A 57671-nucleotide genomic window follows, 5' to 3' on the forward strand; every position below is an offset into this window, starting at 1 on the left:
TGAGCCAGCTCCATTCGCCGTTCACCCGGCGTCCGGCTTCTGCTTCCTTTGTTTGAAACAAGTCGAATTGCAGAGCGGCTGTATGGTGATCTACGATACTGACGCGGTCCTCCTGAAACGAGAAAAGAACGGCTTTATTAAGTTCCACTAAGGCTTCATCCTTCCACAGTGAGGCATGACGCTGCCGGTCGAGGCCGAGGAGGTCTGCCACTGCTGGAAGCTGGTTGTACCGGCCCTGGTCAGCAAAGTTGCGGGCGCCGATTTCGGTCCCCATGTACCATCCGTTAAACGGAGCGGCGGGATAGACAATACCGCCGATCACCAGCTCCATGTCGGAGACAGCGGGAACGGTATACCAGCGGAGGTTCAGCGAGGAGAAGTCGTACTGTGGATGGCGGATCGAGACTTCCTGCACCACTTCCGGCTGCCACGAGAAGCAGTGTCTCCCCCTTGGCGTGTCGAGCAGGAGTGGCAGAAGCGCAAAAGGCTGTTGATCCGCCTGCCAGCCTGCTTTTTCTGCTTCGGCAGTAATCTCGATGGAGGCCGGATCCCCGGTCCCATCCTTCCAGCCCGCATAACGAAGCAGCTGATGGTTTTGAATGCGGACCGGGGCATCCCCTTGAGGTCCTGCTGGAGGAAAAATCGTGACAGCAGGGCGGATCCGTCCTCCGTTGGCGGCATAAGTAAGATGCTTCGACAAAGCCCGGTGTACTGCTTCGGGCGAGGTTGTTTCCCGTTCGTCAAATACGGTCAGCTGCTGCCAGAACAGCCTGCCGATGCACCGGTCGGCTTCTCTCCAGGCGAGGCGGGCGCCGAAGGTTAATTCCGCTGGCGTATGGGTATATGTACCGGTAGCGTCAATGTCGGCATGAATGGCCTGTATTCGGGCGTCGGCACTTCCGGAGGAAGCGGTTTCCTCCATAAACTGTCGAATGAAGGCGGCAGCTTGTTCTTTCAGCATGATGCATAACGCTCCTTCTATAAAGTCATAGTGACATCATACTATGCAACGATCGAAGATAGGACGGCAGTGCAGACAATGTGCGAAAATTGTAACAGGAGCTGCCTGCAGCAGACCGAGGCGGAAGCGGAGCACTCGAGCTATGCCGAGGTACATACACATGAGGAGGTTTTAAGATGATTGATACAGCAGCACACCGGGAACGTATGCGGGAACAGGCTCCACTCGTGCACAACATCACGAATGTGGTCGTAACCAACTTTACGGCAAATGGCCTCTACGCAGCAGGAGCCAAGCCGGTGATGGCGTATGCAGAGGAAGAAGCTGCAGATATGGCTGCAGCAGCGGATGCACTGGTCCTCAATATCGGCACCTTGACCAGACAGACGAACGACGCGATGATGATCGCAGGCAGGAGTGCGGCAGCGGCGGGAACGCCGATCATCCTGGATCCTGTTGGAGCAGGAGCTACGAGCTTTCGTACAGAGACTGCACGAAAACTGCTTCAAGAACTGCCGATTGCCTGTCTCCGAGGCAACGCCGGCGAGATTGCGAGTCTCGTGGATGAAGAGGTGGAAGTACACGGCGTCGACAGCGGCACCATCTCCGATGCGGCGGCGACAGCCGTCCGCGCAGCGGAACAGTTCGAGACCGTTACCGTATTAACTGGGGAAACAGACTATATCACGGACGGATCGACCCTATATGCCTGCACAGGCGGATCAGTCATGCAGACGAAAATAACCGGAGCAGGCTGTCTGCTGACCTCATTGATCGGTGCTTTTACGGCTTCCGGAGAGGATACGCTTTCCAGTGCTGCAGCGGCCTGTTCGTTTTATGCGGCTGCAGCGGAAGCGGCGGAGGAACGGGCGTCGTTTGCCGGACCTGGGCACTTCCAGGTCCATCTGCTCGATATGCTGGATCTGCTAGCTGCTGACGAGCTTACCCAAAAAGAGAAACTGAAGGAGGTAACGACGTCATGAGCGTCCATAAAGCGTTGACGATTGCCGGATCTGACAGCGGCGGAGGGGCCGGGATTCAGGCAGATTTGAAAACATTCCAGGAATACGGGGTCTTCGGTACGACCGCAATTACGGCCATCACTGCTCAGAATACGCTCGGTGTACATGATGTGTCGCCAGTACCTGCGGAGATGCTGGAACAGCAGCTGAAGGCGGTACTCGACGATATAGGGACAGACGCCGCGAAGACCGGGATGCTTTTTGACACGGACTGGATTGAGGTGACCGCTTCCTTCGTGAAAAAGGCGTCCTTTCCAGTAGTGGTGGATCCCGTGATGGTGGCTACCTCCGGCCACGCACTGCTGAAGGAAAAAGCAGAGCAGACGCTGGTCGAAACCTTGTTTCCGCATGCTGCGCTCGTCACACCGAATATTCCAGAGGCGGAACGGCTTACCGGGAGAAGTGCCGGCTCGCTTCAGGCGAGAAAGGACATGGCAAGAGAGTTGCTCTCCTATGGGCCAGGAGCCGTTCTGCTGAAAGGCGGCCATGATCCAGAAGCGGAGACATTAACGGACATCCTCTTTGACGGGGCGGAATTCCATTTCCTTCACGTCCCGAAGCTGGATACGACCCACACGCACGGAACCGGCTGTACGTATGCGGCTGCCATTACTGCAGGGCTTGCACAGGGCAAGTCGATGCGGGATGCCGTCTATCGTGCGAAGCAGTTCATTCACCAGGCAATCGACGGTGCGGTTCCGATCGGATCCGGGGACGGACCTGTCTGGCATGCAGCCCACCGGACGGCGGAAGCGCCTCCGGTCACAATGGAGGTGGAGAGAGAATGATCAAGTTTCATAAAGAACAGCTGCGCCTGTATTTTATCTCCGGCACGCGGGATACGCTGCGCCGACCGCTCCCAAAGGTTCTGGACGAAGCACTGGACGGCGGCGTAACGATGTTCCAGTTCAGGGAAAAGGGGATCGGCGTGCTGCTGACGCATCAAGAGCGGGTGGACATGGCACTCAAATTAAAAGCACGCTGCCATGACCGCGGAGTTCCCTTTATCGTAAATGACGACATCAAGCTGGCAGAAGAAGTGGATGCGGACGGTGTACATATCGGCCAGGACGATGCGCCGGCTGATCAAGTACGCGCCTATCTCGGAGAGGATAAAATTCTCGGTGTATCTGCCTATACCGTGGAAGAAGCCGAGAAGGCCGTCCGTGATGGCGCTGACTATCTCGGCGTCGGTCCGATGTATGCTACGAGTTCCAAAAACGATGCCAAAGAAGTGGTGGGACCTGAGCGGATTGCGGAGATGCGCAGGGCAGGTATCACGATTCCGATTACCGCTATCGGCGGTATCATGCCGGAGCATACAGCGGTCCTCCGCCAGGCTGGAGCAGACGGCCTTTCCGTGATCTCCGCCGTGGCGCGGCAGGAGAAACCGCTCGATGCAGCTGCTGTGTTCGCGTGGGCCTGGAGAGAGATGGATAGCTGAATCGTAGGACAGGAGACTGGTAAAACCGGCTGAGAAGGACGTATCTCTTGTAAGAGAGATACGTCGCTGCAGCTCAGAAAGCTGATGGGCCGTCCATCTCCAGCTTTTTCGTGCAGACGTTCACCTTTTCCCGCCGCTGGCGAAAGGCGAAAGCCTCTCGTATCCACATACGGCGAAAACAGAATCTGATTAAAAGAAAAACGCTTCCGGTGATCCAAACATGGACCGGAAGCGTTTTTTTCGAAGCATAAGAATGTAGATGTTTACATACAGGGTGACGGCGCAGCCGGCTGCTCGGGGAGCAGGAAGACCCCAGCTTCCCTCAACGAACCTGCGGTACACGCCGTTCTGAACAAAAGGGGGGCATACCTGCTGCCAGCAGAACATGACGCTCTCGTAAACGTCCAAGCATTCGTCCAAGTTGAGCGAAGCGTGCTTTCTCTATACTTCACCCAAGGTTTGAGAAGCGATCGAAGTACCAGCGTCGGTGATCGACAATCATCCCGTGCAGCGTTCCATCCATCCATCCGTTTGCCGGCGGGAGGAAAAACCTGCTCATTTCGACTTCCACTCGTGGCGCGGAAGTCCGTGCCCTTCTCTATTCGCTCGTTCACACAGCCCGTGCCGAACCTGTCCTCGCCGGAACGGGAGGGTCGGGAAAAAGCACGCGCCGGCTACCGCCGTGCGCGCGGCTGGATGAAATCATGGATCATCAGCTTCACAGCAAAGTAGGAGACGTCGCCGGCAGCATCTCTGACTGCTTTGAGACCGTCTTCCGTGCCGACGCGGTCGATCGCTTCTGCGACAGCATCCAGATCTTCCTCCTCCACGAGCCGGTACATATCGAGATCCCAGCCGGCCTCGAGTGCTTCCAGCAGATGGTTTTCGACCGTAGCCGTCTTCAGTCCCCGTGCTTCACAGATGCTGTCGAAAGCCATGCCGGTCTGGTAAAGAAGCGCCGTATCTTCAAAACTGCGGCGGCTCTCGCTGGACTGCTGCTGCTGATACGTTTGGATAACGTCCAAAAAGTCTTTTCCGTAGGAGTCGTACTTATTCTGTCCGACCCCTTTTACTTCCAGCATGTCTGCTTCGGTCTCGGGCAGCCGGCTGCACATGTCATGCAACGTCTGGTCGGAGAAAATCATATAGGGAGCCGTGCCGTGATCTTTGGCCAGGCTCGTCCGGAGCGCCCGCAGCAGACTGAACAGCGGATGTTCTTCCGTCCGGCGGACAGGCTGGCGTATTTTTTTGCGGGAGACGTTTTCTTCTCCCTGCAGCACCGGCCGGGCAGCTTCTGCGAGCGCAAGCTGGGGATAGGCCCCGCCTGTGAGACGCAGGTAGCCGGAAGCAGATAGATAATCAATCAGCTGCGATACTTCTTTCTGTGTCCGGTCCTTCATCAATCCGAAAGTGGTCAGCCGGTCGAATCGGAAGGACTGGATTTTTTGATTTTTTGACCCGGTCAACACTTGCGCCGTCATCGTCCGGCCGAAGCGTTCGCCCATCCGGCGGACGCAGGAGAATACCATCTGAGCATCGCGGGTAATGTCCTCGGTCTCCCGTTCGTCGAGGCAGGTAGAGCACCGGCCGCACACCTCTGTGCTGATATCTCCGAAATAATGAATCATATACTGCTGCAGGCAGGCCTCTGTGTGGCAGTAGTGGACCATCTGCTGCAGCTTTGTGAATTCCTGCTGCTTGCGCTCTTCGCTCATCTGTGACTGCTCAATCAGAAACTGCTGGATCTGCACGTCCTGAGGGGAGAACAACAGGATGCAGTCACTCGGCCCGCCGTCCCTGCCGGCACGACCCGCTTCCTGATAGTAGCTCTCCACGGTACGCGGCATGTTCTGGTGCAGAATGAAGCGTACGTTCGACTTGTTGATCCCCATGCCGAACGCATTCGTTGCGACAATGATGTTCGTCTCTTCATACACGAAGGCCTCCTGGGCAGCCCGGCGTTCTTCCGGCTCCATGCCTCCGTGGTAGCGGCCGATAGAGATGCCTTTCTTCAGGAGCATCGCATACACGCGCTCGACTTCTTTTCGGGTGGCGCAGTAAATAATGCCGGAAGAGGCAGGATCGCGGGAGATGTAGTCGATCAAATAGCGGTCGCGGTCGACCCCTTTTTCCACGAAGAAGGACAGATTGTCCCGTGCAAAGCCGGTTTTGACGACGTGCTTCTCTGCAATGCCGAGGGAGGCGCAGATATCTTCGGTGACTGTGGGCGTTGCCGTCGCAGTCAGTGCGAGCACGACTGGATCAGACGGGAGCTCTTCAATCAGACCGGGGATCCGGCGGTAGCTCGGACGGAAGTCGTGTCCCCACTGCGACAGACAGTGTGCTTCATCGACTGCAAGGAGAGAGACCGGGCACTGCTTGAGCATTCGTAGAAACGACGGGGCTTCCAGCCGTTCCGGAGCAACGAAAACGAGCTTGTATACACCGATCCGGACGGACTCCAGACGGGACTGGGTTTCGGCAGCGCTCAGGCTCGAGTTGATGAACGTAGCATGGATTCCCGCTTCTTTCAGTTCATCGACCTGATCTTTCATCAGCGAAATCAGCGGAGAAATCACAAGCGTGATTCCGGGCAGAAGAAGCGACGGGATCTGATACGTGATCGATTTCCCGCCGCCGGTAGGCATGATGCCCATCGTATTCGTATTGTGGAACACCCGATCGAGGAGAGCCTCCTGGCCATCCCGGAAGGATTCATAGCCGAAGTGTTCCTTCAGTTTTTGAGCTGCTTCGTGCATCATAATTCCACCGTCTTTCCTGTTCATCCGTGTGCGGGTTCAGCCGCATGTCTGTATTCATTCTACAGGAGAAGACGGTTCATCTGCAATGAGTCATCCGCCGTACTGTCGTTCTGCGTACGTGTTGAAAGATAATGTCTCCAGCCACGATACGGGAACGAGGAACGTGACGGTCACGACACCGGGGTGACGGCCGATTTCAATAGAGCCGGTTACCGTGGCCCGGTTCATGACTTCCGGAACGGTGATTCCGAGCAGATTGGCAGCACGCTGCATGCCGTTCGTCGTGGCTTCATTCAAGTCTGGCCCCGTTCCGACAAACTGCAGTGGAAGTGCTTCTTCCAGCTGCGCCTGCTGCCCCCAGGAAGCGGCGAGCGCTTCTGCTTGTTTACGCTCGTTTTCAGACGGCGGAACAGCAAGGTGAGGGAGGTCCTCTTTTACCGGAAGCAGGATCGGTCCTTCTATGGTCGTATTTTTAATTACGTCGACCTGGAGTGTTACGATACCGGAAACATCGGTCGTATGGCCGGCGATTTCACCGTCCCCCTGCATGGCATGCATATCTCCGAGGTAGACACCGCCTCCGGGAACTTTCACTGGACAGAACACCACAGCCCCTTCCCGTGCGCGGTTGATGTCCATATGTCCGTCCGTACGGTCTTCCAGCTCTTCTTTCGTTAAGGTATACTCGTGCGGGGCATCAATGAGAAAAGAGCCGAAGTCCCCCGCGTTGTGCGAATCGGGGATCACCCGCGATGGCGTGGTGCCGAGCTGTCCAAGAAAAGGCCGGACTCTGGCGATCACACCCGGCATGTCGTGCGGCGCAAACGTGACAATCGGGTTTTGGATCGAGTTCTCTGGTGTCGCCATAAAATGGTGTCCATTGGAAGCTGTTTGATCGGCTCCCTGCTTATCGAGCGTAATGCCGACTTGTTTGTCTGCATCGAAAGCCATCGTATAGGCATGTGTGAACTGAAACGGTGTGACGTCCGCTCCGCAGGATGCACAGCGGATGGCCGTCTGACCTGTTCCTTTGATGACCGTATCCGGATGCATCGTGCCGCATTCCGGACACTTTACCGCGACGAAAGGATCGCCGACGAATCGGCCGTCCACCGGTGCATCATTTCCGGAAGCAGTTGCCATGGAGGTGACTCGGATTGATTTGATCGTTACTGCAATGGTATCGCCGACGTCGGCTCCCTCGACAAAGACCGGCTTGGTCACTTCATGACCGCCGCGCAGCTTCGGCGTGATCATCGGTCCCCAGCATCCCGGCGATGTATTGGCAATGATATGCCCACCGCTTTTCACCGGACCGAGCATCTCTTTATCGGGATCGAGCAGCCCGTCCACAAACTCATTTACAAGAATGGATTCTCTTGCTTTATTCATCGTATCTGCCTCCTTGGCTGAAGATTGAATGCGCTTACAGCATATCGTAATCAATCAGGAGCACGGATGCAAGTGTTTGGTGCTGTCAGGGATATATGATTGAATTCGTTGAAAAAAGGGAACATAATGGGATATAGTCATGGTTACTTACTTTTTAATAGTATAGGAGTGGATTTGAATGAAGCATGTATACCATCCTCCCAAAAACGGCAGTACGAAAACACTATTGCTGCTGCACGGCACCGGCGGAAATGAAGAAGATCTCCTGCCGCTCGCCGAGATGATCGACCCGGACGCCGGTATTTTAGGTGTAAGAGGGAACGTGGACGAAAACGGCATGAACCGGTTCTTCCGGCGTCTGCGGGAAGGCGTATTTGACGAAGAGGATTTGATTTTCCGCACAGAAGAACTGAAACAGTTTGTCGATCAGACAGCGGAAGAAAAAGGATTTGACCGCAGCCGGGTAACCGCTGTCGGTTATTCCAACGGAGCAAACATTGCAGCAAGTCTGCTGTATCACTATGATCAACCGCTTGATCAGGCCTATTTGTTTCATCCAATGGTACCGAGAAGAGACATCGAACGCCCGGATATGACCGGCATTCCTGTATTCATCGGCGCCGGCTCGAATGATCCGATCTGTCCGCCGGAAGAAACAGAGGAGCTGGAACGGCACCTGCGTGAATCCGGCGCCTCTACAGAGCTCTACTGGGCTCAGATGGGACACCAGCTGACGAGGGACGAAGTCGATGCAGCGCGGACCTTCTACGATAAACAGAAAGGAGAATAACCGATGGCTGCTTTCTCTTCGGAAGGACTTTCCAAACAAGAGCAGCACCGCCTGCTCACGTCCATTGTAGCGCCGCGGCCGATTGCGTTTGTCAGTACGATGTCCGAAGATGGAGTGCTGAACGCCGCGCCGTTCAGCTACTTCAATATTGTGTCGGCAGAGCCGCCGCTTCTGTCCATATCCATCGGCAGGAAAAAGGGCCAGCAGAAAGATACAGCCCGGAATATTCTTCAGAAAAAAGAGTTCGTCGTCCACGTGACGGATGAGGACAACGTAAAAAAAGTGAACAAAACAGCGGCTTCTCTCTCCCCGGACGAAAGCGAAGCCGCATTTGCCTCCCTCACACCGACTGTCAGCCATCAGACCGGGGTGCCTTCGATCAAAGAGTCGACGGTCAGAATGGAATGTGTGCTGGAGCAGCATCTCGTGATCGGCGATGAAAACAGCGTGGTCGACCTGATCATCGGCCGGATCCGTCACTACGACATCGAAGATAAACTAATCAAAGATGGCAGCGTGCGGACCGATAAGATGAAGCCAGTTGCGCGGCTGGGAGGAAAGGAATATGCCCGGCTCGGCCATGTGTTCGAACTCGAACGGCCGGACTGACACGAAGCGCAGCAACCGCTGATGCAATAGAGAAGTCAGGTCCGGCGCTGCCGCCGGAGACCTCCCGTCACACCGAATACATGCTGCATGAGAAAAAAAGGTTCTCATTCCCATGTTGAACAGGCTCAGAGTGCTCAGACATTTTTCAAAGGACGCCCTCGGCTCCTTTTTCTTCGCTTGACGCGGAGAAATCCTTCCGCTGTCCCTTCCTTTCGTCCGGGATGATCGTCACGCTTTCTTTTTCCGCAGGCGTCTCGAAACATCGCCTTGCCTACGCTTTTTTGATAAAAAAGGGGAGAAAGAGACCATCTCTGTCTTTTCTTTTGCAAAGCAAGAACGAAGCGGAGGAACTCGTCCACGACAGGCATGCGGAGTTGAAGGGAAGGACTCTTGTATCAACAAGGAACATGAACAGAGCCACTCATGCAGCCTCGCTGCACCATGATAGATGAACATAGACTCCTATGTTCTTTTTTCAAGGTAGCCAAAAAGAAAACAAAACGAAACTTTTCAGTGGGGAAGGGCGGCGACGCCAGAGGGATCAAGCGCCGTCCGAACATCCTCCTCGCAGCGCGAGGAAAGTGGAGGGCAGCGCCCCTTGGCCAGCGTCCGCCTGAAACGGCAGAAAAGATGCAACAGAAATCAACCTCTACCCCAACATTTACTATAGAACTAAAAAAACAGCCGCGCCGGATCATTCCGGTGCGGCTGTCTGCGTGAAAAGGCGCTCCGGGCTGTTGTTGATAACCCGGCGTCCAGCTTATTCGTCATTATTGTTTTCTTCTTCGGAAGCGGGCGGGTGAAATTGGACATCGTAGCCTGCTTCTTCCATCAACTGCGGGATGCTGCCTTCGCCTGCGGTATGCAGGGCGCCGACGACAGCAAAAAGAGTGCCTTCTTCTTCTTCAAGAAAAGAAGCAAGCTGCTCGCTCATCTGCTCATCCCGCTGATCCAGGCCGAGCGTGTCGTGGGCGGTGTCGACGGACCGGAGAAAGGAAAACAACTCCTGATCTCCTTCGCGCCATATCCCGACGAGCGCACGCATTTGTTCGTCAGCCCGGTCGAGCGAAGCGATTTCGTCTTCCAGCGCAGCCACCTGTTCTTCATAGCTGGTGTTCTGCATGGCTTCCAGCTGATCCTCCAGATTTTCGAGGGAGCGTACCGGCAGACCGTCTTCTTCCGCGAGATCGAGGAAGTAAGGGTCAATGCCATAGGCAGCTTCAAAGCTGGAACGCATCAACGCAATATCACCTGTAAACAGGCTGAGCGCCCACGGCTCCGCCTGGGCCATCATTGGTTCTTGTATGCCGAACGTTTCGAGTTCGTCCACCAGCGTTTCATACGCGTCTTCGTGCATTTCGTCCGCCAATTCCCGGCCCCCGCCGGCCATGGCGGACATGAGCTCTTCGTTCATGTCCTGCTGCACCTGAGGATCATTGATGTTGACTTCAAACGCAGCTTCATCAGAGCGTTCATACGCCTCCATCACCTCATCGCGGAGCGGATACATGTCCGGTTCGCCGACATGGACGGAACCGTACAGGTACACCGTGTTAGCTTCACTGCTTATTTCGTAGAGAAGTCCGTTCGACGCCCCGTTCGGATTGACCTCCGGGAGCATGGTCTGAGCATAGACTTCCACGTCGGAAGACTCCAGCTCCAGCATCGGTTGAACAAGACTTTCTTCGTAAGTAGGATCAAGGAGAATGATGCCGAGATCGGCCGACTCCAGCGATTCCACCGTCAGCAGGTCGCGGATTTCCGTCGGCGTCGCTTCGGGCAGGTCCAGCTCCTCCAGGTTGGTGAGTTGATCAATGCCGCTCAACGAAACGATCTCTTCGTCGGAAGAGAGTGCAGTAATGTCTTCAGGGTCCACTTCCTGAAGGGATGAGGCACCAGACTGTTCCAGTACCGCCCGCTCCAGGGCGTCATCTGCGAAAGAAAGTTCTTCCTGCTGGCATGCCCCGAGAAGTAAAATTGGAGTGAGATATAAGATTGATTTTTTCATGGAGTATAGTGTCCCTTCTATGCTCAATGATGATCGCGAATCGAATGACAGCGTACGTCATTGAAATGCAATTGTATTGTATCATACAAAGCCTTCGTGCTGGGAGTCAGAATTTGATATGATGGAAGATAGTCAAAAAAGCAGTGAGAGCTGCGTGAATGCAGGAAGGCGGGGTTTACTTGTTAAAATTAAATGCGCTGTCAGAAGAAGAGCTGCTTGGCAGCGTAAGTACACCGGAGCTGCTGACGATTGCCAAGTCCTTTCATCGGAATGGCAGTGTGAAAGAGCTTCTATGGAATCCGGAGCGGCATACTTTTGTCGTTCATGTCTACCGCTATCAGCAGGAATATAAAGCAGAAATCGAAGTCATGCAGGACCTCACCATCACGTCTACCGCATGTACCTGCGGCTCGGACCGGTGCGTGCACATCTATGCTGCACTCCTGGCGCTGCATGAAGCGGATGTCGTACCTTGGCTGATCGAAAAAGGATTTGCGTCGAAGGAAGCGCTGTCTTCCCTGAGCCCGCGTGAGGAAAGAAGGCTTGAAGAAGCGCTGCATCGTTTTCACTCGCTCTTTCTGGAAGAGGAAGAGGGAGCGCCCGCATCGAACCGCGAAGAACTGCAGGTCCAGTACCAGATCAAACTTTGGCCTGCTTACGATTCGGAAACATCGGGCGCGCTGGAAGTGGAGCTGAAAATTGGACCGGGACGGCTGTATGTCGTGAAAGAGATTCGGGATTTTCTCGAATCCTACAGCAGCCAGCAGGCCATGCTGTTTACGGACCGGTTTTCTTACTATCCGGAGGAGCATACCTTTGCAGAAGAAGACAGGGAGATTCTGGACTGGATGTATGAACTCCTGGCCGTGCAGGACATGGGGAGGACGTATTTCAAAGCCCCGTCGTCGCGTTCGTTCACGCTTCCACCGCAGTATGCCAAGTCTTTTTTAGAGAAAATGAGCCGCCGCGATGCAGTCGTGATCTACGATGAAACACGACGGCTCGTTCTTGAAGAAATGGAACGTCCGTTTTCTTTTCGAGTGGAAGAAGAAGGCGAAAACATGCATCTGCACTGGCAGGAAGCAGATGAGTGCCTGTATTTCGGCCGTCGGATGCCGCTCTGTTACGCCGGAGGCACGTTCTATTCGATGGACAAGGATAAACAGCGCATCATAGAGCATTTGTACTATCTATTCAGCATGGAAGGAAGGGAGAAGCTCGTATTCACCGCCGCCTATCTGGAATCCCTGGCGAGCGTGCTGCTGCCTCAGCTGCGGGAGATCGGACGCGTCGACCTCGTCGAATCACTGGAGCAGTCTGTGCAGGCCCCGCCCCTCGTGCCGAAACTGTATATTGAGGAAGAAGGGCAGTGGAAGCTGACACTCGACATTCAGTTTCATTACGGCGCGGTGGTCTTCCGCCCGTTCACGGAGGAAAAAGAAAGCAGAGATACCGTACTCGTCCGGGATTTGAAGCAGGAATACAGGCTCATGTCCGTTATTGAAGACACACCGGTGAAGCTGAATGGGTCGTCCATTTACGTCTCCGGCCGGGCGTCCGTACTGTATTTTCTCTCTGCCTGGATGCCGAGGCTGTCTGAGCTGTTTGAAGTGTATGCGCCGAAACATCTGCAGGAAATGATCCACGAGCCCGCTGCACCGATCACGTTGGATACAGACACCTCCGGCTCCGGCTGGCTGGATGTGTCCTTTGAGCTGGAGGGGATCGCGGAGGAAGATGTGGCTGCCATGATGCAGGCACTGCAGCGCCGTGAGTCGTTCTTTCAACTGGAAAACGGAGCCTACGTCCCGCTCGAACATGAGCATCTGCAGGGAGCAAAGTCGTTTCTGGAACAAACGGGGCTCCGGGAGCAGGATCTGGACGGGAACGTGCAGCTGCCGCTCTACCAGGCCTTTGAACTGGAGGCGATGAGCTCGGTGGAAATGCGCCGCTCCGCCGGCGTCAAGCAGCTGTTCCAGCGCCTGTTGGAACCTGAAGAGCATGATTTCCCGCTGCCCGCGGTGGATGCCGACATGCGGGATTACCAGAAACGTGGCTATCAATGGATGACGAGCCTGGATTATTACGGGTTCGGCGGCATTCTTGCTGATGATATGGGGCTGGGGAAAACGCTGCAGACCATCGCGTTTGCGCTCGGGAAAAAAGAGCGAGGGGTGCTCCCAGAACCACTGCTCATCATCTGCCCTGCCAGCGTTGTTTACAATTGGAAAAAAGAACTGGAGCGGTTCGCGCCCCACCTCAAGGCGGGGATGGTCAGCGGAACGAGGCAGGAACGCCGCGCTGCGGTGGCAGCTGCTTCCGAGAAAGACGTGCTGATCACGTCGTATCCCGCGCTCAGACGGGACGAAGACTTGTATGAAGAGCACCGGTTTTCTACGCTGATTCTTGACGAAGCGCAGAACATTAAAAACGTCCAGACGAAAACGAGCCGGGCTGTCCGCAGCATCAACTGCGGGACGTGCTTCGCCCTGAGCGGCACCCCGATCGAGAACTCGCTGGAAGAGCTTTACTCTATCTTCCGCGCTGCACTGCCGGGATTTTTCCGATCCAAGGAAGGATTCAATCGGATGACGGAAGAGCAGATTACCAGCCGCATCCGTCCGTTCGTCCTCCGGCGCCGGAAGCAGGATGTGCTCAAAGAGCTTCCGGAAAAACAGGAGTCGGTAGCCTATGCGGATATGACACAGGAACAGAAAACGCTGTACCTCGGTCAGCTGCAGCTGCTTCAGTCAGAGGCGTCGAATGCGATTGCCGAGAACCGATGGCAGGAACAGCGGATGCAGATTCTGGCTGGACTGACCCGGCTGCGTCAGATCTGCTGCCACCCTGGTATGTTCATGAATGAGTATAAAGGAGGATCAGATAAGCTGGAGCAGCTGATGGAGTATACGGAAGAAGCGCTGCAGCAGGGAAGAAGCATTGTCGTTTTCAGTCAGTTCACGTCCATGCTCTCGATCATCCGGAGCCGGTTCGATCAGAAAGAGCACGATTATTTTTACCTCGACGGCAGTACGAAATCAGAAGAGCGTGTCACCATGGCGGAACGGTTCAACAACGGGGAGAAAGATTTGTTTCTCGTCTCCTTAAAAGCCGGTGGAACCGGCCTGAACCTGACAGGCGGAGATACCGTGATTCTGTTCGACTCCTGGTGGAATCCGGCTGTGGAAGACCAGGCTGCCGACCGCGTCTACCGATTCGGTCAGAAGCGGATGGTCCAGGTAATCAAAATGATCACAGCAGGTACCATCGAAGAAAAAATCCACGCGATGCAGGAACAGAAGAGGCAGTTAATGGACCGGGTCGTACAGACCGGAGAAACGTCCTTAACCTCAATTGGGAAAGAAGAAATCCGCGAGCTGCTGCAGATCTGATGTGGCAGAAAAAGCACCCCGTCTCCCCATGTCGAAGCATGCGGAAACGGGGTGCTTTTTTTCTTTCGTGGGAACGGATAAGAGGTCCAGGCAGGATGAAGACACCTTTGCGCGTTGGAAGGGAGGAACCGGTTCTTCCCTTCCAAAACATGCGCCGCACGCCGTGCCGACCAAAAGGCGCTCCGCGCTTTTGGTCTTTCCCAGCATAAGGGAGCATGTGATCTGCATGGCGTTCCGCGCCTGGATGGTTCGTTACTGAGATACGTCGAAGTCGAGTTCTTCGATCGGCTGTACGCTCTCGTTGTTATCCACATAGGAAATCGAAATGTCATCTCCAGGTTCGATAAAGACAGCTTCCGGATGAGAGGAAGAGCCGAGCGTGAAGATGCGTTCTTCCCCTTCAAGCCAGAGACGGACCGTCACACTCTCTTCCCGGTCCCAATGGTAGACACGTTCCACCGTCACGGTTTCTTCAACGAGATCGGTGAATTCTCCCGGCACCACGTCTCCATCTACTTCAGAGGATAGTTCCAGCTGGTAGGCATTGAATGCTTCCTGCTTCGTATCCCCATAGCCATACACATTTTCGTCTGATGCGTTAACGAGCATGATCTCGCGCAGCACAGAATTTCTGTCCATGAGCGGCACGACCCACGTGTACTGGCCGTAAATACTATAGAGGGACGGGGTGCCTGCGACGTAGTCATCGCGGCGGAATGTCCGCTCCGCTAAATCCATTGCTGTACGCCCGTTCAGCATGCCACTGGCGTCCCGGAAGTAACGGAGTTCGCCGGTCCGGGCATCAAACATCGTAAACCCGACCATCGATCTGGAAGCTTCTTCGCCCTCGTTCTGCAGGCGCATATGGTCGGTGAACCAATTCAGCTGCAGGTTGTCATCTACAACCCCCGTAACGCTGTCCACAGCGCCCCAGCCGGTCGGCTGCGTCAGTCCTTCCCGTCCGAAGAACCGGTTGATGATCCCTTGTTTGTATATACCGAACCAGTCGTTCCGTTCCTGCGCAATGTGAGGAGGATACACGCGGTTCACCCACTCGGGCGCTTCGTCTGCATCATACTGGGAGGTCTCCCCGGTCGCAGGGTCGACGGTAATGATGCCATCGACATCAGCCACCCGGCGGAACTCGGTGAAGGAGCCATAGTTGACGATGTAGTAAGGATTGCCTTCTTCATCCACTTCAAACGTCGTGTCGAGCATGACGACATCCGGGTATTCCATCCGGACATGCCGCTCGAGATTCTCATGGAAGAAGGCTGACGGCACGTAGTTCATCGGTGTTTCGATCAGCTGTGGTTCTGCGCGGTGGTTCTCCGCACTCACCATGATGTATCCGGGCACAGAATCAGCCCGGAACCAGCGGAAAAAGTCATCGTACTCAATCGGCGCGATCCAGTACAGCTCCTCATCCACCCGCTGGATGCGGGCATTGCCAAGCGTGTAAAAGGCTGGATTATCCAGCTGTCCCATCATGACATCAGCTCGGTATTCCGCATAGTCCCGGGGGACGATCGGAATGCTTTCTTCGTTCACCGGATCGAGATCATCTTCGTCCACCTCGACTCCGTCGGCCATGTCGTAACGGTTGTCCGCAATGAACAGGGGCTGGGTGAAAACAAACAGCAGGAATGCAGTGAGCAGGACGACCCCGATCGAGGCCCCCACCAACGCCTGTTTTTTGCGGAACGAGCGGACAAGCATGTAGACTACCGTGTTATCGATGATGAGCCAGATGGCGACAATCGGCAGACACGCAGAGATAAACAGCGTCACACTCTGGTCCAGCAGACCGGCATAGAACAAGAAGATACCGTACCCTATACCGCCGACAGCCCGGATCGGAATCCATATCCGGAATTCCCGGCGCTTCCACCAGACCGGATGAAGCGGCAGAAAAAATAATGCTGTAATCAATACAGCAATCAGCATTTGAATCATGAGTTGCTCCCCCTTTTTGAACGTCGCTTTTTCTACGTTTCTATGCAGCAATCCGTTTCACTTCCGGCCATTTTTGATACAATGGATAAGATAAGCACACTAGAGATGAAGGATGATGCCGTATGAGTCTGCTCCGAGCAGAACAGCTTCAAAAAACGTATGGTGAAAAAACACTATTTCATCGTATATCATTTACTATAGAGAAGAAAGAGCGGATCGGCATTGTGGGAGTGAATGGGACGGGGAAATCGTCTCTGCTCCGTGCGATTGCCGGCCTGGAACCAGCCGAGATCGGAGAGATTATCCACGCGAATGATTTTCGTCTGGAATACGTGCCGCAGGAGCCCGAGCTGCCGCAGGATGCTGCGGTACTCGATATCGTCTTTGATGGGGATGCCCCGGTGATTCAGGCAATGAAAGAATATGAACGAGCGCTTGCGGCATTGGAGGCGGATGCTGGCGGCACGAAAGCACAGGATCAGTTTGCGCGGGCGCAGGCACGCATGGACAAAGAGGATGCGTGGGAAGCGAACGCCCAGGCGAAAACCATCCTGACGAAACTCGGCGTCCGTTATTTTGACGCTGAGATCGGCACCCTCTCTGGAGGGCAGCGCAGACGCGTATCTCTTGCCAAAGCACTGATTCAGCCGGCAGATCTGCTGATGCTGGATGAGCCGACCAACCACCTCGACAACGAGACCGTCGAATGGCTGGAAGAATACCTTCGTGGATACGAGGGAGCGCTCATGATGATTACCCACGACAGGTACTTTCTCAACCGCGTGACCAACCGGATCTATGAGCTTGATGACGGCCGGCTGTATATTTACGAAGGGAACTATGAACAGTTTCTCGAACAGAAAGCGCTCCGCCACCAGCACGAAGAAAAAGTGGAAGATAAGCGTCAGAATATACTGCGCCGGGAGGTAGCCTGGCTGAAGCGGGGGGCGAAAGCAAGAACGACGAAACAAAAAGCACGAAAGCAGCGAATCGAAACCATGCAGGACCAGGAAGGCCCGAAGCAGACCGGGGAACTCGACTTTGCCATTGGCTCCCGCCGTCTCGGCAAAAAAGTGCTGGAGCTGGAGCAGGTGGGTATCTCGCGCGGGGGAAACACCCTCGTGGAGCATGCTGATCTGCTCGTCCAGCGCGGCGACCGAATCGGCATTATTGGACCCAATGGTGCTGGGAAAACATCGCTTCTGCACGCAGCAGCAGGAAGGATTGACGTCGACAGCGGAGAGGTCATCCATGGAGAAACCGTGCATATCGGGTATTATACGCAGGATCACGAACCATTGGATGAAAACCTGCGGGTCATCGATTATGTAAAACAAACGGCCGAAGCGGTGCAGACGTCGGAAGGCGCTGTGATTACAGCCGAACAGATGCTGGAGCGCTTTCTCTTTCCGCGAAGCCACCAGTGGACCCAGATCCGCCGACTCTCCGGCGGGGAACGAAAGCGCCTGTACCTGTTGAAAGTACTCATGGAGGAACCGAACGTCCTCTTTCTGGATGAGCCGACCAATGATCTCGATACGACAGTGCTTGCCGTACTCGAAGATTACCTGGATCAGTTCCCGGGTGTGGTCATTACCGTCTCGCACGACAGGTACTTTCTGGACCGTGTGGTGGACCGGCTGCTCGTGCTCCGGGAAGACAGCACATCTGTCGTTCATTTTTACGGAAGCTACAGCGAGTGGCTCGAACAAGAAAAGCAGCAGGCAGCTGCGCCATCTGCCGCACCAACCAAGAAGCCGGAAGCAGAAAAACCTGCCCAGCAGAAGAAAAAGCTCTCTTACAAAGAAAAATTGGAGTGGGAGTCCATTGAAGAGGACATCTCCCGTCTGGAAGCCGCTATCGAAGCCCTGGACGAAGAGGCGGCTGGAACCGGTTCCGACGCTGGAAGAGCGGCCGATATTATGAAAGAGAAAGAAGAGAAAGAGCAGGAACTGGAAAGCAAGCTCGAACGGTGGGAGGAACTATCCCTGCTTGTCGAAGAACTGGGGTCCCACTAGCAGCAGGCGGAATAAAGAGAGGCACCCTGAAATGGGGCGCCTCTCGTCATGATCACAGCGCGGGAAGAGCAGAGAATGCTTTTCCCGCGCTTTTTGCATTCGTAAGAAAGATGTCCTAGGAAGAAGAAGAGGGCGTTGTCTCATCAGGACGGGGGACGAAGAGCAGATGCTTCGCTTCACCGCCGGCCGGCGGACGTTGTTCCATCACGTTCTCGATACTGAAGACCGGTTGTTTCCGCCCAATGGTTTCTCAAGCGATGCTCCCACGCTCGTTCTTGTATTGAAGGTACGTCTCCTTTTTCAGGATGTCGTGCAGGGTTTCGACAGTGAAGACGATATCTGCCGCACTTGTTGTCAGCGGCGAGGGAGCAAGCCGGATGATATTTGGTTCCCGGTAATCAGGAATGATGCCCTCTTTCTTCAATGCTTCACAAATGCCTGCAGCATACGGGTGCGTCACTGCGAGGTGTCCACCGGTGCCTTCCGCCGGCGTGATGATCCGCAGATCTTTCGTTTCCTCCTCCGGAAGCAGTGTGATTCCCCGCCGCAGGAGGGTCGTCAGCTGAAGCGACTTCGCACGGATGCGTTCGATGCCGGCTTCGAGAAGCATCTCGAGCGATCCGAGCAGCGGCGCAGTGCTTAAAATAGGCGGGGTCCCCTGCTGGAAAGCTCCGGCACCGGCGGCCGGTGTGAACGTCTCCTCCATGTCGAACTGGACATCCTTATCCGAGCCGAACCAGCCGGCCAATGCGGGAGTAAGGTGGTGATGCTTTTCGTGAACAAAGAGGCCGGCTGTTCCCCCAGGTCCGCTGTTGGCATACTTGTACGTGCACCATACAGCAAAATCAGCCTCCAGTTCATGCAGCTCATGAGGCATCACGCCGAAAGAATGAGCCAGGTCCCATCCAATTACAGCGCCGGCATCCGAGGCATGCTTCGTCAACTGCTTCATATTCAACCGCTGACCGGTCCGGTACAGCACGGACGGGAGCAGGACGAGGGCTGTTTCGTCGGTGACGGCAGCTTCAATGTCTTCTTCGTGGAGGATGTGATGTTCATCAGGATACACGAGCACCAGCGCATCTTCCTGGTTACAGGAACGGAGCAGGGAGGTGACAGCATAATGATCTGTCGGAAAGGCTCCCGCCTCCATGACAATCTTCCTTCGTTTGGCGCCGGGCCGGTAAAACGTGTGCAGGAGCTGGTGCAGGTTCGAAGTAATCGAGCCAGCAATGATCGTTTCATGCGGCAGAGAACCGACAAGTGCAGCAGCAGATGCTCCAAGTTGTTCGGCTTGATGAAACCATGGCGGCGAAGCATCCCCCCACCCTCCGATTGCTTTTGTCTTCCACTCCTCCAGCGCCTGCTGCACTGCTGCTTCGGCCCGATGGCTCAAGAGGCCGAGCGAATTGCCGTCGAGATACACCCGGACGTGTTCGGGGAAATAGAATTCACGTTGATAAGCAGCCAGCGGGTCTCTCTCATCTGCCGCGGATGCTTCTTTTTTCCATTCATTCAGCATGGTGATGCCTCCATTCAAGGTAGATAATGGTTCATTATAGCATAGGAAGGAGGATTGATACCGATCGGAAGAGGGAAGGGGATGGGAAGAAAGGAGGGAGAGGATGGAACGTACATTTGCATGGATCAATATGGGGGTACTGCTGCTCGTCATCGCGTATAATGCGCTGGCGAACATTCTCCCACTAAACGGTATTTCCACCGGAGAAGCATCGGAAAGGGTGGACGTCTTGTTCACTCCCGCAGGCTACGTGTTCAGTATATGGAGTGTCATCTATATCACGTTGTTTATCTGGGCTGTGAGAAGTCTCGCAGGCGGCCCCCGGGAAGACAGAGAAGCAGTACAGTCGATCGGCTGGTTTTTTGCACTGAATGGACTCTTTAATGTGACGTGGCTGACGCTGTTCCACTTTGAATTTTATGTCTGGACGACACTCCCGATGATTCTGCTGTTTTTAACTCTTGTCGTGATATACAGGAGAATCGTAGACGCAGGAGCCAGCTGGTGGACGAAGGTGCCGTTCACCCTGTACCTGGCCTGGATCTCGGTTGCGATGATAGTGAACTTCGGAATTTTCTTCAATTTTACCGGCTTCGAGAACGGCTGGATTTTCTCTGATGTATTGTGGACGATGCTGATTCTGCCTGTCGGAAGTGTGATTGCACTGACGTTTTCAGCCGTTTTCCGGAACCTTTTATACCCGGCCGTGTTCCTCTGGGCCTATATCGGGATAGCGGTAGAACGATGGGACATCTATCCGGGCATTGCTTGGATGGCCGTGCTCTCTGCCGGACTTCTTGTTATTGGGATGATCCTGCAGCTTATGTCGAAAAAGCAAGATTACGCGTAATGAAAAAGGGGTACAGTTCAGTAATCAGACAGCAAAGGAGGGAGCTTCCATGAATGTGAGCAGGCACGACGTTCAGCAGCTTCTTGAATCGATGAACGAGGATGAGCTGCGTATCGTATATACCTTCATTCAGGAGTTCCGGATTGCGGAGAAAGATGCTGAAACATCTGACCGTACCCTCTCCACACGTCAGCCAAGCTGACTGTTCCTGTATACAGCTCCAGTCGTCTGCACGAGGCGGCTGAACGGCGGCATCATGTCACGAACAAAACGATCCGGATCCCGCCTTCATCAAAAAAGACGTCCGTCTCAGAAGCAGGAGAGCCGCGTCTTGGAAGCGGGGATCGAGCCCTATATACAGCACGACAAGAGGCTGGGACAAAAAAGTCCTCCAGCACGTAAAAAACGCTTTCGATGACCCATGCAGGGTCGTCGAAAGCGTTTTTTTGTAAGAAATCATGGAGGACCTGTTCTTCCCTCGAAAAGCCTGCGGTACACACCGTTCCAACCAAAAGCCGTTCTGCGCTTTGGGTCAGTCTGTTGTTATTTTTCCTGTCTGACGTCTGGAGGATGGTCTGTTTTCGTCAGGCGGCTCCGGGCGTTGTACCTCCCGGCTCTTCCGTGGCGGGCGGGATCGTCCGGAGCGTTTCTCAATCCATAGCGGATGATCTGATACAGCATGTGCAGCACACCGATATCTTTTAGGATGACCAGAATGACGAGGACGAAAGGTCCGATGAAGACACCGACCACTCCAAGGATCTGAAACCCGACGAAGAGCGCAATCAGGACAGCGAGGGCATTCAGGTTCATGCTTGTGGACAAGACCTTCGGTTCAATCGACTGACGGATGAGTACAGTCACTGCGTAAACGACAGCGAGGCCGATTCCCATACTGATATCGCCGGTGAAAAACGCATAGAGAAGCCATGGAATCAGGATGGTACCCGATCCGAAGTAAGGCAGGATTTCTGCCAGGCCGACAATCAAAGCGATAGTAAAAGCTTGTTCCACCTGAAGGATCAGGAGACCGATAAACACGATAACTGAGGCGATGAGCATCAATACAACCTGCGCACGGAGAAAACCGAAAACACGGTATTGGAACATCTTTTTAAAGGCGAGTGATTTCTCCCGCAGAAGCGGCGGCGCAGCCTGCTGCATTCTGGCGTAGAGGACTTCCCAGTCTTTCCCGATAAAATAGAAAGCAATAAACACGAACACCATGACGACGATGGACGCAGGCACGAAGAAAAGCAGCTGGGTGACGCCGTCTGTCATTCCTTGTGTATTGTCTGTCAAAGCTCCGGCCAGCCAGTCGCCGAGGGTGATGAAGCTTTCATTGACGGCACGCTGCTGTTCCGGTGTGAGCTGGTCGACGGCACCTGTTAATTCCTGGTAAATAGGGAAGATTTGTTCGTTGAAAAACTGCTGTACTTCCCTGGACGTTGTTTCTATCCAGTCCGGCACGAATTCAGCTATACGGCGGAACCCGAACACAATCAAGACGACGATGCCCGTGATGGCACCGACCAGTGCACTGATGCCGAGAAGCAGCGCGAGGATCACCGCCAGCGTATTCGGAAGCCGCACCCGACGGCGCAGCAGACGGATCAGTGGGTAAAACATCCATACGAGCAGTGCGGCAATCCAGAACGGATACGAGACACTGAAAATCCAGACGAGAAGAAAGGAGAGGGCCAGGGCGGCAGCCGTTGTTAAGATGAGTCTAAGGAGGATCCATCCATGGTCTTTCGTCATTGAACATAAGCCTCCTTTCATCCGGGAACGTTGATTTACTTCATATATCTTAACAGAATTTCCATCATTACGTTACGATTTTCTGCGGAGTTCTTTCAATGGATACAGGGTACCCCGCCAGACAACGCCTCCGCGCTTCAGCGTGAGGAAAGTGGAGCGGAGAAGGCAGTAGATAAAGAGCAGACTCATCACCGGCATCGTAAAGAAATGGACGAAGCTCCCCGGAACGAACCGCTGATTATACCAGTACATCGCCGCATACAGCAGGACGAGCAGCAGCGCCGGGAGGTAAAAGGGAAACAGCACGAACGGGGCGGCATGCAGACAGAGCAGCACGACGGCGAAGAGGAGAACGAGCGACACCCGGTAGCGCATGAAGGCGAATAGGTTTTTTTCCAGACCGGTGATCACCTGTGGAATGTTCTCGTACCATTGAACCGAAATAAGGTCGTTCCCAATGCCGAGCTGCTGCTGAAATCCCGCTGAAGCAATTGCTTTACCGAGCTTCAGGTCATCATCTGGAGCTGCTTTGACTTTTTCATGTGTTCCGGAGGCGAGGTAGGCTTCTCTGCGCATCAGATTGAAAGCGCCGATCCCGGCATGCCGCAGCTGAATGAAGTTCCATAGACCGATAATGCTCCAGAAAGAATGAAACGCCCGGTACGAGCGGGTTCCGCCCTGATTTTCAGGAACGAGGGCTAAGTGATCCACCTCATTGGTATGGACGAAGGGAATCACCTTCTGCAGCGTCTGCGGTCGGAAGTGGATGTCGGCATCCGTGAACAACAGCCACTCGCCGGAGGCTTCGCGGGCACCTTGAAAAAGGGCGTGATTCTTTCCGAGCCACCCGTCAGGAAGGTGCGAAATGTCTATGATTTTCAATCGGGACCTCTCCCGGTGGAACTGCTTGATCTTTTGTAACTCCTGCATCGTCCCGTCTGTAGAGCGGTCGTTAATAATCAGGACTTCCATGTCGGGATAGCGGAGGTCGAGCATGGATTGAACCGCAGCACCTATTTCCTTCTCTTCGTTCCTCGCTGCAGCAATGATGCTGACTCTTGGTGTGTGATGCAGTGAAGACGCAGTCTCTGCTGGAAAAGGAAGCTTCCGTGCGCCAATAAACCACTGGAGTGCAATGACAGATGCAGCCCCGAGCAGGATCAGTGTAAACCAGAACATGCGTGTACCTCCCATTCCATGCGGAAGACGGTTGCGTTTTCCGATTGATATGATACTATCTAATCTAACAGAGCTCGAACGGCTCTCCAAGAAAAACCATTCGGATTGCAGAGGAGTGTCAGATGATGAACGTGAATGATCTGGAGATCAAGCAGCGTGAAGTAAAGGAACGCCTGCTGGAAGAAGATGCGAATTACTTTGAGAAGCTTTCCCAGGGACAGAATCCGTCCTATTATGTACTGGCATGCTGTGATTCCAGAACCTGCCCGTCAACGGTGACAGGACAGCCTCTCGGGCAGTTGTTTATCCACCGGAATATCGCAAATCAGGCACTTCCCGAGGATGCGAGTGTAACGAGCAGCCTGTACTATGCCCTCCATGTACTGGAGGTGGACTATGTCCTCGTGCTTGGACACACGTTCTGCGGCGGCGTGCAGGCGGTGAGAAAAGGAGACCTCCCCGACGAGCTGGAAACGTGGGTGCAGCATGTGCGGACTGCGACCGGATGGAGCCCGGAAGCTGATGTGCCGGAAGACGGAACCACCTTGGAGAAGCAGAACATCCGGTCGCAGGTGGAAGCGATTCAGGAACACCCCGTTTACCAGGCCGGCGGCAGAAAGGTTCCAGTACTGGGAGCGATGTATCACATTGAGAACGGGGACCTGGAGTGGGTCGTCCGACCTGATGCGGTTGACGGCTGATCTGGCTGCCGGTGGTGGTACGCTCCAGGCAGAAAGCGATCGTATCAAGTCCATACCTTTTTGTTGTCGGTCCTTGCTGCGGCTGCTCGTCTTCAAGACAAGGGAAGTCTCTGAAGCAGCAGAGCCGTCAGCTCTATACGAAAAAACCGCGCCGGGTTTCCGGCGCGGTTTTTTGAAAAAGCAGCCAGGACGCCAGGGACATGCCTCCTCCAGGAGGTCGAGGGCCCTAGACGACGGCTGGAGACGGACTGATTTTATCAGCGTCCGCCTGTCCGAGTTTAGTTCGCGCTCTGCAGTTTCTTCAGCATGGTCAGCGAACGACCGGTTCCAATTGCAACGGACTCCAGTGGAGAAGGTGCGAGATGTACCGGCACGAGAATTTCGTCTGCAAGCCAGTCTTTCATCCCCTTCAGCAGGGCTCCGCCGCCGGTAAGCATGACGCCGCGGTCGACAATGTCACCGCTCAGTTCCGGCGGGCAGTCTTCCAGCGTAGCTTTGATCGTCTCCAGAATAGAGAGGAGCGCTTCACGGTAGGCTTCCTGAATTTCTGTGGACGTGACTTCGATGGTTTTCGGCAGTCCGGTTACCAGGTCGCGCCCGCGGATTTCCATCGTTTCTTCGTTGTGATCAAGGAGCGCCCATCCGATATCAACCTTTAGGTTTTCTGCTGTGCGTGAGCCGATCATCAAGTGGTATTTCTTTCGGATATACTGTGTAATATCTTCATCCAGCCGGTCTCCACCGATGCGGAGGGAGTGGCTCGAAACGACACCGCCAAAAGAAATAATGGCCACCTCGGTCGTTCCTCCACCGATATCGACAACCACGTTGGCGACTGGCTCATCAACAGGCAGGTCCGCTCCAATGGCTGCAGCTACGGGCTCTTCGATCAGCTGTACGCTCTTTGCGCCACACTGACGAACGGCGTCTTGAATAGCTCTTTTTTCGACTGAAGTTGCGCCGCAGGGAGTACAAACCACCACGTTCGGCTTCCGCAGGGACGTGCCGAGCTGCTTCGCTGCCTTTTTCATTAAGTGTTTGATCAATTCTGTCGTGACGTCGTAATCCGCAATGACGCCGTCTTTCATCGGACGAAGCGCTACTATGTTGCCCGGGGTCTTTCCGACCATCATCTTTGCTTCTTCACCGACAGCCAGAACCTGTCTCGTGTTAGCATCGAGTGCAACGACCGATGGCTCGTTCAGGATCATTCCCTTTTCCTTTGTATATACAAGCAGGTTGGCAGTGCCTAAATCAATTCCAATTTGTGTTGCTGAAAACATGAATGTCATCCTCCGTTCTGAATTCAGTCTGCCGTGAACAGTACTATTCTTGATGATAACGAATTTTCCTCTCTGTGTCGTGAGTAAGAATATCAAAAATTATTAAAACGAGATTACAGGGATATATCAAGCTCGAAACAGAGAAAAGAGGTTCAGAGAAACAGGGGTCGAACGGATTCCAGAGCTCATTTGCATCAGCATCCTATAGATGAAGAAAATAAATCGACAAAATTAGACAAAGTATGGAACCGAAAACAATGCTGCAGAACGAAAAGGAATTGTGCTGTATCAGCGTTGTTTTACGAAAAAATAGAAAAGAGGAAAAGAAAAAAAGCGGCGATGAAAATGGAAAGGTGCTTTTCTCGACTTGTTTTCCCCAGTATGATGGACGTAGGAAACTGCCCTATATATATAACTAATAATTACCATTTCATTCATCGGGGCAGATGTACATTCGGACGTTGGGGGGAGCGATGGCTTTGGTTGGTAAATTATTGAAATATAACCGATTAAGACAACAGAAAAAACAGGAAGAAGTGTGCAGCGGGATTTGTTCGGTTTCCTATTACAGCAAAATCGAAAACAATAAAATTGAACCCACGGACGAGGTTTTCGACCAGCTTCTGGCCAGGCTCAACATGACGAGGGCCGAACTTCACCAGGTGGACCGGCGCGACATGAAAAAGCGTCTACTGGAATGGCACCATGCCATGACGGCCGAAGAGTGGAAGCGCGCCGAACAACTGGAAGCGCGGATCGAGGAGAGGCTGGAATTCTTTGATGATGAACGAATTCATCTTCTCTATCGTCTGTTCCTGCTCCGCAAAGCGGCGGCGTACTGGAACAGGCAGAACGTGCTGGAGATGATCGCCGAGCTCGAGTTGTTTCCGCTCCAGAACATACCGGAGGATATCTATTTTTATTTTCATAAAGTGAACGCCGCTGCCTATGCCTTTCTTGAACATTACGAACAGTCGAAAGCGAGCATCCGAAAAGCGGCGTCTGCAGCAGAGGATCTGATTCTGCCTGAAGCAGAAGTACTGGATTTCTACGTCATGGTCGGGCGTGTCTCCATTCAGACGGGGGAATTCACCACGGCCCTTCACTACACGAAAAAGGCACTGAGGGTGTTTGACAGGCACTATGACCTGCTGCAGAGCGGCCGGGCGAGGGTGATGGCAGCCCAGTCGTACCGAGGTATGGAATGGATGGACAGCGCAGAAAAAGAGATAGAACAGGCGTCAAAAATCAGCATGCAGCTCCGCGAGCAGCACCTCGAATCGCTTGTTCTCCAGGAAAAAGGCGAGCTGATGGCTGTGCGCGGGCGCTCGATGGATGCGGTGCAGATGTTTCAGCAGTCCTACAGCAGGCGCGCGGGTGGAGCGAGGCTCGTCACCATCAAGGCCATTCTGCGGGAGTTTGAGTCGATGGAACAGCACCAGGATATTTTAAGCTGGGTGGCTCATGGATTTGAGACCTTGACCGCCGTCAAAAAGACGAGGGAACTCACCCCGGAAGAGGAGAGGTATGAGATCACCTTCATATACTATCTCCATAAATACGAAAAACATCGATCCTATCGTTTCGAAGAAATTCTTCATGAGAAAGTGATTCCGTTTTTCCGGGATCGAAAAGACTGGCTGGAGCTCGCTTTTTATCTCCGGGAAGCTGCCATCAGATCGTGGGAGAAACAGCAGTACAACCAGTACAGCAAGCTCATGGAAGAAGCACTGGATGCCCTGTGGCAGCGCGTACGCTGACTGCAGGGCTTTTGCATACAGAGCGCCGATGCTGTACCATTCAGCTCATGCACGTTCCGGCGAAACGACCTATGATAAAGAGAGATGTAGCACTTCGATTGTTTAAGGGACGGAGTGAAGTGGAATTGTACAAGGAAGCAGACCCATCCGGCTCCTGAAGTTCAAGGTCAGGGGACAGACCGCTTAGCAGAGGACGTGATGAGTATGGAAGAGATCATGAAGGATTTGATCGAGAGACAAAGGAAGTTTTTTTATGACGGGCATACTAGAGATATTGCGTTTCGAAAAACGCAGATGCTCAAGCTGAAAAAAGCAGTACAGCATCATGAAGACGAGATAAAAACTGCGCTGAAGAAAGATTTGAACAAAGGGGATTTCGAAGCGTACTTGACAGAAGTGGGTTTTTTCTACAGCGAGTGGAAAGACCTGTATAAAAACATGGCTTACTGGGCGTCCCCGCAGAAACAGAAGACACCGGTGACCCACATGGGAAGCAAAAGCTACATAAACAAGGATCCTTACGGGGTTACGCTGGTGATCGGCCCGTGGAACTACCCATTCCAGCTGCTGATGACGCCGCTTCTCGGCGCTATTGCCGCAGGAAATACGGTCGTGCTGAAACCGTCTGAATATACGCCGTACACGAGCATGGTCATTCGGGATATTATTGCTTCCACCTTTCCAGAAGAGTATATCGCGGTTGTCGAAGGGGATGCAGATACGGCGAAGGCGCTCCTGGATCAGAAGCTGGACTATATCTTCTTTACGGGGAGCAGAGAAACCGGCAGGAAAGTGATGGCGAAAGCAGCGGAGACACTGACGCCGGTGACCCTGGAGCTTGGCGGAAAAAACCCGGCTGTCGTTACAGAAGAGGCCAACCTGAAGCTTGCAGCCAAACGAATCGTATGGGGGAAATTCCTGAATGCCGGGCAGACGTGTGTTGCGCCGGATTACATTCTCATCCACGAATCGAACCGGCGCCAGTTCATGAAACTGCTGGTCCAGTACACGAAAAAATACTTCGGTCCGGAAGTGAGAGGGAAACGCTCCTATCCAAAAATCATTTCTGAATCTCACGTAGACAGACTTGCCGGTATGCTGGATAAAAACAAAGTCCTTTACGGCGGGGGCTACGACCGTGACAGCCGAAAAATGGAACCGACGATCATGATTGATGTGCAGCTTGATGACATGGTGATGGAGGATGAAATTTTCGGTCCGATTCTGCCGATTATTTCTTATCAGTACGAGAGTGAGGTACTCGATATCGTCCGGGAGCGGCGGAATCCGCTTGCGCTGTATCTCTTTACGGAGAGCAGCGAATCCGAAGAGATGATCATCAACAACCTTTCCTTCGGCGGCGGGTGTATCAATGATACCATCATGCATATTACGACGCCGTATCTGCCTTTCGGCGGTGTCGGTGAGAGCGGGCACGGCGCCTATCACGGGAAAGACAGTTTTGATACTTTCACTCACAAGAAGTCGATTCTGGATCAAACGACCAGGTTTGATCTGCCGATTCGATACAACCCATCTCCCGGCACCATGAAGACGCTCCGTTCCATCTGGGAGTAGTCCCGGGTGCCTTGGAGGGGCTGGCACATGCCTCGTGGCGGTCGGGTACGTCGATCGGAGCCATGCCGCCGTCTCCTTGTATGAAAACGTGTACTTTCCTATCCTGTAAAAAAGAGGCCCTTCCCATTATGGGGAGGGCCTCTTTGATTACTGCTTCTTGTCCCATCTTGATCTGGTCAGGAACGGCTGCGCTGGTTTTTCTTCTCCGGCGGCCGGTCTTTCTCATTGAAGAGAAAACGGTTCATTTTCATAATCAGCCTGAAAATCACCGGCATGAGAATCCATACAATGAACAGCATCAGCAGACCGTAGGTGAAGGCGAACGCCGGACCGCTCTGAACAAGGTAGCTGACAAAAAACACCGGACTGGCAGCAGCCGGGAAAAAGAAGATGACAGCGGTGACCCAGTAATACAGCCGCAGGCTGGCGTCCGCCGGGACAGGACCGTACAGTTTTGAAAACAATGGTTCCAGGAGCCCTTTCACGTATCCCACTCCTTTCCTTCGAGCATTTAGAAAAAGTCGTATATAAAGGTGGACTGCGTTGGAAGCGACTCGTCCAACATCCGTGCAGCTTCACGATCTCCGTGAATAACTCCTTCATCCCATAATTGTACTGCAGACTGTGCCCCCATGACAATTGCAGAGAGCGGTTGAATGGACAGCTCCAGCTGTGTATCCGTCCCGGTGTCAGAAGGGGAGGTCTCCCCGGATGGCGTGAAGGCCAGGTCTGTTCCTTCTTCCATTGATTTCATCTGATAGGTGCCAGCATTCCAGGCACAGAAAGAATCTTCCACCTGCAGCGTCAGCGATCTGCCGGCCGGCAGCTGGACTGGCAGTTTGGCGAGAAGAGCAGGGGCATTGACGATGCGGCACATAAAATAAGACTGGGTGTTCCTTATCACCTTTGGATCATGGAGGAGGTATGGAACATGACTGTGCGCCGGCAGTCGGAGAGAAACCGTTTTTGCCATGGAATCGTGATTCGTGATAAACGCAAAGAGACCTTTTCTCGCGTCAGGATCCAGCCATACGAGCTCCTGGATATCCATGTGATTCTCTTTCATGTGATAGAGCAGATACCCACGTACCTCTCCTCCCCGGAAGTAGGCAGCTGCCATGCCCGTCTTTCGGCGGAAAACCGATTTTTTCCACCATTCCGGTGTTCTGTCGATGGTGCCATTATAGCGGGAAGCCCAAGTACGGTACACCTTTTCCAAAGTCGGGTTATCCGGAGTGACCCGATGACACACACCTTCGTGCGTTTCCCGCGGAGGCAGCTGCTCCCGCTGCAGTGTCAGCGTCTCCTGATCGGCAAAGAGCTCGTAGCCGAAACGGCGGTAAAAGGGGATGGAAAACGGGAAGAGAAAGGAGAGGTACTGTCCCTCCTGATACATCTCTTCAAGCGCGTGCTTCAGCAGCTTGGAAATGATGCCCTGCCGCCGGTATTCCGGCCAGCTGGCTACTCCTGAAACGCCCCCGGACGGAATCGAGGCGCCATATAAAAAATGGTGCAGCGGAAGTACGGTCAATTTGGCGAGAATGTCTTTGTCCGCTTCCGCCACCCACGTCTCTGCAGGGTTCATTTCTGTTTTCCGCTGCCGTCGTTCTTCTTCCGTCATCTGGTGCTGGAAAGCGAAGGCAGACAAATCCAGGATCTTGTCTGCCTCGCCCGGCTTCATTTTCCGGATGATCATGTTTCATCCTCTCCTTTGAACATCGCAATCGCTCTTTTCCGCTCGATTTTATGGTCCACGCTCGGCTCCGGATAGTCTGAACCGATGATGCAGCCGGCTTCTTCCTGCTGCTGGCGGGACATCGTGTGAGGCTCATGAATGTATTTTTTGGGGACGTCCGCTAGTTCCGGCACGTATTTTTTTACGAACGTGCCGTCCGGATCGAAGCGTTCGCCCTGACGGATTGGGCTGAACACCCGGAAGTACGGGACGGCATCTGTTCCCGTTGAGGCTGCCCACTGCCAGCCGCCGATGTTGGATCCGGGATCATGGTCAATCAATTTCTGCGCAAAATACGCTTCACCGAGACGCCAGTCTATCTGATAATCCTTGGTGAGGAAGGAGGCAGTAATCATCCGCAGCCGGTTGTGCATCCAGCCGATGCTGTTCAGCTGGCGCATGCCCGCATCCACGATGGGAAAGCCGGTACGGCCTTCCTTCCAGCGCTGCAGGAGATCATCATCATAGCGCCATGGGAGGCTGCGGTATTTCTCTTGAAACTCTTTCGTCTCTGTCTCCGGGAAATGGTGAAGAATCATCGTGTAGAAGTCGCGCCAGGCGAGCTCTTTGATGAACGTTTCCGGACCGGGCTTGGATGTTTTCTGCCGAAAGCTGTCTGCGGCAGTATAGACCCTGCGGGCGGAGAGGGCACCGGTTCTCAAGTAGGGGGAGAGGCGGCTCGTTCCTGCTTTTTCCGGCAGATCCCGCATGTCGTGGTAATCTGGGAGCACACTTCTGCAGAAAGATTCGAGCCTCTTTTTCCCTTCTTCCTCTCCGAGCCTTTTCCAGTCTGAGGAGCAGCGCGCGAGCACGTCGTCGAAGGCATGTTCTGCTTCGGCGTCCAGTGCTTTGGTACGGCTCTGTCTCTCTCCGATATCTTCCGGCTTCACCCAGGCAAGGGCCGGCTTGTTTGCCTGCATCCAGCTCCGGGAATAAGGGGTATATACTTTGTAGGGAGTGCCCTCTTTCGTGAGAATCTCTTCAGGTTGATGTACATAATTGCCGGCCGTATGTTCGAGCGCAGCGCCGTGCTTTTGTATGACAGCGGCTGCCTGTGCATCCCTTTCGGCAGCAAAAGAGGTGTATTCTCGCGCACAGAAGATGGTCTGGATGGACCCTGCGCGTTCGAACAGGGTCTCAAACGCCTCTTCGACGGACCCGTGCAGCAGATGAAGCCTGCACCCATGGTCTCTGCACTGGGAAGCAAACGCAGCGACGGTCTGAAAAAAATAATCGCTGCTGATATCAATATGGGACGTAAAGTCAGGATGGAGATGAAAAAAGAAAAGGATCTCTCCATGATGTTCTTCCGCGTTATTCCAGGCCGCTTCGACAGCTGGATTGTCATCGAAACGAAAGTCGTTCCGGAACCAGACCGCGGTTGTATGATTGGTCATGTACAGCACCTCCAGGTTTACTTAGCTGCCGCAGCAGATACGACATCTATACTTTTACTCATTTCCGAAAAAGAACGGGAGGAAACCTCATTGACGAAACAGAAACAGATTCATGACGTGATTGGTGTCGGGATCGGTCCTGCCAACCTGGGCCTTGCAGCGCTGCTGCATCCCGTAGAAGAGATCGATGCGCTCTTTTTTGATGAAACCCCTGCATTCCAGTGGCATCCTGGGATGCTGCTGGAAGGATCAGATCTGCAGGTGCCTTTTCTGGCAGATCTGGTTACTTTTGCCGATCCGACCAGCCCGTTTACGTTTTTAAATTATATTCATAAGCAGGGCCGGATGCATGCCTTTTTCTTCTTCAACCGGTTCGACATTCCACGACGGGAATATAACGACTATGCCAAGTGGACGGCGGATCAGCTTCCGGAATGCCGATTCGGGAAAAAGGTCGTGGGTGCAGAGGATAAAGAGACGTATTATGAAGTCGTAATCGAAGACCGGGAGACGAAGGTCGAAGAACGATACTATGCCCGCCACCTTGTTGTAGGCACAGGGACGAAGCCGAACGTTCCTGAGCACCTGCAGGGATTTCCCGCCGAAGATGTGCTTCATACAAGCCAGTACCTCTTTCATGAAGACAGCGTCCTCGAAGCGGATGATGTCCTGATCGCCGGCTCGGGCCAAAGCGCGGCCGAAGTGTTCCTGGAGCAGCTTCAAAAGCAGAAGAACGGCCGTCCGAAGCTCCATTGGTATACCCGGTCTCCTGGTTTTTTTCAGCTGGAAGCAGGAAAATTAGGTCAGGAGGTGTTTTCGCCTGACTACGTTGATTATTATCATGCGCTGCCTTTGGAAAAAAGACTGGCAGAACTGCCGAACCTGACTTCGCTTCGCAACGGGGTTGAACAGTCGACACTGCATCAAATTTATGATCTGCTTTATCATCGTACGGTAGGCACAGGGGAAGAGTGTGCCGTGATCCAGCCGAATACGGAGGTAGAAGCGATCGAAAGAAAAGGGGGGCGTTACGTGGTGACGTGCCGGCAGAAACAGGAGGAGACGGTATTTACCAGGGAGGTGGATAACGTGATCCTCGGCACCGGGTATAAGCCGGATATCCCCGGCTGGTATCAGAAGATCCTGGACGATGCCGTGTATGAAGACGAAGATAAGCAGTACCCAGCCGTGGAGCGGGGCTTTGCGCTGCAGTTCAAGGATGAACGCCGGCATGCGGTCTATCCATTGACCGACCTCGTGCATAGTCATGGGGCAGGCGCGACCAACTTGGCGCTCTCGGTTCACCGGAACACGGTGATCATTAACCAGATAGCCGGGCGGACGGTGTATGAAGACCAGCGCGATACGATCTTTCAACAGTTTTCGGCTGCTGGCAGAGGCAGTGTTCTTCAGAAAGGACCAGGTTCATACAACGACGAAGCGTAACGAGACCTTTTGTCGGGAACGGCGGGCGGCGCAGGCTTGCTGCGGGAAGAAAGGGGACGTCTTTCTTCCCTTAGAGCGTTTGAAGCTGTCGCCCCGGATGAGAGCGCATACATGATGATCAACTAAAAAACCGCTTCTTTCCGCCCGCAGGGAAAGAAGCGGTTTCCTGAAACGAACGGCCAGGAGGAGGCCGCGGTGTGCCGTTTCGATCAGCAGGTGCTCGGCCCTTTTCGTGCAGGGTTCATGAACTGCTGCTTCGTTCCTGGCACTTCGTTGGAATCGGGAGGCTAGTCGTGCCGGATGCGGAAACTTTTTTCCGAGTTGACGGTATCGATATCCAGTGGGATGACGTCATCCACTTGAGCCGGATACCGTGCTTTCGCCAGCGCGGAAATAAACGCGTGCAGGTTCTCCTCTTCTCCCTGCGCTTCTGCACGTACGCTGCCGTCCAGTTCATTCCGGACCCAGCCTGTCAGGTCATGGTGCTTTGCCTCCATTTGGGCAAAGTAACGAAAGCCGACGCCCTGTACCTTGCCGGTTACAGTAATGTCGTATCGTTTCATTGCAGGATCACCGCCTTCACGTATTTGTCGCTTCTCTTTTCCCTGCAGGGCTTGTTTTTACACCTCCATTGTTTCTATAATGAGGAGCGGAATTCTACGTGAAGGTTTGTGATGCCCATGATTCGAACAGTAGTATGGTTTACGTATTTCTCTTTGTATCTTCTTTTTATCAGCCCGGGGCTGATCAAGGCGCGTTTGATTAAGGATGAGCAGAAGCGGGCGGCCTTTGTTCATAAACATGCCGTCCGCTGGTCGTCTTCGCTCATCCGGCTGGCCGGAGGGAAGGTGACTGTTTCCGGCAGCAGTCAGATACCGGAAGGGCCGGTCCTGTTCGTCAGCTGCCATGAAGGAAACTTTGATATTCCCGTTCTGCTCTCCAGCACTGGCAGAAAAACAGGATTTATCTCGAAAGTGGAGGTAGGGAAAATTCCGCTCATCAGCGGCTGGATGCAGCAGCTGGACTGTGTTTTTCTCGATCGAGCCGACCGCCGTCAGGCAGTCAGGGCCATGAGGGAAGGCGCGGAAAAGCTGAAGCAGGGAAGCAGCCTGGTTGTCTTTCCTGAAGGGACCCGCAACAAAGGTGGCGAAATGGGGCAGTTTAAAAAAGGCAGCTTCAAACTGGCGGAAATGAGCGGCTGTACGATTGTCCCCATAGCGATTACAGGAACAAGCAGCATGATGGAGCAGCACGGAAAACGAATCCACCCCGGCAGCGTCCAGGTGACGTTCGGCGCTCCAATCACACTCCATCAAGAGAAAAAAGTGAAGCTGGAGGAGCTGGCTGCAGTCACCGAATCCGCAGTAGCAGATCTCCGGCGGACGAACCTGCAGCAGGAAGAGAGGCAGCAGTAGCCGATACTGCTCTATAGACGGAAGGCCCTCCCCAGGATTTGGGGAGGGCCTTCCGTCTATGGACATCGTATCTGTGCCTGCTGTAGATTCCTTCTTCGTATCCTCCAGTCGTTCCAGTTACGTTACCACGAGGAAGCGGTCTTGGCTGTGATGCCTTGATATAGTGCACTGATGGGCCGGTGCAGCAGCTGAATCAGCGGGCCGATCCCGAACGCGATGAGCAGTGTGCCGACACCGATCGGCCCGCTCAAGGCGAGTGCAGCAAAAAGCATCGTGACTTCAAGAAAGGTTTTAGAAAAAGCGAGGCTTTTTCCGGTCAGCGTATGGAAAACGATCATCGCCTGGTCAATTGGATTTCGGGCAAAAGAAGACTGCAGATACGACGCGATGCCGGCCGCACAGATCAAAATGCCGCTGCTCATGATCAGCACCCGCAGAAGCAGCATATCGGGAGAAAATCCGGCCAATACAATCAGCAGCCACGTATCGATGAAAATACCGATGAGAAACATGGTGATGAGCGCGGAAAAATCCGGGAGTTTTCGGAGCAGCGCGCCGTTGATCAGAATGAGCAGAAAACCGATGAGAAACGTCCAGCTGCCTACGGTCAGTCCAAACTGCTGCGTTAATCCGACAAAAAAGGCATCCCACGGCCCGGCGCCGAGGTCGGCGGTAATAATCAAGCTGATGCCGAAGCTTAAAGCGACTAGACCTGTAAGGTAAAAGAGAGAAGTGATCAGATTGTTTTTCATGGTTGAGCATCCTTCTGGCGCATCTGGCGCATGATTTACGAGGGAGAAAGCAGGGTTCGCCGGCACGTTTGAACGCGGCTCTCCTTCGACCCTGAAAGACAACGTCTAATAAAGGGCCGGAAGGAGCAGTATCCACCGTACAGGCATGCTGTGGTGCTGCTTTCCTCACTTGTCACATCATACCATAGGCGGGACGAAAAAACAGGAGCCGCAGCTGAAAAGGGAAGACTGTACAAACGAGCAGAAACAAAGTAAAATATGAATGAATAGTCATTCATCATTAAAGGAGGAAGGTCCGCATGAGTGTAGAAGCAACACTGCAGCAGCTCGTCAGCAAGATGGAGAAAGAACCTGCCCCGATCGAGAACTTGAGCTATACGTATCAGTTTGACATCACTGACCAGAACGAAACGTATCAGCTTGATATTCAAGAGGGAAAAGCGGCTTACATGGTTGGAGAAGAGAAGGAGCCGAGGCTTACATTACAGATGAGTGAAGAATATTTTCAAAAACTGGCGGCAGACGATTTGAATGCAGCCATGGCCTATATGAGCGGGAAGCTGAAGGTCAAAGGAGATATGACCCACGCATTGAAATTCCAGTCGCTCGTCAAACAGTACTTAGGGGATTGAGCCGTCCCATTCGTCTTCACCTTCGTTCCAGGCTGTGGAGAGCTTCGCTCCAGTGCTGGGAGCAGATAGCCATTCGGACTTCAAACACACCTCAACGAGCCCGCAGCCATAGACGGGGACGGGCGTGCTTTCTGTTGGCGTAAGAACCGCCGGAGCGAAAATTGGGATCCTGGTATGCAGCCGAAGAGGCTACTCATTCCGCCGGCTGTACTCGGTTTCCAGTTTCTGCTCCAGCTTCTCATCAATCGAATGAAGCGTGTGAGGATCGTTCAAGATCTCCTGTTTGTTTTCTTCAATTAATTCCTGCATGGATTTACGAATATGTCTTCGCATGACATCAGCACCTTTTCGTCGTTTTTTCCAGTATACCATTCATCAGAAAAGTTGGAATGTTTCATTTGTTACAAAATTCTGAACAAAGGAGGGTTCGTATGTCCACTGCTGCTTCCGTTATCAGCAGGCTGAAGATCCCGACACCTTTTCTCGTCGGTGATGTGTTCGTGTATGTGATTCAGGGAGACACGAACATTCTGGTCGACACGGGGCCTTATACAGAAGAAGCGTGGGAGGCTCTTTGTTATGGGCTCGGGGAGCTTTCCCTGCAGCCGAGTGATATCCATATGGTGGTACTGACCCACCATCATCCCGATCACGCAGGACTTGCATGGAAATTTGAAGAGACGGCTGTGATCGCAGGACATCCGTACACGGCGGCCTGGCTGGAAAAAACGGAAGCCCACTTTGATCGCATCCGGACGTTCTATCATGACTTGTATACCTCCCATGGGATGGAAGCAGAGCAAATTGAGCGCATTCGCCGGCGGCAGGAGAAATACCGGGCATTCAGCCTGGAAAGCAGCATGCACCGGAGCCTGAAGGAAGGAGATGTGCTGCCGGGATTTCCGGACTGGCGTGTGGTCTATACGCCGGGCCATGCTCAGACGCATGTCTCCCTCATGGACAGTACAGGTAGAACCATCGGCGGAGATCACCTCCTGCCGCATATTTCGTCCAATGCGATCCTGGAAGCTCCCCAGGCAGGGGAAGACAGGCCTAAAACGCTTCTTCAGTATCGGGAATCATTGAAAAAGTTCAGGAAAGCCTCGGTGGTTTATCCCGGGCACGGGGATATCGTACAGGACCCGCTTCCCTTAGTGGAAAAACGGCTCCGGGAGCAGATAACGAAAGCAGCAAGATTCAAGGAGGTCATGAACGGAGAGCCGATGACGGCAGCTGCCTTAACGGAAACGTTTTATCCGGACATGTATCAGAAGCAGCCCGATCTAACGTTCTCAGAAACCCTTGGGCACTTGGATCTTCTTGAAGCACAGGAGGCGCTCTACTGGGTGGAAACGGACGGCGTGTGGACGGCAGTTCCACGTTGAAGGGCATAATACTGCCTGCGTCTGCAGAACAAAATGCGGAATACTTTCACCCTGCTCCCCTGCGAAGGAACAAAAGCGCGCAGCGCCTTTTGATCGGAACGCCGTGTACCGCAGGATCTTTGAGGGAAGCATAGGTTCTTTATGCTTCCCGTGCAGCTGGCTGCGCCGTCACCCTTAATGAGAACTTATATATTCTTATACTTTGAAAAAGGCTATGTTATCGTTCGTTGTTGTTTTCATCCGCTTTCGGCGGACACTTGCTCAGGGGCTTATCCCTTGAACGTCGCCGCCTATCGCTAGTTTCATCAAATAACAACATCAAGCTTTAACAGCGCTTTGAAAAAAACCACGTCCGAAGCAGTTGTGCTTCGGACGTGGTTCATTCTGCTTCCGACGCTGCAGCCGGAAGGGGAGCTTATTTTTTCTGCTGTTCGAATTGTTCGTTGTACAATGTTTTTACGATGCGCGGTGCTGTCCATAATGTCGGGAGGAGCAGCAGCGACACCGGCAGTGCTGCGAATACGATAAAGGACTGCAGGGCATCGACGCTTCCTTCTCCGAGGTAAAGCAGAACAGAGGCGACGGCCCCCATCAGGAGCGCCCAGAATACGCGCAGGCTTGCTTTTGGTGACGGAGAACCGGTGACGGCCATCGAAATGGTGTAGCTCATGGAGTCGGTTGTCGTCGCAACAAAAATGACGGTGACGACAAGGAAAGCCGCAGCCAGCAGCGTACCAAATGGCATCTGCTCGACGATCGCAATCATCGCAGCCGGCATGCCGCCTTCATCGAGTGCTCCGGAAACGGCGCCCGCTTCCTGCAGTTCGTAAAAGATACCGGAACCGCCGACAACAGAAAACCAGAAGTTCGTGATCAGCGGAGCAGCAATCGCGACAGCTGTGACGAGTTGACGGATCGTCCGGCCTCGGGATATCCGTGCAATGAAGATGGCCATCATTGGTGCATATCCGATAAACCATCCCCAGAAAAACAAGGTCCAGAACGACAGCCAGGCGGTATCTCCGCGATAAAGGCTTAGTTCAAGGAAATCCCGGGTATAGACGCCCATCGTTCCGATGAAGGTATCGATGATAAAACCGCCCGGTCCGAGAATCAGGACGAGGAAAATAAGGGCCAGCGTCAGAATCACATTCCAACGGCTCAGAAATTGTATTCCTTTATGCAGGCCGGTGGCGGCGGAAACCGCTGCAATCGCAACGAGGCCGAACACAATGAGAAGCTGCGTCAGGAATACATCAGGAATGCCGAACAGCGAATCGAGTCCGTACGCTGCCTGCAGTCCGAGAAAACCAATCGGTCCGATCGTTCCGGCAGCAACAGAAATAATAGAAAATGCATCCGCTGCGATACCGATTGGATTTTTTGGTGCTGCAATCTTTTCGCCGAAAACGGGGTACAGCAGCGTTCTCGGCTTCAGCGGCATGCCACGGTGAAAGTGGCCGTACATGATGACAATCGCAGAGAGCGTACCGAGGATTGCCCAGGCGAGAAAGCCCCAGTCAAGAAAGGCCTGTGCCATAGCGGGCACAACTGCTTCCGCTGTGCCGGCTTCTGCATCGAACATCGGAGGCACTTCAAGAAAGTGATTGATCGGCTCAGCCGCAGCCCAGAAGACGCCGCCGCCGGCGAGAAGGGTACACATGATGATTGAGATCCATTTGAATGTACCGAGCTCCGGCTCCGCTGTCCGTCCGAGACGGATGTGGCCGAATTTAGAAAAAGCAATAACCATGGCAACGAGAAATGTCAACAGCATCAGTACCTGCCAGAAAGCACCGAAATACGTCGTAGCAAAGCCAAAGGACCAGTCTACGAAAGCGCCAACCGCATCCACGTTAATTAAAGATGCGATGACGAAAGCGATGAGCAGCCCGCCGCTGATGAGCATGACGGGCCAATCAATTTTTGGATTTTTAGTCAATGGTGTTCCTCCTGTTTCATCCCCTGTTTTTTCTCAGGAGTGATCTAAGCTGTCGGGTAAATGACAGCACAAGGCATAACGATACCAGTCCTTAAGGTGTAATGCAACCCGTAAAAATGAAGCCCTTTTTGTGGTGAATGTTGATGCAAAAGGCCTCCCGCTGCTGATGTCCGGTGCGGGCGAGCCTGCCGAGCTGCAGTGGCGTTTCCATCTATGAATAAGAAGCATGAACCGTGCTGAAAATGGAGGGCGGGCGTTCCCTCAGGGAAGAGGAATGACAGATCCTGTTATACAATGGTAGAATGAAAAAAAGAGATCATAGGAGGGTCAGCAATGAGCAGGAATACAAAGTTTATCGCAGGCGGGATTGTTCTCAGCCTTGCAGCAGGTGCTGCGGCGGCTGCTGCCAATGCAGAAACAAGAAGAAAAGTGATTGATACGGCTTCGTCTTCAGCTGTACAGGCAAAGCAGATGGTCGGGATGGTAAGACAGAACCGGCAGATGGTCGTCGACCACCTGCAGTCATCCGGTGATCAGATTCAGGAAGTCGTCAACCGGGCGTCCGATGATGTGAAAAACCTCATGGATGCCGTCTGGAATATGCGTCGGCATGCAGAAGAAGTGATGCAGGTACTGCAGAATGTCAATGAAGAGTGGAAAGAGCTGATGGAAAACCAGGCCTCCGGCAGACTTGATCAGTCTCAAGGCGAAACCCCGATTGAACATCTGCCCGACGGGGAAGGCAATCAGCCGCAGGACCGCTGAGGCTGAATCAGCGAATAGAAATGAAACAAGCGCGGCAGCATGTCCGCGAATAGGGCGCCTCCTGTATGGGGGCGCTTTTTTTGTATTATAGGAATGTATAAGTTTTCATACAGTGCGACGGCGGCTCCATGCGCTGCTCGGGAAGAAACAAAGAACGTTTTCTTCCCTCAAAAAGCCTGCAGCGCTTCCGTGCGCCGTTCCGACCAAAAGGCGCTTTGCGCTTTTGTTCTATTATAGGAATGTATAAGTTTTCATACAGTGTGACGGCCTAGCCGGCTGCTCGGGAAGCACGAAGACCCCTTGCTTCCCGAAGAAGATGGGGAGGTGCCGTTCTCCACCTTCTGTTCGATGTACGATAGTACTTGTTTGCTCTGATTCATTTTATTTTGTTTAATTTGTTTTGGTTGGATTATGTGACTGCTTTTTCCATTTGTGATATGATAGTGAAAATTGACAAATGAAGGGAGTGGCACTCATGTCTTCCGCATGGATGCTTTCGATTTATGCAGCCGCTATTCTGGTCAGTATGATCAGTGCTGTCGGCGCAGCCGTGAAAGTATGGAAACGCACGAAAGACAGCCAGCTCAGTATGCAGCGGCTGTATACCGTCTCTGTTGCAGGCCATATTCTGTCCATGATCTGGGTGTACGTCAAAAGTGCAGCCGGATTCCTGAGTACCCCCGCCGGATTGATTGCCATTGCATGCACCGTGCTTCTGTTTTCCGTCTTCGTTTATGCAGGAAACAGGGTTTTCCATAGTGTCTTCCACCGCGAGAAGAAAAAATCCGGTATGCATTGGAAATCTAAGTTTGAAAGCAGAGGAATGAGGAAACATAATCACTATACAATTCTCTAGGAGGTATGGTGTAATATGACATTAACCAACGAACTCAAATCACTCAAAAAAGTAGAATGCCCTGATGGGAAGTGCGTTCTGACTGTATATCTAAACACCGACCCGGCTGACATGGATCAGCAGAAAGGGGAATGGAAGATTCGTTTGAAGAACGGTCTCAACCGTATTGAAGAATACATTGAGGCGTCTGGTTCTCAGGATGAGCTGAAGGCATATCAGAAGCTGAAAAAGCAGGTGGATAACGAAATCAAGGGCAACCGCCCGAACCTGGCAAAAAGCGTTGTGATTTTCGCTTCGGATCATGAAGATCTATGGTCGGTTCATTATCTTCAGGTTCCAACAGAGACAAACTTCTACTGGGAGCCGACACCGCAGCTGGATGAGCTGAAGCAGGTACAGGAGAAGTTCCCGCGTTCCGGTATTGTTATGCCGAACAATGACGAAGTGCGCATCATTGATACGTCCTTCGGCGAAGTCAATGAAGAGTGGGTCTTCGAATTTGATTCCAACAAAGAAGAGTGGAACCTGTCCGACGGCATGGCGTCGAAAGACCGTCAGGCTTCTTCTGCGACCCACGTGGATAAATTCAAGCAGCGTTTTGAAGAGAACAAGTACCGCTTCTACAAGGATATGGCTCAGAAAGTCGAAAAACTCCGCAAAGAAGCGGGCTGGCATGAGCTGAATATCGTAGCAGAGGCAGATGCGGCTAGAACTTTTGCCGACGTCCTTCAGACGGAGCCGGCGCGCATCGTACAGAAAAATCTGAACGGTGCCGAATCAAGCAAGATTTTAAGCGAAGTTTTTGAACGGTAATAAACAACCAAAAGAGCGCCTGTGCCGACAACGGCCGGGCGCTCTTTTTCGAAGAGCCGGCAGGCGTGTGTTACCGGCCGGCTCTGTCAGGTTCTTGTTCGGTGATGGCATCGACGGGGGCGTGCTGCGAGTAATGAAAGAACATACCGGCGGCGGTCATGAGGAAGAGAACACTGCTCAGCGACAGGTAGACAGCACCGCTGCCGATGACTTCGATAAGGACGCCTGTCATGACAGGGCCGAGCATGCTGCCGAATCCGAAAAGAACGGCCGTCATCACATTCCCGGCCGGAAGGAGATCCGTCGGAACAAGGTCGGCCAGATAGGCGATCCCTAAAGAAAACAGGGAGCCAAGCAGCATCCCGGTAACGAGAAACCCGCTGAAAAGCAGCCAGGGAATGGCTTCAGCCAGCGGCATGAAAGCAAACAGCGCTCCACCGGAAGCCATCAGCCCAATCAGGACACGGCTCCTGCCGATTCTGTCACTGAGCATGCCGAGCGGGAGCTGGGTGAGGAGGCTTCCAAAAACGAAGCCGGGGAGGAGCAGCATCGTAGTCAGCTGCAGATCAATCCCCATCCTCATCGCATACACCGGATAACTGCCGTGGATGGATGCTTCCAGATAGCCATAGCAGAAGCCGGGGAGGAGGGCGAACCAGGCTTTCGTCCATACTTGCCGGTAGCGTCCCCACGTGTTCAGCCCTGAAGCTGTCTCAACGCCTCCATCTGGGAATTCATTTTTAACCAGCGTCATCAGGATGAGGGCTGCTGCGCTGAGCAGGGCAGAGATAAGAAACGGCAGCATGATATGTATATCAAGCAGACGAGTCATCATCGGGCCGGCACCAAAACCGAGTCCAAAGGCGAGACCATATACAGCGAGCTGCCTGCCTCTTACTGCTGCTGGTGCCGTTGTACTGATCCAGACCTGGGTGGAAAAATGAATCAGGTTGTCGGCAATGCCGACGACCATCCGCATGATAAACCAGAACCAGAAGGCCTGCCACAGCGGAATGACGAGGACAGATACCGTCACGAGGATGAGGCCGGATAGGATAACCGGCTTATATCCCCAGCGGCGGACGGGTTTTTCGATGAAAGGTGATACGAGGATGATGCCGATGTACAAGGCGGCAGCATTGACCCCGTTCATAGAGGAGGGGACTCCTGCTGATTCAAGCAGCACCGCGAGTACGGGGAGAAGCATGCCCTGGGAGAAGCCGGCAATCAGCACCATGCCGACCAGGACCCAGTAACGGAAGACGGGAGCGTTCAATCCAGACGCCTCCTTTCGTTGCAGTATGAACTAGGGATCAAAACACACAAGCGTCCTGATCCTTGATCGAACGTCTGTGGATGATCTATTTCGATGAAAATGATGACGCATCCGTTGTGGTCAGTTCCAGCGTCGTTTTTCTTGGTTGATAAGATTGCAGACATTCTTATCAAGAGAGACGGCGTCGCTTGGCCGCGAAGGAAGAAAGTAGATCCCGTTCTTTCTTCAACGAGCCAGCGGCAGACGTTGTTCCGGTTAAAAGGGGCTGCGCACTCCTGTTCTATTATAGTGGGGTGCAGGTGAAAGAAAAAGGACGGGTTTTCGTTCGTTTCAAGTTTTTTTTCGTAGCACAGACCTGTTTAATTTCGTACAATAGAAAAGACAAGTTTTTTTGAAGGAGGCTTTTTCCATGGAATTTACATGGCAGGGAGACTATTTTGATACAGAAACAACGTTTGGCAGACTGCAGGTCAGCGGGGAGGACGAGCATGGCTTCCGTCCCTTCCAGCTGATGGTGACATCGATTGCTGTGTGCAGCGCCTCGGTATTAAGAAAAGTACTGGAAAAGCAGCGGATGGAGGTGACTTCCCTGACAGTGGATGCGGATGTAACAAGAAATGAAGCAGAAGCCAACCGCATCGAAGCCATCGCTCTTCACTACCGCATTGAAGGCAGCAATCTGGCAGAAAAGAAAGTGGCCCGTGCTGTAGATATGGCGGCAAAAAACTGCCCGATGGCACGAACAGTAGAAGGATCTGTCGACATATCAGAAACATTTGAATTGAGCAGCTCCGACTGACAGGAGGACGGAACTGATGGCAGGAAAGCAGTACGACTTCACAGAAGGCAGCATCATGAAAAAAATGATTCTGTTTTCCTCTCCGATCTTCCTGACGAATATTCTGCAGACGTCCTACCAGGTAGTCGATTCTCTGTGGGTGGGAAATCTTCTCGGAGCAAATGCCCTTGCAGCTACGGCTGTCTCAGGTACAGTCATTTTCACGATTCTCTCTTTTATTATCGGTATCAACACGTCCGCATTGACCATTCTTTCCCAGTACCGGGGAGCTGGCAGCGATGAAGGGTTAAGGCGGGCGTTGAATGCCTTTGTCGTCATCCTCGGCTCACTCGCCCTGATGCTCGGGATCGTCGGTTTTGTCATCGCCGAACAAGTACTTACGTTCATGGGAACGCCGGAAGAAACAATCCCGCCGGCAGCGCTGTATCTGCGCATCAACTTTATCGGTATTTTGTTTTTGTTCGGCTATAACTTCATTGCTACCGTCCTCCGCGCGCTGGGAGATTCGAAGACGCCGGTCCGCTTCGTCACGATGGCCCTGCTCCTCAACGCCGTGCTCGACCCTTTTTTCATTTATGTGCTGGATATGGGCATCGCTGGAGCAGCGGTGGCAACGATCGTGTCCCAGGGATCTGCTTTCGTCTATGGACTGCAGTATTCGATCCGCCGCGCCGGAGTGCCGTTCTCGATGCCGTTCCTTCCGGGGAAAACGCAGGCATCGAAAATATTCAAGCTCGGCCTGCCTTCCGGACTCTCCATGATGGTGATCTCCGGTGGGGTGCTGGCAATCATGACCGTCGTGACCAATTTCGGTGAGGAAGTAACGGCTGGCTTTGGCGCTGCCCAGCGGCTCGACAGCCTGATCATGCTTCCGGCACTGACCCTCGGGTCCGCCATTAATGCGATGGCAGGACAGAACATCGGTGCAGACAAATGGGAGCGCGTGCGGGAAATTACGAAAAGTGGACTGATTCTTATCGGCGTCGTCTCTCTTACTATCAGTACGCTCGTTTTTTTCAGTGCAGAATGGGCCGTTTCCATGTTTGTGCAGGATGATGAAACCGTCGCATTTGGTACTATGTATGTGCAGACTGTCGCTTTTTTCTATCCTTTTCTCGGGATTAATTTTGTGCTGAACGGCATCATCCGCGCAGCTGGTGGTATGATGCAGGTGTTCGTATTGAACGTCATTTCTTTCTGGATCCTCCGCTTCCCGCTGACTTATGTATCTGCCTCCTGGCTGGGAGAGCAGGGCATCGGTATCGGCATGGGCATCTCTCTTATTCTCAGCGCCGTGATCGCAGCCGGATATTACCGCTGGGGGCGATGGAGAGAGATTCGAGTGATTGAAGAAAAGGATGAAACTTAAAATTGGAAATATCGACTAATACTGCAGGAATAAAGTAAAAGTACGATGCTGGAGGGAAAATGATGAGTGAATGGTTCGTTCAAAAAACATATTACAGGGATCTTGTGAATCAAGATGACCCGGGAAAAGCAGCACTACAGCTCGGTGCAAAATTAGCAGCCGCAGAACCCCATGATGAGGAGGAACTTTCCACGGTCCGCTATGCGCAGGGGGAAGTATATTACCGTCTCTTCGATCTGGAGAGTGCGATGTTCAAATGGCAGCAGGTGACCGGCGAACTGAGTCCCTGGGCAGTAAAGAATATCGGGGATGCATATTACGAGCTGGAATCCTATGAACTGGCGAAGGAAACCTACCATAGTGTCTCTACCGACCATCCAGATCTGCAGGTGGAGACCGCGCTGCAGCTCGTTGCCGTGTATGCCAGGGAGAAGGCCCGGGATGAAGTGTACGAATGGCTTCATAAAGCGCTGGCCGTTGACCGGAGCTATCCGGATCTCACCGAGCTTGCCAAGTCGGTATATGAAGATTATCAGGATTGGCAGAGAGCGGTCGACCTTGCTGTGGAAGAAGGAAAGCGCACCGGCGACAGCGGCTGGTATGATGATCTGCTCGATTACATTAAACATGGGCGCACGGATCATATGACGCCCGAGTATTTTGAGCATCCGCTCATTCATCTCGGCTCCATGAATCATGAACTCTTTAAGGAAACGATTGGCGCCCTCACGTCTCGCTACCGTGGAACGGGGAGCTACCTGTACTGGGTCGGCACGATGAATCGTGTGTTCGCGGAAGTGGAGACCAGCCGCGGACCGGAGTGGGAGACGATGGCAGCACTTCACCACGATATTTACCTGGATTTGACGAACGGCGATTATCTGGAAGCGGAAATCGAACCAGTCATGCCGGATCTGCTTCGTCACTGGGAACTGCTTGCAGCGAGCAGCTCCACGGTTATTGCAGCAGCTGCTCAGGCAGCATGGAACGAAGTTTATCCGGAAAAAGAAACGCTTCCTGCATTTCAGGGGAAAGAAAACGGATCCCATGCATCGTTGGCAGTAGAAGAAATGCTCCGCCTGCTGGAATCGATTCTGTCCTGGAGCAGTGCTGAGGACGGCGACCGGGAAGGGACCCTGGAACAGCTCCGCCGCGATCTGCGCGGCATCCCGGACGTGGATGCTCTGCTTCAGCAGCAGAAGGATGTGACGTTCGACCGTGTCTCCTGGCTGGAGGATCTCCGTCAGAACGAAGAGAAAGCTGCCGTGACGGCAGGGCAGCTCTCCCGCGCGGTAGAAAACCTGCTCAGCCGTCTTGAAGAGCAGCAGGTGACTGTCCAGAGTCAGCTTGAGAGCTCTATCTCGTTCTATGAGCACATGCTCACCCGTTTTGAAAGTTTTGCTCACGTGCTCTCACAGGAAAAAGAGGCGCGGAAGTCCTCGATTCTCGAAACGTATCAGACCATGAAGCAGATGCAGAAAGAACAATTTGAATCCAACGTGCCGTCGCTCATCAAAGCGGCAGACGATGTTCTCGACGAAGAGAAAAGCGTGAAGACGCTCCATGATGACCTGAATGCGGCGATGAATCTCCGCCTGCGGAGCTTCGTGCACGAGGAACTGTTCCCAGTCTTCCGTAAATCCGTCCAGCACTGGCTCCGTACAACGGAAAAAGAGCTGCAGGAAGCAGACGCTTCGATGCGGGAGGAAAGCACTTCCCTGAACGACGATATCGGGGAGGAAGCGGTGCGCCTCGGCCTGGATCTGCAGCTGGTCAATGACTGGAAGCGGGATCTCACCAGGATGATCAATCGAACAGACCTGCCGGAAGAAAATATCATGTCGCGCCTGGAGCCGAAGCAGATACTCTCCAGAACCGTCGGCAAGCTGTTCGGCGACATGCAGCAGAGCAGAAGCTTCGTGCTGCAGCAGTACCGCCGCTACCTGGAAGAAGATGATTTCTCGGATATTTCCGAAACACTCTCGTATAAGCTGTTCTTCGAATTCGATTTGTTCGAGCGGGCGGTGGAAGCGGATGTGGAATCGGCTTACACCGATGTCCAGGCAGATCTGGATGAACTGACAGAGACGTACCGTACTCACCTGGAGCATACGAAGAAGGAACTCGCGGAGGTTCAGCAGCATCCAGAGTACTTCTTTGATCCGTTGAAAATTTTCGACATGCGTCAAAAACAGTGCTCCCGCTTGATCGAAGAGAACGCAGCCGGACGGTAACACGCCGGTCTATAACGACAAAGAGTCCCGCCGGCAAAGGTATCGCCGGCGGGACTCTTTTCGATCGGAAAGGGCAGCACGTTTTTGATAAAGGCTATGTTATTGTTCGTTGATGATGTCATCCGTTTTCGGTGGACGCTTGCTCAAGGGCTTGTCCCCTGAGCGTCACCGCCTATCGCTGCTTTCATCAAATAACTACAATAAGCTTTCCCAGCGCTTTAATAAAAGGGCGGCGCTCCGTCCGCTTACCTTTCACCGGTAGTCGATACCGGTTCGTATCCGGGGCGTGTGATCTTCGAGCTGCGCTGAAGAAAATCCACGTTCTTGTAATACGTGTTTTTGACGAGCAGATTCGGGCCAAGACAGCTGACAGCAGGGCAGTGGCATGAGAGAGAACGGGATGTAGCCGACTGCCGCCAGCGGTCGAATGCTTCGGGAAGAGACTGGTCTTCGATGCTGCCAAGGGCGCCGTCGCTGTGAAAGTCGGTCACATGGATGCTCCCGTCGAAAATGTTCACGTTCAGCCTGGAGCGGCCGTCCGGATCGTTCCGGATGGTGACGTTCGGCTCCCGATACATCCGCTCGAGCAGCTTCAGGTCTTTTTCCTCGCTGCTGCACGGATAGAATGGCAGCGTACCGAACAGCATCCACATATCCTGGTTCCTTGCATCAAGCAGACGGTGGATACCCTCCCGGATGTCCCCAAGCTCCGCGGTTGTTAAATGTTCGGCAAAGGAAGTTGGGTACATAGGGTGTACCTCGTGCCTGACCGCTCCCATCCCGGCAATCTGCTCGTGAATGGATTCCAGGTGAGGCAGGGTGCGGGTATTCAGCATAGTTTCGGCAGAGATCATCACGCCGGAACGAGCGAGTTCCCGGCTGTTTTCCACCATGCGGTGAAAGTATTTCTCCCGGACCTCCTCCGGGGGTTTGCTTTCCATGGCGCCGAAGCCTATATGCTTGAAGTCCTCCATCGATCCGTAGTTGTGCGAGATATGCAGGACATCCAGGTAGGGAAGGATCAGCTCATAGCGTTTTAATGGCATGGTCAGGTTGGAATTGATCTGAGTGCGGACGCCTCTTTCATGTGCATAGCGGAGAAGCGGCACGACATAGTTTTTGACCGATTTCATGTTCATCATCGGTTCGCCGCCAGTAATGCTCAACGCGCGGAGGTGTGGGATGTCTTCCAGCTTTTCGATCAGGTACGCAGCCGGCAGAGCTTCGTCCGGATCCTTCGTCTGCAGCGAGTAGCCGACAGCGCAGTGTTCGCAGCGCATGTTGCAGATATTGGTCGTCGTAAATTCTATGTTGGACAGGACAGACCTGCCATGGTCTTCGATATCTAAGTAAGCTTCCCAGGGATCATTGGATGGTCGGATTGTTTCCATCTGGTGAAACCCTCCTTTCGCGCTTTTCATGATAACACAGCGAAGCACGTTCGTCAGGTCTATACAGGGGACCTGACGAAGAAATGACAGACTTGCCGCAGGGACTGGATGTGATAAAATAGGGAACGTTATGAAGGAAAGGATGGATAGTATGGCAGACGAAAAACAAAGAAAACTGCATCAGCTGCAGGATCGGATGGATATGCTGATGGAGATGCTCGACAACTTGGATCCAGAAGAGACAAGCATTGAAGATATAGACCAGCTGATCAGCAGGCTGGATGAACTGGAAACACAGTGCCGTCAGTACCGCAGCCACTATGAATAGGAGGCCGTTTTGACCACGATTTATTTATTAAGACACGGACAATCAGAAGGAAATAAGGAGCATATTATTCAGGGACAGTCGGATTTCGCCTTAACCGCAGCCGGGAAGAAGCAGGCGGAACTGGCGGCTTCCTCGCTTCAGGACGTTCATTTCGATGCTGTCTACAGCAGTGACCTGACCCGTGCGTTCGCCACAGGGCAGGCAGTATCGGAGAAAAAGAACATGCCACTCGAGGCTTCGCCGCTGCTCCGCGAAGTCTTTCTCGGTCCTCTGGAAGGCCGTACACGGAAAGAGCTGATAGAGATGTACCCGGAGCTGGAGCACAAAAGCATTGTCACTTCCGGGATTCCCGGGACGGAAAATTTCGATGATCTGACCGAGCGGTGCCAGACACTGGTGAACAGCTGGCTGGAGAAGCACAGTGGAGCAACGATTGCGGCCTTATCCCATGGAGGATTCATCAGTATCCTGCTCATGTACATGATCGCAGGGGATATGTGGCATCAGCTGAACCGCCCGTTTCTTATTCATAATACAGGGATCACGAAAGTGTTTATCGATGAGATGGGCCAGGCGAAATTTCATTATGTCAACAATACCGCGCATTTGGATCACGAATCCTAAGCTGGTCTGATCGAAGATGTTCCTGTTGCAGCCGCAGATACAAAAACCCGTCAGCAGCTCGGACTCGGCACTGGCGGGTTCTATGTGTTCGCTGCATGCATAAGGGGCGCACCGGGAGCGTGCAGTACCGGTGCACGGCACTACACGTTCACGGGCTTGAAGGCTGTTATGTACCGGGTTTCCCCGGTGATCAGACGGCATCGCTGCCGGCAGCAGAACCTGCTACTCTTCTCGGCAGCAAAGGCCCATGCCGCCGAGCGCATCAGCGAGGGACTGGAGTTGTTCCATGTCTTCTGCGCTGAGCGGGGAAGCTTCCTGAATGTGAAGTTCCGATGTGGTACTGCCCTTCCAGCTGATAGGGAAGCGAAGTACGGGTGCATGCTCATCTTTTGACTTGTCACTGCAGCAGGCAAGCTGGCTGCCGTCATTCAGGCAATAGATGGCGCACCACTGAATCGCCGGAACGGTTTCACGAAGAAGGTCCGCTGCATGTTGAAGAATATCTGATCGGTCTGCACGCTGGTATACATCCATCATGATTTTGTAGGATACAAGCTGCGTGGAACTAGACACAATTATCGCCCCTTATCACATGATGTCTCTCGAAACATTCTTAGTTTAACAGATGTATAAAAAGAAGTGGAGAGGGGAATTAGATTTGAGCGCATAGTCGGAGAGGAGCGGATGAATGATGGAAGTAATTGAACTGCCAAGCGGGTATCAATGGAGCCGCGCTTTGAAAAGGGTGGCGGCGGATCCTCTGCTGCACGTGGACTTTGACGAAGGGCGCGTGCGGCTGCCGGTCCGGGTCGAGAGAGAGAACATTCCAGTACAGTGCACCGTGCACGGCGGAAAGATGCAGATTGTCAGGCTGGATGACGGACCACTGGCGCCGGTTCACGAGGAGCTGATCCGAATTCTACAGGTACAGACACCGCTGGCACAGGTGGCGGCACATCTGGAGCAGACGGCTTTATCACCGATTCTGCACGAACTGCGGGGAACCCCTCTGCTCCTCGATTCTTCCTTGTACGGCTCTCTGATGCGGACCATCATCCATCAGCAGCTGAACATGGCTTTTGCCTATACACTGTCCACACGTTTCGTGCAGACGTACGGAATGGAAAAAGACGGGGTGTGGTTCTATCCGGAGCCTGAGGTGACGGCTGCTTTATCCGTGGAAGAGCTCCGGGAGCTTCAATTCAGCCGGCAGAAAGCAGAATATGTGATCGGCACGTCGAAACGGATCGCCGAGGGGGAACTCGATCTACATGAAGTTATCCGCCTGTCCCGGGCGGAAGCAATGAAGCAGCTGCAACATATCCGCGGTATCGGCAGGTGGACCGCAGAGAATTTTCTCATGTTTGGTGGAGGGGATCTCGACCTGTTCCCGGTTCAGGACATTGGCATTCAAAATGCCGTGAAGCGGCTGAAAGGATCAGAACAGAAACCTTCATACGACGAACTGGAGCAGCTCGGCGCTGCGTGTGCTCCGTTTAGGACTTATGCAGCGCTGTATCTTTGGGAGAGTATTGAAGGCTAGGAGGGAACAAGCATGGCAGGCAAATCAATCACGATGGAAAAAGGACAGAAGTTTCCTTTAACAATCAAACGGCTCGGCATCGACGGAGAAGGGGTAGGTTTTTTCAAAAAGCAGGTGGTTTTCGTTCCAGGCGCGCTGCCGGGGGAAGAAGCCGTCTGCCGGGTGGAGAAAGTAGGGAAGCGGTTCGTCAGTGCTTCGATCGTCAAACTTCGCCGTCCCTCTCCCGACCGGGTGACGGCTCCTTGTCCTGTCTATGATGTATGCGGGGGATGCCAGCTGCAGCACCTTTCCTATGATGGGCAGCTGCAGGGAAAAAGGGATCTGGTGCTGCAGGCATTCGAACGATATACCAAGCTGCCTGTGGACCGGCTGGACATCCGGCAGACGCTCGGTATGGAACATCCGTGGCGCTATAGAAACAAAAGCCAGATGCAGGCCGGCGTCAAGAACGGCTCGGTGATCACCGGCCTCTACGCCTCCGGCTCCAACCAGCTCGTCGACATCGATACTTGTATCGTGCAGCATCCGGAAACCGACCGGGTGACTGCGGAAGTGCGTGCTGCTGCGGAGGAAGCAGGTGTGACTGTCTACAACCCGAAAAAAGGGACCGGCTTCCTTCGTACCATCGTTGTGCGGACCGGAGTGGAAACAGGGGAAACGCAGCTCGTTCTCGTCACGACAGAGGAAACATTTCCGAAAAAGGAGGCCTTTCTAGCCGGCATTCAGCGGCGGCTGCCCGGACTGACGTCTGTCGCGCAGAACATCAACCCATCCAAGACACCGATTGTTTTCGGGGAGAAGACGGTCCCCATTGCAGGAAAAGAAAAAATTACAGAGAAGCTTGATGAACTGGTATTTGAACTGTCGCCGCGGGCCTTTTTTCAGCTGAATACAGAGCAGACGAAGGTGTTGTACGGAGCTGCTGCAGACGCAGCATCGCTTTCCGGAAAAGAAAAGGTCGTCGATGCTTACTGCGGGACCGGGACAATCGGTCTGAGTCTCGCTTCCGGTGCGAGGGAAGTCCGCGGCATGGATATGAACGGCGAAGCGGTTGCCGATGCAGTGGAAAATGCGCGCAGCAGCGGAGTAGCCCATGCGTCTTTTGTCCACGGAAAGGCCGAAGACGTTCTTCCGCAATGGAGAGAAGAGGGCTGGAGACCGGACGTGATTGTTGTAGACCCTCCGAGGACTGGGCTGGATGAGACGTTTCTAAAGACCGTGGCCCACATGGCACCGGAGCGCTTCGTCTACATCTCCTGCAATCCGTCAACACTGGCGAAAAATACGGCGTTTCTGATCGACAACGGTTTCCGCCTGGACTATGTCCAGGCGGTGGACATGTTTCCTCAAACTGCTCAGGTCGAAGCTGTTGCTTCGTTTGTAAGAAAGTAGCCGGTACACCGTCTGAAAAGAAATGCAGCCGGCGGCAGAGAAGAAAGCGGAGAAGTTTATTCGTACACGGAACGCAGATCGTTTTTCAATGCAGGACTGATGGCGATACTCGGCCGCAGCTTCTGCAGCATGCTTTCCGCTTCATCAACGGACGAAGCGCTGCCTTTCTCGAGCAGGAGGGCCGCGGCGGCACAGCCGGTTCTGCTGCTGCCGCCCTGGCAGTGGAGAATGACAGGGTTCTCTTCTGCAATACACTGAACGAGCAGTCTGACAGCTTCCCGGATCCGCTCCTGCTGCCCCTCCCGGCCGTCCTCCATCGGAATATGGGCTTTGCCGGGAGAAGGATCAGATTCCAGGCGCAGATCGATAACCATACTTGGTGACAGGAGGGCGGTATGCTCTTCCGCTTCTTTTGCACTGAATAAATACACGGTGTTAAATAAGTCCGGACTGCGCATCGGGTTCCCTCCTCGTTTGTTTTTCCGCCGGCGCGAGTATGTCAAGAAACGTGCGGCTCGTCAGCAGCGTGTTGTGATTTTCTCCCGGTACGATGACAGGGTCTGGTAATCCATGGTCGTGACAGAACGAGACGAAACGGTCAGCTGTGACGATTTCGTCTTCAGCACCGGTAATCCAGCGCGTGCGGTTGAAATCAATCCGGCTGAAATCTGTCTCTTTTTCAATGAACCGGCTCAGCATGAGGCGGTAACTGAGCTTCTTCCGATAGGTGGTAGAACCGGGCTGGAGCGGATCTTGCCGGAGTGGAATATCAACGATGTGCATCCGGCCGGCGGCTTGGACACCGGCCCGAGTCAGGAACGCGGCAGCTGCCGCTTTTTTCAGCGATAATTTGTACGTATCATCACTCCCGTCGTTTGGAGCAAAAACGGGATGAGCTGGATGGAGAAACGGGGCAGCCAGCACCGCATCATCCAGATAACGGCCGTCTTTCTCCTGCATGTAGCGGAGCACACTGCCTGCGCCCATCGAATGACCGGCCAGGGTGACGTGGTCATACGACTGCTTCAAAGCATGAAGGACCGATTCAATGTCATCGTCGGTTTGTCCGTGATAGGTGAGGGCACCGGGGGATGTCCGGTCGTGATAGCCCCGCAGGATCAGCAGGTACACATCAGCCCTGGAGGCGGCTTGTTCCGCTGCTGCTGCGAGGACATCCATATCGTGGGTAATGCCGTGAAGCATCAGAACGGCTTTTGGTTTTGGCGTCTGCCCGCGTGTCGTATAAGCAGGCAGGAGTACGTGGTCTTTCATTCGAAAAGAAACAATGTCCATGGTCCGTGTCCTCCTCTAAAGCGTAGCTTACTAGGTTTGACCATAGTGTAGCACGGCGCCGCTGCATTTTCCCGTCAGGTGTTTGGCATCGCAGGAAGCCTGCACCCGTGTCTCATGCTATACTAACGAAAGAACGAAAGGAGAGAATCACGATGTCATCTATACCGAGAAAAGATCTGGCTCCGGGAGTGAAGGTTGCTGTTGTACAGAAACAGGACCAGCGGAGCGGAACATTAACGAAAGGGACAGTGAAGGACATTTTAACCAAATCCCCTTCGCACCCCCACGGCATTAAAGTCCGTTTGACGGACGGAACGGTAGGAAGAGTGAAAGAGCTTGCCAAAGCAGACGAATGATCATCGTTTTTACATGCCGCGACCCGGGCTCTGGCGTTTGTTTGGAAGCCTGTGGCTGCTGACAGCGGTCGTACTTATCTCACTGAGCCTGCTCCGGGGCGCTTCTTACGGATGGGCCTGGACGGATACTGCCGGTCTTGTGGCAGGAGGAGGGGCGGCTGCCGCGTCCCTTTATTTTTTTCTGCTGCCCTCGAGGCCGCTCTGTATGATCACTGGTGAAGCCGTATCATTTTACCGCGGGATGCTCCGCCGCCGTCTCCGGCTCGACTGGCACGCCATCAGCTGGGTGGAACAGGAGGAGGACATGCTCATGTTTCACATGAAAGAAGGAGGCGCCCACGCAGTGGATGGGAGTACATTCCGGCAGGAGGACCGTGATCATGTCGTACAGCTGATCAGCAGATACAAGAGCGTATTCCGACGAAAACAGTGAAAAAACAGCGTGGATCCCGGAATGAGGCCTCTATCCTCCCGGGAGTCTGCAGCAGAGAAGTGCAATGCCGTATACCGATCGTCAGCTGACGATCCGGTATACGGTTTTTTAAAGGATAGCTCTGTTCTTGTTTATTGTTGATCATGACAGAAAACGCCGCTGCAACTCGGCAGGCTTGCCGTGGAGGAAATCTCCAGCTTCCTCGGTCTGACGCCCTGCAGGATCTTCCGATCTCCTTCTTCCACAGGCGTCCGCCGGTCTTCGCTGTGTTCTTCTGATAGAAAGAAACGTTTATGAAACGGAGCAGGTCCATGCTCTTTTCGAGACGCCTGCGGATAAAGAAAGCGTACGATCCTCCCGGATGTAAGGGAGGGAGAGGGGAAGGATTTCTCCGAGGCAAGCGAAGAAAAAAGAGCCGCAGGCGTACTTTTGTTATAACAACACTAGGTTTTAACAGAGACACTCATGCAGCCTCGCTGCACCATGATAGATGAAACTCCTATGTTCTATTTTCAAGGTAGCCTAAAGTATAAGAATGTATAAGTTATTCATCCAGGGGTACGGCGGCTTCGACGGCTGCGCTGGAATCAGGAAGCCCGCATACTTCTCTCAATGAAGCTGCGGCACACGCCGTTCCGGCCGAAAGACGATCCGCGCTGGTGTTCATGCAGGGAAACAGCTGGCCCTGCTCGAAGAAGAAGAAAAGAATCAACGATGGGCACATGCTTCCTCGGTTTTTGAAACAGAAGGGAAGGGAATAGGTACGCAGACGTGGAGGTGAGCGAATGATGAAAACAGCATGGGAGACGCTGCTCTCTATTGGATCGGAAGGCGGTGTGCTCGAGTTGAAAGGCAGGCTGACGGAGGATGGGTGGTATTTCCGCCGGGTGGTTAGTGATATGGAGGAAGGAAGCCGGCGCTTCTCTGCAGAAGGTTCAGATGAAGACGGCCTTGCACTGCTGGATGATTATGCCTGGCTGTCGCTCTATCCGCTTTATGTGGATAATAAGATTACGACAGCGGTAAGAAAGCGGGTGCTTTTCCACAGGTACCGGAATGAATCGGCTTTTTCTGCCTGGATTGAATCTACGTTTCCGGAAGATGACTGGGAAGCGGCAAAGCTCGTGAACTGGATCCTGACTTCCGGATCGACTGTCGTCCTGACAGGTGCCGGGATGAGCACGGAATCCAGCCTGCCTGATTTCCGCTCCAAAGAAGGCTGGTGGAAGAATATTGACCCGAGAACGGTCGCATCCACCGAAGCGCTGTCGCATCATTATGACCTGTTCCACAGCTTTTACAAAGCAAGGCTCGATAACCTGGATCAGGCGTCTCCGCACAACGGACACCGGGCCCTTGCCAACTGGGAAAAGTATGGCCGGATTGATGCCGTTGCAACACAGAATGTTGACGGCCTGCACCAGGCAGCGGGTTCACAGACGGTGTATGAACTGCACGGCTCGATCCGCCGCTTCCGCTGTCATCAATGCGGCGAAGAGCTCCCCCGCAGTACTTTCATCGAGAAAGAAGCATGCAGCTGCGGCGGGCGGATCCGGCCCGGCGTTGTGCTCTTCGGCGAGATGCTGCCTGCAGAGGCATGGGAACCGGCTATGGAGAAAATGGAACGATCGGATCTCTCGATTGTCATAGGAACGAGTCTGGAAGTGTATCCGGCTAATCAGCTTCCGGCAGTCACAAGAGGAAGAACAGCCTACATCAACAAAGATATTCAGACCGGCGCAGGGGATTTTGATCTTGTCATCCGGGGCAATGCCGGAGAAGTGCTCACGACCATGAATACGTATATGGATGAAGTACTGATGGAATAACCAGCTCCCTCATTCAAGGGAGGTGCTCTGAAAGGTGGAGGCCAAAAACCGTTTTGTGTTTTTGGTCTTCCATGCTCTGAAAGTCCTGTTCAAACAGCTGAAAATCAGGTATAATAAACTTATATTGTTCAGTATTTCACAATGTTGTTTCGAAGGGGCGGATAGACATGATGGCAGCAGCTGCCTTCAGTGCTGTAATACTACCTTTTTTATTTCTGGTTATTCTGCGGATGCCGGCAAAAAAAGGAATGACCTACAGTGCTGGTATCTTTTTTGTACTCGCTTTTACCGTTTGGAATATGGAACTCGATGTCCTGGCTGCTTCGGCAGCAGAAGGGTTCCATCAGGCACTGACGATTTTGTTTATTCTCCTCGGTGCCATTGTTCTGCTGAATGTGCTGAAGCTGACGGGGGCCGTAACCAGAATCAATCAAGGTTTCCGGAGCATATCCACGGACATGCGTGTCCAGGTGGTCATCGTTGCTTTTCTTTTCGGAAGTCTGATTGAAGGAGCTGCAGGATTCGGCACGCCGGCAGCGGTTACTGGTCCTTTGATGGTCGCGCTCGGGTTCACCCCGCTGGCCGCAGCCTCCCTGGCGCTGATCGCCGACAGCACGGCGGTCTCTTTCGGTGCTGTCGGAACTCCGGTCATCATCGGCCTCAGCGGGGTCGAGGGAA

At 53.4% G+C, this 57671-nt stretch carries 51 protein-coding genes (2 of these 51 only partly in view); 30 read left to right on the forward strand and 21 right to left on the reverse strand.

What is annotated here, in order from left to right; genetic code table 11:
- A protein-coding gene (locus G477_RS18670) for a nitric oxide synthase oxygenase (RefSeq protein ID WP_051287666.1) crosses the window boundary here: on the reverse strand, window positions 1-961 show its 5' portion. It extends 134 nt beyond the left edge of the window; 961 of the gene's 1095 nt are visible here — the first part of the coding sequence; it begins with the start codon at window positions 959-961; its stop codon lies beyond the left edge, outside the window.
- A 176-nt stretch (window positions 962-1137) separates the two neighbouring features.
- On the opposite strand from G477_RS18670, the gene thiM reads away from it, so the two are divergent.
- Genes thiM through thiE form a run of 3 tightly spaced genes read left to right on the forward strand, consistent with a single transcriptional unit; the run spans window position 1138 to window position 3427 of the window.
- Complete coding sequence (gene thiM / locus G477_RS0104175) at window positions 1138-1944, forward strand: hydroxyethylthiazole kinase (protein ID WP_026696878.1); 807 nt, start codon at window positions 1138-1140, stop codon at window positions 1942-1944.
- Window positions 1941-2771 carry a bifunctional hydroxymethylpyrimidine kinase/phosphomethylpyrimidine kinase gene (gene thiD, locus G477_RS18675; RefSeq protein WP_035211153.1) on the forward strand — a complete coding sequence of 277 codons (831 nt, stop codon included), beginning with the start codon at window positions 1941-1943 and terminating at the stop codon, window positions 2769-2771. Before thiM ends, thiD begins: the two co-directional genes overlap by 4 nt.
- A complete protein-coding gene (gene thiE / locus G477_RS0104185; RefSeq protein WP_026696879.1) occupies window positions 2768-3427 on the forward strand; it encodes a thiamine phosphate synthase in 660 nt (219 codons plus the stop codon). Before thiD ends, thiE begins: the two co-directional genes overlap by 4 nt.
- A 674-nt stretch (window positions 3428-4101) precedes the next feature.
- On the opposite strand, the gene recQ is transcribed toward thiE, so the two are convergent.
- Together recQ and G477_RS0104195 are read right to left on the reverse strand one after the other, a co-directional pair.
- Window positions 4102-6189, reverse strand: a complete 2088-nt coding sequence (gene recQ / locus G477_RS18680; RefSeq protein WP_035211156.1) for a DNA helicase RecQ — start codon at window positions 6187-6189, stop codon at window positions 4102-4104.
- Window positions 6190-6279: 90 nt separating this feature from the next.
- On the reverse strand, window positions 6280-7581 hold the full coding sequence (locus G477_RS0104195) for an acetamidase/formamidase family protein (RefSeq protein WP_026696880.1): 1302 nt from the start codon (window positions 7579-7581) through the stop codon (window positions 6280-6282).
- 178 nt (window positions 7582-7759) lie between these two features.
- Between G477_RS0104195 and G477_RS0104200 the strand changes: the two genes are divergently transcribed.
- Window positions 7760-8371 carry an alpha/beta hydrolase gene (locus tag G477_RS0104200; RefSeq protein ID WP_026696881.1) on the forward strand — a complete coding sequence of 204 codons (612 nt, stop codon included), beginning with the start codon at window positions 7760-7762 and terminating at the stop codon, window positions 8369-8371.
- Between the two features lie 3 nt (window positions 8372-8374).
- Entirely contained in the window at window positions 8375-8980 is a 606-nt protein-coding gene (locus G477_RS0104205) for a flavin reductase family protein (protein WP_026696882.1), read from the forward strand.
- A 760-nt stretch (window positions 8981-9740) separates the two neighbouring features.
- On the opposite strand, the gene G477_RS0104210 is transcribed toward G477_RS0104205, so the two are convergent.
- Window positions 9741-10988, reverse strand: a complete 1248-nt coding sequence (locus G477_RS0104210) for a TraB/GumN family protein (protein WP_026696883.1) — start codon at window positions 10986-10988, stop codon at window positions 9741-9743.
- 179 nt (window positions 10989-11167) lie between these two features.
- Between G477_RS0104210 and G477_RS18685 the strand changes: the two genes are divergently transcribed.
- Window positions 11168-14380, forward strand: coding sequence for an SNF2 helicase associated domain-containing protein (locus G477_RS18685; protein ID WP_170203830.1), 3213 nt, complete (start codon window positions 11168-11170; stop codon window positions 14378-14380).
- A gap of 252 nt (window positions 14381-14632) precedes the next feature.
- On the opposite strand, the gene G477_RS0104220 is transcribed toward G477_RS18685, so the two are convergent.
- The gene (locus G477_RS0104220; RefSeq protein WP_026696884.1) at window positions 14633-16336 is read right to left on the reverse strand and encodes a hypothetical protein; all 1704 of its coding nucleotides are present in this window, start codon (window positions 16334-16336) and stop codon (window positions 14633-14635) included.
- A gap of 122 nt (window positions 16337-16458) precedes the next feature.
- Between G477_RS0104220 and G477_RS0104225 the strand changes: the two genes are divergently transcribed.
- Window positions 16459-18354: an ABC-F family ATP-binding cassette domain-containing protein gene (locus G477_RS0104225; protein WP_026696885.1), complete on the forward strand. Its 1896-nt coding sequence runs from the start codon at window positions 16459-16461 to the stop codon at window positions 18352-18354.
- A gap of 250 nt (window positions 18355-18604) precedes the next feature.
- Here G477_RS0104225 and kynU read toward each other — a convergent pair whose 3' ends face one another.
- Window positions 18605-19876, reverse strand: coding sequence for a kynureninase (gene kynU / locus G477_RS0104230; protein ID WP_051287670.1), 1272 nt, complete (start codon window positions 19874-19876; stop codon window positions 18605-18607).
- Window positions 19877-19979: 103 nt separating this feature from the next.
- Between kynU and G477_RS0104235 the strand changes: the two genes are divergently transcribed.
- Together G477_RS0104235 and G477_RS21360 are read left to right on the forward strand one after the other, a co-directional pair.
- Window positions 19980-20726: a TspO/MBR family protein gene (locus G477_RS0104235; RefSeq protein WP_026696887.1), complete on the forward strand. Its 747-nt coding sequence runs from the start codon at window positions 19980-19982 to the stop codon at window positions 20724-20726.
- Window positions 20727-20775: 49 nt separating this feature from the next.
- The gene (locus G477_RS21360; RefSeq protein ID WP_170203832.1) at window positions 20776-20928 is read left to right on the forward strand and encodes a hypothetical protein; all 153 of its coding nucleotides are present in this window, start codon (window positions 20776-20778) and stop codon (window positions 20926-20928) included.
- 341 nt (window positions 20929-21269) lie between these two features.
- On the opposite strand, the gene ytvI is transcribed toward G477_RS21360, so the two are convergent.
- Together ytvI and G477_RS0104250 are read right to left on the reverse strand one after the other, a co-directional pair.
- Window positions 21270-22487: a sporulation integral membrane protein YtvI gene (ytvI, locus tag G477_RS18690; RefSeq protein ID WP_084406118.1), complete on the reverse strand. Its 1218-nt coding sequence runs from the start codon at window positions 22485-22487 to the stop codon at window positions 21270-21272.
- Between the two features lie 72 nt (window positions 22488-22559).
- The gene (locus G477_RS0104250) at window positions 22560-23666 is read right to left on the reverse strand and encodes a glycosyltransferase family 2 protein (protein ID WP_051287672.1); all 1107 of its coding nucleotides are present in this window, start codon (window positions 23664-23666) and stop codon (window positions 22560-22562) included.
- A 122-nt stretch (window positions 23667-23788) separates the two neighbouring features.
- On the opposite strand from G477_RS0104250, the gene G477_RS0104255 reads away from it, so the two are divergent.
- Window positions 23789-24367: a carbonic anhydrase gene (locus G477_RS0104255; protein ID WP_084406120.1), complete on the forward strand. Its 579-nt coding sequence runs from the start codon at window positions 23789-23791 to the stop codon at window positions 24365-24367.
- 278 nt (window positions 24368-24645) lie between these two features.
- Here G477_RS0104255 and mreBH read toward each other — a convergent pair whose 3' ends face one another.
- Window positions 24646-25650, reverse strand: a complete 1005-nt coding sequence (mreBH, locus tag G477_RS0104260) for a rod-share determining protein MreBH (RefSeq protein ID WP_026696890.1) — start codon at window positions 25648-25650, stop codon at window positions 24646-24648.
- Between the two features lie 479 nt (window positions 25651-26129).
- On the opposite strand from mreBH, the gene G477_RS0104265 reads away from it, so the two are divergent.
- Together G477_RS0104265 and G477_RS0104270 are read left to right on the forward strand one after the other, a co-directional pair.
- Window positions 26130-27410, forward strand: coding sequence for a helix-turn-helix domain-containing protein (locus G477_RS0104265; RefSeq protein WP_170203835.1), 1281 nt, complete (start codon window positions 26130-26132; stop codon window positions 27408-27410).
- Window positions 27411-27608: 198 nt separating this feature from the next.
- Entirely contained in the window at window positions 27609-28988 is a 1380-nt protein-coding gene (locus G477_RS0104270) for an aldehyde dehydrogenase (RefSeq protein ID WP_342664176.1), read from the forward strand.
- 176 nt (window positions 28989-29164) lie between these two features.
- Here G477_RS0104270 and G477_RS0104275 read toward each other — a convergent pair whose 3' ends face one another.
- The 3 genes from G477_RS0104275 to G477_RS0104285 are packed head-to-tail and all read right to left on the reverse strand — an operon-like array spanning window position 29165 to window position 32120.
- Window positions 29165-29473 (reverse strand): hypothetical protein, encoded by a 309-nt coding sequence (locus G477_RS0104275; RefSeq protein ID WP_026696893.1) that lies wholly within the window; start codon window positions 29471-29473, stop codon window positions 29165-29167.
- A gap of 26 nt (window positions 29474-29499) precedes the next feature.
- A complete protein-coding gene (locus G477_RS0104280; RefSeq protein WP_026696894.1) occupies window positions 29500-30684 on the reverse strand; it encodes a GNAT family N-acetyltransferase in 1185 nt (394 codons plus the stop codon).
- Complete coding sequence (locus G477_RS0104285) at window positions 30681-32120, reverse strand: cryptochrome/photolyase family protein (RefSeq protein WP_035211162.1); 1440 nt, start codon at window positions 32118-32120, stop codon at window positions 30681-30683. The genes G477_RS0104280 and G477_RS0104285 overlap by 4 nt, the downstream gene beginning before the upstream one ends.
- Before the next feature lie 90 nt (window positions 32121-32210).
- On the opposite strand from G477_RS0104285, the gene G477_RS18695 reads away from it, so the two are divergent.
- Window positions 32211-33566 carry a lysine N(6)-hydroxylase/L-ornithine N(5)-oxygenase family protein gene (locus G477_RS18695; RefSeq protein ID WP_051287674.1) on the forward strand — a complete coding sequence of 452 codons (1356 nt, stop codon included), beginning with the start codon at window positions 32211-32213 and terminating at the stop codon, window positions 33564-33566.
- Window positions 33567-33853: 287 nt separating this feature from the next.
- On the opposite strand, the gene G477_RS0104300 is transcribed toward G477_RS18695, so the two are convergent.
- The gene (locus G477_RS0104300; RefSeq protein WP_026696896.1) at window positions 33854-34129 is read right to left on the reverse strand and encodes an acylphosphatase; all 276 of its coding nucleotides are present in this window, start codon (window positions 34127-34129) and stop codon (window positions 33854-33856) included.
- Between the two features lie 117 nt (window positions 34130-34246).
- Here G477_RS0104300 and G477_RS0104305 point away from each other — a divergent pair, with 117 nt between their 5' ends.
- Window positions 34247-34981: a lysophospholipid acyltransferase family protein gene (locus G477_RS0104305; RefSeq protein WP_026696897.1), complete on the forward strand. Its 735-nt coding sequence runs from the start codon at window positions 34247-34249 to the stop codon at window positions 34979-34981.
- Window positions 34982-35103: 122 nt separating this feature from the next.
- Here the strand turns inward: G477_RS0104305 and G477_RS0104310 are convergent, their stop codons facing one another.
- Window positions 35104-35733, reverse strand: a complete 630-nt coding sequence (locus G477_RS0104310) for a YczE/YyaS/YitT family protein (RefSeq protein WP_026696898.1) — start codon at window positions 35731-35733, stop codon at window positions 35104-35106.
- 299 nt (window positions 35734-36032) lie between these two features.
- Between G477_RS0104310 and G477_RS0104315 the strand changes: the two genes are divergently transcribed.
- Complete coding sequence (locus G477_RS0104315) at window positions 36033-36365, forward strand: SCP2 sterol-binding domain-containing protein (protein ID WP_026696899.1); 333 nt, start codon at window positions 36033-36035, stop codon at window positions 36363-36365.
- 189 nt (window positions 36366-36554) lie between these two features.
- On the opposite strand, the gene G477_RS20875 is transcribed toward G477_RS0104315, so the two are convergent.
- Window positions 36555-36698, reverse strand: a complete 144-nt coding sequence (locus G477_RS20875; protein WP_156897283.1) for an FbpB family small basic protein — start codon at window positions 36696-36698, stop codon at window positions 36555-36557.
- A 98-nt stretch (window positions 36699-36796) separates the two neighbouring features.
- On the opposite strand from G477_RS20875, the gene G477_RS0104325 reads away from it, so the two are divergent.
- Window positions 36797-37750: an MBL fold metallo-hydrolase gene (locus G477_RS0104325; protein ID WP_026696900.1), complete on the forward strand. Its 954-nt coding sequence runs from the start codon at window positions 36797-36799 to the stop codon at window positions 37748-37750.
- A gap of 415 nt (window positions 37751-38165) precedes the next feature.
- Here the strand turns inward: G477_RS0104325 and G477_RS18700 are convergent, their stop codons facing one another.
- On the reverse strand, window positions 38166-39659 hold the full coding sequence (locus G477_RS18700) for a BCCT family transporter (RefSeq protein ID WP_051287683.1): 1494 nt from the start codon (window positions 39657-39659) through the stop codon (window positions 38166-38168).
- A gap of 366 nt (window positions 39660-40025) precedes the next feature.
- Here G477_RS18700 and G477_RS0104335 point away from each other — a divergent pair, with 366 nt between their 5' ends.
- From G477_RS0104335 to G477_RS0104345, 3 genes are all read left to right on the forward strand, one after another.
- A complete protein-coding gene (locus G477_RS0104335) occupies window positions 40026-40457 on the forward strand; it encodes a hypothetical protein (RefSeq protein WP_026696901.1) in 432 nt (143 codons plus the stop codon).
- Between the two features lie 475 nt (window positions 40458-40932).
- Window positions 40933-41313 (forward strand): hypothetical protein, encoded by a 381-nt coding sequence (locus G477_RS0104340; RefSeq protein WP_026696902.1) that lies wholly within the window; start codon window positions 40933-40935, stop codon window positions 41311-41313.
- A gap of 15 nt (window positions 41314-41328) precedes the next feature.
- Window positions 41329-42126: a VLRF1 family aeRF1-type release factor gene (locus G477_RS0104345; RefSeq protein WP_026696903.1), complete on the forward strand. Its 798-nt coding sequence runs from the start codon at window positions 41329-41331 to the stop codon at window positions 42124-42126.
- 70 nt (window positions 42127-42196) lie between these two features.
- On the opposite strand, the gene G477_RS0104350 is transcribed toward G477_RS0104345, so the two are convergent.
- Window positions 42197-43402 carry an MFS transporter gene (locus tag G477_RS0104350; protein ID WP_026696904.1) on the reverse strand — a complete coding sequence of 402 codons (1206 nt, stop codon included), beginning with the start codon at window positions 43400-43402 and terminating at the stop codon, window positions 42197-42199.
- Window positions 43403-43811: 409 nt separating this feature from the next.
- Here G477_RS0104350 and G477_RS0104355 point away from each other — a divergent pair, with 409 nt between their 5' ends.
- From G477_RS0104355 to G477_RS0104365, 3 genes are all read left to right on the forward strand, one after another.
- Window positions 43812-44201 (forward strand): OsmC family protein, encoded by a 390-nt coding sequence (locus G477_RS0104355; protein ID WP_026696905.1) that lies wholly within the window; start codon window positions 43812-43814, stop codon window positions 44199-44201.
- Window positions 44202-44217: 16 nt separating this feature from the next.
- On the forward strand, window positions 44218-45570 hold the full coding sequence (locus tag G477_RS0104360) for an MATE family efflux transporter (RefSeq protein WP_026696906.1): 1353 nt from the start codon (window positions 44218-44220) through the stop codon (window positions 45568-45570).
- 62 nt (window positions 45571-45632) lie between these two features.
- A complete protein-coding gene (locus G477_RS0104365; RefSeq protein ID WP_026696907.1) occupies window positions 45633-47804 on the forward strand; it encodes a tetratricopeptide repeat protein in 2172 nt (723 codons plus the stop codon).
- A 245-nt stretch (window positions 47805-48049) separates the two neighbouring features.
- On the opposite strand, the gene yfkAB is transcribed toward G477_RS0104365, so the two are convergent.
- Window positions 48050-49195: a radical SAM/CxCxxxxC motif protein YfkAB gene (yfkAB, locus tag G477_RS18705; protein WP_245575387.1), complete on the reverse strand. Its 1146-nt coding sequence runs from the start codon at window positions 49193-49195 to the stop codon at window positions 48050-48052.
- A gap of 151 nt (window positions 49196-49346) precedes the next feature.
- Here yfkAB and G477_RS0104375 point away from each other — a divergent pair, with 151 nt between their 5' ends.
- Together G477_RS0104375 and G477_RS0104380 are read left to right on the forward strand one after the other, a co-directional pair.
- Window positions 49347-49523, forward strand: a complete 177-nt coding sequence (locus tag G477_RS0104375) for an SE1561 family protein (protein WP_245575388.1) — start codon at window positions 49347-49349, stop codon at window positions 49521-49523.
- Between the two features lie 9 nt (window positions 49524-49532).
- Window positions 49533-50147, forward strand: coding sequence for a histidine phosphatase family protein (locus G477_RS0104380; protein ID WP_084406125.1), 615 nt, complete (start codon window positions 49533-49535; stop codon window positions 50145-50147).
- Window positions 50148-50369: 222 nt separating this feature from the next.
- Here G477_RS0104380 and G477_RS0104385 read toward each other — a convergent pair whose 3' ends face one another.
- The gene (locus tag G477_RS0104385) at window positions 50370-50720 is read right to left on the reverse strand and encodes a hypothetical protein (RefSeq protein WP_026696910.1); all 351 of its coding nucleotides are present in this window, start codon (window positions 50718-50720) and stop codon (window positions 50370-50372) included.
- A gap of 115 nt (window positions 50721-50835) precedes the next feature.
- Between G477_RS0104385 and G477_RS0104390 the strand changes: the two genes are divergently transcribed.
- Window positions 50836-51690 (forward strand): DNA-3-methyladenine glycosylase family protein, encoded by an 855-nt coding sequence (locus G477_RS0104390; RefSeq protein WP_051287679.1) that lies wholly within the window; start codon window positions 50836-50838, stop codon window positions 51688-51690.
- A gap of 12 nt (window positions 51691-51702) precedes the next feature.
- Complete coding sequence (gene rlmD, locus G477_RS0104395; protein WP_026696912.1) at window positions 51703-53082, forward strand: 23S rRNA (uracil(1939)-C(5))-methyltransferase RlmD; 1380 nt, start codon at window positions 51703-51705, stop codon at window positions 53080-53082.
- Between the two features lie 56 nt (window positions 53083-53138).
- Here the strand turns inward: rlmD and G477_RS18710 are convergent, their stop codons facing one another.
- Together G477_RS18710 and G477_RS0104405 are read right to left on the reverse strand one after the other, a co-directional pair.
- A complete protein-coding gene (locus tag G477_RS18710; RefSeq protein ID WP_035211165.1) occupies window positions 53139-53540 on the reverse strand; it encodes a protein-tyrosine phosphatase family protein in 402 nt (133 codons plus the stop codon).
- Window positions 53518-54375, reverse strand: coding sequence for an alpha/beta fold hydrolase (locus G477_RS0104405; RefSeq protein ID WP_026696913.1), 858 nt, complete (start codon window positions 54373-54375; stop codon window positions 53518-53520). Before G477_RS0104405 ends, G477_RS18710 begins: the two co-directional genes overlap by 23 nt.
- 152 nt (window positions 54376-54527) lie before the next feature.
- Here G477_RS0104405 and G477_RS0104410 point away from each other — a divergent pair, with 152 nt between their 5' ends.
- The 4 genes from G477_RS0104410 to G477_RS0104430 all read left to right on the forward strand — a co-directional run.
- On the forward strand, window positions 54528-54731 hold the full coding sequence (locus G477_RS0104410) for a YwbE family protein (RefSeq protein ID WP_026696914.1): 204 nt from the start codon (window positions 54528-54530) through the stop codon (window positions 54729-54731).
- Entirely contained in the window at window positions 54712-55164 is a 453-nt protein-coding gene (locus G477_RS0104415) for a hypothetical protein (protein WP_026696915.1), read from the forward strand. The genes G477_RS0104410 and G477_RS0104415 overlap by 20 nt, the downstream gene beginning before the upstream one ends.
- A 785-nt stretch (window positions 55165-55949) precedes the next feature.
- Window positions 55950-56993 carry an SIR2 family NAD-dependent protein deacylase gene (locus G477_RS0104425; protein ID WP_342664177.1) on the forward strand — a complete coding sequence of 348 codons (1044 nt, stop codon included), beginning with the start codon at window positions 55950-55952 and terminating at the stop codon, window positions 56991-56993.
- A gap of 167 nt (window positions 56994-57160) precedes the next feature.
- Window positions 57161-57671 carry the start of an L-lactate permease gene (locus G477_RS0104430; protein WP_026696917.1) on the forward strand. 1064 nt of this gene lie beyond the right edge of the window, so the window shows 511 of its 1575 coding nt (coding positions 1-511); it begins with the start codon at window positions 57161-57163; the stop codon falls past the right edge of the window.

This window comes from Alkalicoccus chagannorensis DSM 18086, assembly GCF_000429725.1.
Classification (GTDB): domain Bacteria; phylum Bacillota; class Bacilli; order Bacillales; family Salisediminibacteriaceae; genus Alkalicoccus; species Alkalicoccus chagannorensis.

Coding starts and splice junctions, on each gene's coding strand:
- G477_RS0104315 (WP_026696899.1), top strand. CDS start 36,033: ATGAGTGTAGAAGCAACACTGCAGCAGCTCGTCAGCAAGATGGAGAAA.
- G477_RS0104305 (WP_026696897.1), top strand. CDS start 34,247: ATGATTCGAACAGTAGTATGGTTTACGTATTTCTCTTTGTATCTTCTT.
- G477_RS0104410 (WP_026696914.1), top strand. CDS start 54,528: ATGTCATCTATACCGAGAAAAGATCTGGCTCCGGGAGTGAAGGTTGCT.
- G477_RS0104200 (WP_026696881.1), top strand. CDS start 7,760: ATGAAGCATGTATACCATCCTCCCAAAAACGGCAGTACGAAAACACTA.
- G477_RS0104325 (WP_026696900.1), top strand. CDS start 36,797: ATGTCCACTGCTGCTTCCGTTATCAGCAGGCTGAAGATCCCGACACCT.
- thiD (WP_035211153.1), top strand. CDS start 1,941: ATGAGCGTCCATAAAGCGTTGACGATTGCCGGATCTGACAGCGGCGGA.
- G477_RS0104390 (WP_051287679.1), top strand. CDS start 50,836: ATGATGGAAGTAATTGAACTGCCAAGCGGGTATCAATGGAGCCGCGCT.
- G477_RS0104235 (WP_026696887.1), top strand. CDS start 19,980: ATGGAACGTACATTTGCATGGATCAATATGGGGGTACTGCTGCTCGTC.
- G477_RS0104310 (WP_026696898.1), bottom strand. CDS start 35,733: ATGAAAAACAATCTGATCACTTCTCTCTTTTACCTTACAGGTCTAGTC.
- G477_RS0104365 (WP_026696907.1), top strand. CDS start 45,633: ATGAGTGAATGGTTCGTTCAAAAAACATATTACAGGGATCTTGTGAAT.
- G477_RS0104220 (WP_026696884.1), bottom strand. CDS start 16,336: ATGATTCAAATGCTGATTGCTGTATTGATTACAGCATTATTTTTTCTG.
- G477_RS0104340 (WP_026696902.1), top strand. CDS start 40,933: ATGTCTTCCGCATGGATGCTTTCGATTTATGCAGCCGCTATTCTGGTC.
- recQ (WP_035211156.1), bottom strand. CDS start 6,189: ATGATGCACGAAGCAGCTCAAAAACTGAAGGAACACTTCGGCTATGAA.
- G477_RS0104425 (WP_342664177.1), top strand. CDS start 55,950: ATGATGAAAACAGCATGGGAGACGCTGCTCTCTATTGGATCGGAAGGC.
- rlmD (WP_026696912.1), top strand. CDS start 51,703: ATGGCAGGCAAATCAATCACGATGGAAAAAGGACAGAAGTTTCCTTTA.
- G477_RS0104280 (WP_026696894.1), bottom strand. CDS start 30,684: ATGATCATCCGGAAAATGAAGCCGGGCGAGGCAGACAAGATCCTGGAT.
- G477_RS20875 (WP_156897283.1), bottom strand. CDS start 36,698: ATGCGAAGACATATTCGTAAATCCATGCAGGAATTAATTGAAGAAAAC.
- G477_RS21360 (WP_170203832.1), top strand. CDS start 20,776: ATGAATGTGAGCAGGCACGACGTTCAGCAGCTTCTTGAATCGATGAAC.
- G477_RS0104225 (WP_026696885.1), top strand. CDS start 16,459: ATGAGTCTGCTCCGAGCAGAACAGCTTCAAAAAACGTATGGTGAAAAA.
- mreBH (WP_026696890.1), bottom strand. CDS start 25,650: ATGTTTTCAGCAACACAAATTGGAATTGATTTAGGCACTGCCAACCTG.
- kynU (WP_051287670.1), bottom strand. CDS start 19,876: ATGCTGAATGAATGGAAAAAAGAAGCATCCGCGGCAGATGAGAGAGAC.
- yfkAB (WP_245575387.1), bottom strand. CDS start 49,195: ATGGAAACAATCCGACCATCCAATGATCCCTGGGAAGCTTACTTAGAT.
- G477_RS0104300 (WP_026696896.1), bottom strand. CDS start 34,129: ATGAAACGATACGACATTACTGTAACCGGCAAGGTACAGGGCGTCGGC.
- G477_RS0104210 (WP_026696883.1), bottom strand. CDS start 10,988: ATGAAAAAATCAATCTTATATCTCACTCCAATTTTACTTCTCGGGGCA.
- thiM (WP_026696878.1), top strand. CDS start 1,138: ATGATTGATACAGCAGCACACCGGGAACGTATGCGGGAACAGGCTCCA.
- G477_RS0104195 (WP_026696880.1), bottom strand. CDS start 7,581: ATGAATAAAGCAAGAGAATCCATTCTTGTAAATGAGTTTGTGGACGGG.
- G477_RS0104405 (WP_026696913.1), bottom strand. CDS start 54,375: ATGGACATTGTTTCTTTTCGAATGAAAGACCACGTACTCCTGCCTGCT.
- G477_RS0104255 (WP_084406120.1), top strand. CDS start 23,789: ATGATGAACGTGAATGATCTGGAGATCAAGCAGCGTGAAGTAAAGGAA.
- G477_RS0104375 (WP_245575388.1), top strand. CDS start 49,347: ATGGCAGACGAAAAACAAAGAAAACTGCATCAGCTGCAGGATCGGATG.
- ytvI (WP_084406118.1), bottom strand. CDS start 22,487: ATGACGAAAGACCATGGATGGATCCTCCTTAGACTCATCTTAACAACG.
- G477_RS18710 (WP_035211165.1), bottom strand. CDS start 53,540: ATGCGCAGTCCGGACTTATTTAACACCGTGTATTTATTCAGTGCAAAA.
- G477_RS0104345 (WP_026696903.1), top strand. CDS start 41,329: ATGACATTAACCAACGAACTCAAATCACTCAAAAAAGTAGAATGCCCT.
- G477_RS0104285 (WP_035211162.1), bottom strand. CDS start 32,120: ATGACCAATCATACAACCGCGGTCTGGTTCCGGAACGACTTTCGTTTC.
- G477_RS0104360 (WP_026696906.1), top strand. CDS start 44,218: ATGGCAGGAAAGCAGTACGACTTCACAGAAGGCAGCATCATGAAAAAA.
- thiE (WP_026696879.1), top strand. CDS start 2,768: ATGATCAAGTTTCATAAAGAACAGCTGCGCCTGTATTTTATCTCCGGC.
- G477_RS0104270 (WP_342664176.1), top strand. CDS start 27,609: ATGAGTATGGAAGAGATCATGAAGGATTTGATCGAGAGACAAAGGAAG.
- G477_RS0104250 (WP_051287672.1), bottom strand. CDS start 23,666: ATGTTCTGGTTTACACTGATCCTGCTCGGGGCTGCATCTGTCATTGCA.
- G477_RS0104355 (WP_026696905.1), top strand. CDS start 43,812: ATGGAATTTACATGGCAGGGAGACTATTTTGATACAGAAACAACGTTT.
- G477_RS0104335 (WP_026696901.1), top strand. CDS start 40,026: ATGAGCAGGAATACAAAGTTTATCGCAGGCGGGATTGTTCTCAGCCTT.
- G477_RS18700 (WP_051287683.1), bottom strand. CDS start 39,659: ATGCTCATCAGCGGCGGGCTGCTCATCGCTTTCGTCATCGCATCTTTA.
- G477_RS0104205 (WP_026696882.1), top strand. CDS start 8,375: ATGGCTGCTTTCTCTTCGGAAGGACTTTCCAAACAAGAGCAGCACCGC.